45 protein-coding genes and 1 pseudogene (1 of these 46 running past the window's edge) are annotated in these 57,671 nt (G+C 62.5%); 28 read left to right on the forward strand and 18 right to left on the reverse strand.

The window, feature by feature from the left end; genetic code table 11:
* The 5 genes and pseudogenes from traA to IEW00_RS08070 form a co-directional block, all read left to right on the forward strand.
* A partial coding sequence (traA, locus tag IEW00_RS08050; protein WP_188513904.1) for a Ti-type conjugative transfer relaxase TraA occupies positions 1–2,853 on the forward strand: 2,853 nt, incomplete at its 5' end.
* A 9-nt stretch (positions 2,854–2,862) separates the two neighbouring features.
* The gene (locus IEW00_RS08055; RefSeq protein WP_188513905.1) at positions 2,863–3,009 is read left to right on the forward strand and encodes a hypothetical protein; all 147 of its coding nucleotides are present in this window, start codon (positions 2,863–2,865) and stop codon (positions 3,007–3,009) included.
* A gap of 76 nt (positions 3,010–3,085) precedes the next feature.
* On the forward strand, positions 3,086–3,274 hold the full coding sequence (locus tag IEW00_RS08060; protein WP_229736899.1) for a helix-turn-helix domain-containing protein: 189 nt from the start codon (positions 3,086–3,088) through the stop codon (positions 3,272–3,274).
* Between the two features lie 428 nt (positions 3,275–3,702).
* A pseudogene (locus IEW00_RS08065) lies at positions 3,703–3,846 on the forward strand (DMT family transporter); the annotation flags it as partial.
* 120 nt (positions 3,847–3,966) lie between these two features.
* Positions 3,967–5,169: a glycoside hydrolase family 6 protein gene (locus IEW00_RS08070; RefSeq protein ID WP_229736900.1), complete on the forward strand. Its 1,203-nt coding sequence runs from the start codon at positions 3,967–3,969 to the stop codon at positions 5,167–5,169.
* Positions 5,170–5,176: 7 nt separating this feature from the next.
* Here IEW00_RS08070 and IEW00_RS08075 read toward each other — a convergent pair whose 3' ends face one another.
* Positions 5,177–6,259 (reverse strand): LacI family DNA-binding transcriptional regulator, encoded by a 1,083-nt coding sequence (locus IEW00_RS08075; RefSeq protein WP_308419316.1) that lies wholly within the window; start codon positions 6,257–6,259, stop codon positions 5,177–5,179.
* Positions 6,260–6,399: 140 nt separating this feature from the next.
* On the opposite strand from IEW00_RS08075, the gene IEW00_RS08080 reads away from it, so the two are divergent.
* The 5 genes from IEW00_RS08080 (at position 6,400) to IEW00_RS08100 (ending at position 15,500) form a co-directional block, all read left to right on the forward strand.
* Complete coding sequence (locus IEW00_RS08080; RefSeq protein ID WP_188513907.1) at positions 6,400–8,925, forward strand: glycoside hydrolase family 3 protein; 2,526 nt, start codon at positions 6,400–6,402, stop codon at positions 8,923–8,925.
* A 22-nt stretch (positions 8,926–8,947) separates the two neighbouring features.
* Entirely contained in the window at positions 8,948–11,572 is a 2,625-nt protein-coding gene (locus tag IEW00_RS08085) for a TonB-dependent receptor (RefSeq protein WP_188513908.1), read from the forward strand.
* Between the two features lie 229 nt (positions 11,573–11,801).
* Entirely contained in the window at positions 11,802–12,977 is a 1,176-nt protein-coding gene (locus IEW00_RS08090) for an MFS transporter (protein ID WP_188513909.1), read from the forward strand.
* A gap of 116 nt (positions 12,978–13,093) precedes the next feature.
* Positions 13,094–14,377: a sugar MFS transporter gene (locus IEW00_RS08095; RefSeq protein WP_188513910.1), complete on the forward strand. Its 1,284-nt coding sequence runs from the start codon at positions 13,094–13,096 to the stop codon at positions 14,375–14,377.
* Positions 14,378–15,287: 910 nt separating this feature from the next.
* Positions 15,288–15,500: a hypothetical protein gene (locus IEW00_RS08100; protein WP_188513911.1), complete on the forward strand. Its 213-nt coding sequence runs from the start codon at positions 15,288–15,290 to the stop codon at positions 15,498–15,500.
* A 496-nt stretch (positions 15,501–15,996) separates the two neighbouring features.
* Here the strand turns inward: IEW00_RS08100 and IEW00_RS08105 are convergent, their stop codons facing one another.
* Together IEW00_RS08105 and IEW00_RS08110 are read right to left on the reverse strand one after the other, a co-directional pair.
* Positions 15,997–16,821: a transglutaminase-like domain-containing protein gene (locus IEW00_RS08105; RefSeq protein ID WP_188513912.1), complete on the reverse strand. Its 825-nt coding sequence runs from the start codon at positions 16,819–16,821 to the stop codon at positions 15,997–15,999.
* Entirely contained in the window at positions 16,815–17,768 is a 954-nt protein-coding gene (locus IEW00_RS08110) for a transglutaminase family protein (RefSeq protein WP_188513913.1), read from the reverse strand. Before IEW00_RS08110 ends, IEW00_RS08105 begins: the two co-directional genes overlap by 7 nt.
* A gap of 14 nt (positions 17,769–17,782) precedes the next feature.
* On the opposite strand from IEW00_RS08110, the gene IEW00_RS08115 reads away from it, so the two are divergent.
* Positions 17,783–18,577, forward strand: a complete 795-nt coding sequence (locus IEW00_RS08115) for an N-formylglutamate amidohydrolase (protein WP_229736902.1) — start codon at positions 17,783–17,785, stop codon at positions 18,575–18,577.
* Positions 18,578–18,983: 406 nt separating this feature from the next.
* On the opposite strand, the gene IEW00_RS08120 is transcribed toward IEW00_RS08115, so the two are convergent.
* Complete coding sequence (locus tag IEW00_RS08120) at positions 18,984–20,495, reverse strand: aminotransferase class V-fold PLP-dependent enzyme (protein WP_188513915.1); 1,512 nt, start codon at positions 20,493–20,495, stop codon at positions 18,984–18,986.
* A gap of 454 nt (positions 20,496–20,949) precedes the next feature.
* Here IEW00_RS08120 and IEW00_RS08125 point away from each other — a divergent pair, with 454 nt between their 5' ends.
* The 6 genes from IEW00_RS08125 (at position 20,950) to IEW00_RS08150 (ending at position 28,861) form a co-directional block, all read left to right on the forward strand.
* Positions 20,950–21,174, forward strand: coding sequence for a hypothetical protein (locus tag IEW00_RS08125; protein WP_188513916.1), 225 nt, complete (start codon positions 20,950–20,952; stop codon positions 21,172–21,174).
* 157 nt (positions 21,175–21,331) lie between these two features.
* On the forward strand, positions 21,332–23,425 hold the full coding sequence (locus tag IEW00_RS08130; protein WP_229736903.1) for a TonB-dependent siderophore receptor: 2,094 nt from the start codon (positions 21,332–21,334) through the stop codon (positions 23,423–23,425).
* Between the two features lie 130 nt (positions 23,426–23,555).
* Positions 23,556–24,281, forward strand: a complete 726-nt coding sequence (locus tag IEW00_RS08135; protein ID WP_188513918.1) for an ABC transporter ATP-binding protein — start codon at positions 23,556–23,558, stop codon at positions 24,279–24,281.
* Positions 24,278–25,726 (forward strand): DUF3526 domain-containing protein, encoded by a 1,449-nt coding sequence (locus tag IEW00_RS08140; RefSeq protein ID WP_188513919.1) that lies wholly within the window; start codon positions 24,278–24,280, stop codon positions 25,724–25,726. The genes IEW00_RS08135 and IEW00_RS08140 overlap by 4 nt, the downstream gene beginning before the upstream one ends.
* Entirely contained in the window at positions 25,723–26,991 is a 1,269-nt protein-coding gene (locus tag IEW00_RS08145) for a DUF3526 domain-containing protein (RefSeq protein WP_188513920.1), read from the forward strand. The genes IEW00_RS08140 and IEW00_RS08145 overlap by 4 nt, the downstream gene beginning before the upstream one ends.
* Positions 26,894–28,861, forward strand: coding sequence for a TonB-dependent siderophore receptor (locus tag IEW00_RS08150; RefSeq protein WP_188513921.1), 1,968 nt, complete (start codon positions 26,894–26,896; stop codon positions 28,859–28,861). Before IEW00_RS08145 ends, IEW00_RS08150 begins: the two co-directional genes overlap by 98 nt.
* A 59-nt stretch (positions 28,862–28,920) precedes the next feature.
* Here the strand turns inward: IEW00_RS08150 and IEW00_RS08155 are convergent, their stop codons facing one another.
* From IEW00_RS08155 to IEW00_RS08165, 3 genes are read right to left on the reverse strand one after another with little or no spacing between them, the layout of a single operon-like run.
* Positions 28,921–29,940, reverse strand: coding sequence for an ABC transporter ATP-binding protein (locus IEW00_RS08155; RefSeq protein WP_188513922.1), 1,020 nt, complete (start codon positions 29,938–29,940; stop codon positions 28,921–28,923).
* Positions 29,941–29,970: 30 nt separating this feature from the next.
* Positions 29,971–31,500 carry an ABC transporter permease gene (locus tag IEW00_RS08160; RefSeq protein ID WP_188513923.1) on the reverse strand — a complete coding sequence of 510 codons (1,530 nt, stop codon included), beginning with the start codon at positions 31,498–31,500 and terminating at the stop codon, positions 29,971–29,973.
* Between the two features lie 56 nt (positions 31,501–31,556).
* The gene (locus IEW00_RS08165) at positions 31,557–32,597 is read right to left on the reverse strand and encodes an extracellular solute-binding protein (protein WP_229736904.1); all 1,041 of its coding nucleotides are present in this window, start codon (positions 32,595–32,597) and stop codon (positions 31,557–31,559) included.
* Positions 32,598–32,765: 168 nt separating this feature from the next.
* Here IEW00_RS08165 and IEW00_RS08170 point away from each other — a divergent pair, with 168 nt between their 5' ends.
* Positions 32,766–35,009, forward strand: coding sequence for a TonB-dependent receptor family protein (locus tag IEW00_RS08170; RefSeq protein WP_188513925.1), 2,244 nt, complete (start codon positions 32,766–32,768; stop codon positions 35,007–35,009).
* 78 nt (positions 35,010–35,087) lie between these two features.
* Here IEW00_RS08170 and IEW00_RS08175 read toward each other — a convergent pair whose 3' ends face one another.
* Positions 35,088–35,753: a hypothetical protein gene (locus IEW00_RS08175; RefSeq protein WP_188513926.1), complete on the reverse strand. Its 666-nt coding sequence runs from the start codon at positions 35,751–35,753 to the stop codon at positions 35,088–35,090.
* 177 nt (positions 35,754–35,930) lie between these two features.
* Here IEW00_RS08175 and IEW00_RS08180 point away from each other — a divergent pair, with 177 nt between their 5' ends.
* Positions 35,931–36,605 carry a response regulator transcription factor gene (locus tag IEW00_RS08180; RefSeq protein ID WP_188513927.1) on the forward strand — a complete coding sequence of 225 codons (675 nt, stop codon included), beginning with the start codon at positions 35,931–35,933 and terminating at the stop codon, positions 36,603–36,605.
* Complete coding sequence (locus IEW00_RS08185; protein ID WP_188513928.1) at positions 36,602–37,951, forward strand: sensor histidine kinase; 1,350 nt, start codon at positions 36,602–36,604, stop codon at positions 37,949–37,951. Before IEW00_RS08180 ends, IEW00_RS08185 begins: the two co-directional genes overlap by 4 nt.
* Positions 37,952–37,978: 27 nt before the next feature.
* On the opposite strand, the gene IEW00_RS08190 is transcribed toward IEW00_RS08185, so the two are convergent.
* Positions 37,979–38,422, reverse strand: coding sequence for a GtrA family protein (locus IEW00_RS08190; protein ID WP_188513929.1), 444 nt, complete (start codon positions 38,420–38,422; stop codon positions 37,979–37,981).
* Complete coding sequence (locus IEW00_RS08195; protein ID WP_188513930.1) at positions 38,397–39,389, reverse strand: glycosyltransferase family 2 protein; 993 nt, start codon at positions 39,387–39,389, stop codon at positions 38,397–38,399. Before IEW00_RS08195 ends, IEW00_RS08190 begins: the two co-directional genes overlap by 26 nt.
* A gap of 141 nt (positions 39,390–39,530) precedes the next feature.
* Here IEW00_RS08195 and IEW00_RS08200 point away from each other — a divergent pair, with 141 nt between their 5' ends.
* A complete protein-coding gene (locus tag IEW00_RS08200) occupies positions 39,531–41,102 on the forward strand; it encodes an ArnT family glycosyltransferase (RefSeq protein ID WP_188513931.1) in 1,572 nt (523 codons plus the stop codon).
* An 82-nt stretch (positions 41,103–41,184) separates the two neighbouring features.
* Positions 41,185–41,859: a nitroreductase gene (locus tag IEW00_RS08205; RefSeq protein WP_188513932.1), complete on the forward strand. Its 675-nt coding sequence runs from the start codon at positions 41,185–41,187 to the stop codon at positions 41,857–41,859.
* 75 nt (positions 41,860–41,934) lie between these two features.
* Here IEW00_RS08205 and IEW00_RS08210 read toward each other — a convergent pair whose 3' ends face one another.
* On the reverse strand, positions 41,935–42,363 hold the full coding sequence (locus IEW00_RS08210) for a MerR family transcriptional regulator (protein ID WP_188513933.1): 429 nt from the start codon (positions 42,361–42,363) through the stop codon (positions 41,935–41,937).
* Between the two features lie 121 nt (positions 42,364–42,484).
* On the opposite strand from IEW00_RS08210, the gene IEW00_RS08215 reads away from it, so the two are divergent.
* Complete coding sequence (locus IEW00_RS08215; protein ID WP_188513934.1) at positions 42,485–43,213, forward strand: MauE/DoxX family redox-associated membrane protein; 729 nt, start codon at positions 42,485–42,487, stop codon at positions 43,211–43,213.
* A gap of 73 nt (positions 43,214–43,286) precedes the next feature.
* Here the strand turns inward: IEW00_RS08215 and copD are convergent, their stop codons facing one another.
* The 4 genes from copD to IEW00_RS08235 are packed head-to-tail and all read right to left on the reverse strand — an operon-like array spanning position 43,287 to position 47,505.
* Positions 43,287–44,210, reverse strand: a complete 924-nt coding sequence (gene copD / locus IEW00_RS08220) for a copper homeostasis membrane protein CopD (protein WP_188513935.1) — start codon at positions 44,208–44,210, stop codon at positions 43,287–43,289.
* 3 nt (positions 44,211–44,213) lie between these two features.
* Positions 44,214–44,603 carry a copper homeostasis periplasmic binding protein CopC gene (gene copC, locus IEW00_RS08225; protein WP_188513936.1) on the reverse strand — a complete coding sequence of 130 codons (390 nt, stop codon included), beginning with the start codon at positions 44,601–44,603 and terminating at the stop codon, positions 44,214–44,216.
* Between the two features lie 17 nt (positions 44,604–44,620).
* Complete coding sequence (locus IEW00_RS08230) at positions 44,621–45,670, reverse strand: copper resistance protein B (RefSeq protein ID WP_188513937.1); 1,050 nt, start codon at positions 45,668–45,670, stop codon at positions 44,621–44,623.
* Complete coding sequence (locus IEW00_RS08235; protein WP_188513938.1) at positions 45,667–47,505, reverse strand: copper resistance system multicopper oxidase; 1,839 nt, start codon at positions 47,503–47,505, stop codon at positions 45,667–45,669. Before IEW00_RS08235 ends, IEW00_RS08230 begins: the two co-directional genes overlap by 4 nt.
* Positions 47,506–47,579: 74 nt before the next feature.
* Here IEW00_RS08235 and IEW00_RS08240 point away from each other — a divergent pair, with 74 nt between their 5' ends.
* The 3 genes from IEW00_RS08240 to sorB all read left to right on the forward strand — a co-directional run bounded on the left by IEW00_RS08240 (position 47,580) and on the right by sorB (position 49,635).
* Positions 47,580–47,852 (forward strand): metal-sensitive transcriptional regulator, encoded by a 273-nt coding sequence (locus IEW00_RS08240; protein ID WP_188514554.1) that lies wholly within the window; start codon positions 47,580–47,582, stop codon positions 47,850–47,852.
* A 218-nt stretch (positions 47,853–48,070) separates the two neighbouring features.
* Positions 48,071–49,270 (forward strand): SorA family sulfite dehydrogenase catalytic subunit, encoded by a 1,200-nt coding sequence (gene sorA / locus IEW00_RS08245; RefSeq protein ID WP_229736905.1) that lies wholly within the window; start codon positions 48,071–48,073, stop codon positions 49,268–49,270.
* Complete coding sequence (sorB, locus tag IEW00_RS08250; RefSeq protein ID WP_188513939.1) at positions 49,270–49,635, forward strand: SorB family sulfite dehydrogenase c-type cytochrome subunit; 366 nt, start codon at positions 49,270–49,272, stop codon at positions 49,633–49,635. Before sorA ends, sorB begins: the two co-directional genes overlap by 1 nt.
* Here sorB and IEW00_RS08255 read toward each other — a convergent pair.
* A complete protein-coding gene (locus IEW00_RS08255) occupies positions 49,632–50,747 on the reverse strand; it encodes a YeiH family protein (RefSeq protein WP_229736906.1) in 1,116 nt (371 codons plus the stop codon). The genes sorB and IEW00_RS08255 overlap by 4 nt on opposite strands.
* Positions 50,748–50,877: 130 nt before the next feature.
* On the opposite strand from IEW00_RS08255, the gene IEW00_RS08260 reads away from it, so the two are divergent.
* The gene (locus tag IEW00_RS08260; protein ID WP_188513941.1) at positions 50,878–52,116 is read left to right on the forward strand and encodes an MFS transporter; all 1,239 of its coding nucleotides are present in this window, start codon (positions 50,878–50,880) and stop codon (positions 52,114–52,116) included.
* A 160-nt stretch (positions 52,117–52,276) separates the two neighbouring features.
* Here the strand turns inward: IEW00_RS08260 and IEW00_RS08265 are convergent, their stop codons facing one another.
* On the reverse strand, positions 52,277–52,783 hold the full coding sequence (locus IEW00_RS08265) for a DUF2239 family protein (protein WP_188513942.1): 507 nt from the start codon (positions 52,781–52,783) through the stop codon (positions 52,277–52,279).
* 473 nt (positions 52,784–53,256) lie between these two features.
* The gene (locus IEW00_RS08270; protein WP_188513943.1) at positions 53,257–55,596 is read right to left on the reverse strand and encodes a TonB-dependent receptor; all 2,340 of its coding nucleotides are present in this window, start codon (positions 55,594–55,596) and stop codon (positions 53,257–53,259) included.
* A 178-nt stretch (positions 55,597–55,774) separates the two neighbouring features.
* On the opposite strand from IEW00_RS08270, the gene IEW00_RS08275 reads away from it, so the two are divergent.
* Positions 55,775–57,671, forward strand: the 5' portion of a protein-coding gene (locus tag IEW00_RS08275) for an alpha-glucosidase (protein ID WP_188513944.1). Its footprint extends 125 nt past the window's final position; 1,897 of the gene's 2,022 nt are visible here — the first part of the coding sequence; it begins with the start codon at positions 55,775–55,777; its stop codon lies beyond the right edge, outside the window.

A 57,671-nucleotide genomic window follows, 5' to 3' on the forward strand; every position in this document is an offset into this window, starting at 1 on the left:
GAGAAGCTGCACGACGACCGGCTCGGGCGCACGCACGACTTCACCAACAAGGCCGGTGTCGTCCATAGCGAGGTCATGCTGCCCGAAGGGGCGAATGAAGCCTGGTCCGATCGCGAAAAGCTCTGGAACGATGTTGAGGCGGCCGAGCTGCGCAAGGACGCGCAACTTGCCCGCGAGATCGAGTTCGCACTGCCAAGGGAGATGACCCAGGCGCAGGCGGTCGAGCTGGCCCGGGACTTTGTCAAAGCGGAGTTTGTCGATCGCGGCATGGTCGCCGATCTCAATGTCCATTGGGATATCGGCGTGCATGGTGAAGCGAAGCCGCATGCGCATGTCATGCTCACCATGCGCGAGATCGTTGTCGGCGAAGACGGCAGCGCGACATTTGGCGCGAAGGTGCGGGACTGGAACCGGACCGAGCTGCTCACCCACTGGCGCGAGGCATGGGCCACACATGCCAACCAGCGCATGGCCGAACTCGATATCGATGCGCGGATCGATCACCGCTCGCTGGCAGCACAGGGGATCGACCTGGAGCCGCAGTCGAAGATCGGCGCTGCGGCCTCGCGCATGGCGGGTGAGGGGCTTTCGCCTGAGCGGCTGGCAGAGCATGCCGACATTGCGCGATCAAACGGCGAGAAGATCATCGCTGATCCGAATATTGCCCTCAATGCGATCACACATCAGCAGGCAACGTTCACCACGCGCGACCTTGCCATGTTCGCCCACCGGCACAGCGCCGACAAGGAGCAGTTCGATGCTGTGATGTCTGCGGTGAAGAGCGCGCCCGAACTCATTGCCCTGGGCAGGGACGGGAAGGGCAATGGCCGGTTCACTTCGCGGGAGATGATCGAGACCGAGCAGCGGCTCGAGCGTGCGACGATCCGGCTTGAAGCACGGCGCAGCCATGCTGTTCCTGAACGTTATCGCGAGCTGGCGCTGGCCAATGCAAAAGCGCGCGGCATGGACCTGTCGGCTGAACAGCGCGGGGCGCTGGAGCATGTCACATCCGCAAAAGGCGTCAGCAATGTCATCGGCTATGCCGGAACGGGGAAAAGCGCGATGCTGGGGGTAGCGCGCGAGGCATGGCAGCGCGCCGGCTATACGGTGCAGGGAGCAGCACTCTCGGGCATTGCAGCCGAGGGCCTCGAGCATGGCTCGCGCATCCCATCGCGCACGCTAGCGAGCCTTGAGCATCAATGGGGGCAGGGCAGGGAGCAGCTGACCAGCAAGCACGTCCTCGTCATCGACGAAGCCGGCATGCTCGGCACGCGGCAGATGGAGCGCGTCGTCACGCATGCTCAACAGCAGGGGGCCAAGGTCGTCATGGTTGGCGATCCGCAGCAGCTGCAGGCTATCGAGGCAGGCGCTGCGTTCCGGGCTGCGGCCGAGCGGCATGGCGCTGTCGAGATTGCATCGATCCGGCGGCAGCAGATCGACTGGCAGCGCGAGGCGACGCGCGAACTTGCAACGGGCAGGACCGGTGAGGCGCTTGGTCGCTATGAGGAAGCCGGACATGTCCATGTCGCCGAGACGCGCGAAGCTGCGCGTGCTGCGCTGGTTGATGCCTGGGATCGCGATCGGCAGGCCAAAGCTGATGCCAGCCGGATTATCCTCACGCACACCAACGACGAGGTTCGGGCGCTCAATGAAGCTGTGCGCGAGAAGGTGCGCGCGAGCGGCGATCTTGGCGATGACGTTTCGCTGAAGGTCGAGCGCGGCGCGCGGCAGTTTGCCGATGGTGACCGGGTGATGTTCCTGAAGAACGAACGCTCGCTGGGCGTGAAGAACGGATCGCTCGGCTCCGTCGAGAGTGTCAGTGCCCTGCGCATGGCGGTGAAGCTGGATGACGGTAAAGCCGTGGCGTTCGATCTGAAAGACTATGCGCATCTCGATCATGGATATGCAGCCACCATCCACAAGGCGCAGGGCATGACGGTCGACCAGGTCAAGCTGCTGGCGACGCCGGGCATGGACAGCCATGGGGCCTATGTTGCGCTGTCACGGCACCGCACCCAGGTCAATTTGCACTACGGCAAGGATGACTTTGCCGATCGCAGGGCGCTCACCCGCACGCTCAGCCGTGAACGGGGCAAAGATATGGCTAGTGACTATGCGCGGCAGCCGGAGAAGGTCGCCGAGCAGCAGCCACAGCGCGAGGCACGCACCGCGCTCAAGGTCAGCCGTACCGGCCATCTCGCTGATCTGCTCAAGGGCGCAACCCCCGCGCCGCAGCGCGAACCGGCCGCGCAGGCAAGGACGAAAGTCGTATTGCCCGAACAGGCAAGCGATAGGCAGGCATTCGACAAGGCCGTGCAGCGCTTTGCGCGGGTGGCGCAGGGCATTGTCGGCATGCGCGACAGGGGGCTTCAGCCGCTGGCCTCGCAGCGGACAGCGCTGGACAAGGCCGGGGCGGAGCTCAATGCGCTGAGGCCCAACAGCTTTGGCGATCTGCGCAAGGCGGTGAACTGGGATCTGAGCCTGATCCCGGAAGCCGTGAAGGGCCGCACCGATCGGGCGATCCAGGCGATGGAGCAGCAGGCGAAGCTGCGCATCGAGGCGCAGCGCGTTGCTGCCGCCAATGAGCGGCGGGCCGATGTCTTTGTCGATCAGTGGCAGCGGCAGTCCGAGCAGTATCGGGCGCTACGCAAGAACGGCAGCGCGGCGGCATCAGACAAGGTGCGGGCGGAGCTGGTTGGCATGGTCAAGGGGCTGGAGCGTGATCCGCAGCTTGAGTCGGTGCTCACCAACCGGCGTCCGCAGCTGGGGCTGGACGCCATGAGCACGAAAACGCTGTCTCAGGACCTCCAGAAATCGCTCGGTCTCTCGCGCGGGCTCGGCGTGGGCATGTAGCCATGCGGGATGGACGATACTGAACTTGATCCTTCCCCCGAAGAAATCCCACTGGAGCAGGTGCTGGAGGCGATCGCGCGGCGGCTAGCTGGCTTGAGCTCTGCGGTCGATGGCTTTGCTGAGCGGTCGTTGGTTCTGGACTATCCTCTCGCCTAGATTTGAAACGATTGGTGCCGCAATGCATGGAACGCCCCTTCCCCCCTCGTCACCGCTGTCGATTGAGCCAATCAGCATGCGGGTTCCCGATGCCTGCCGCTTCACGGGCATTAGCCGAAGCACCCTGTACCTACTAATCGCGCGGGGCGAGGTCGAAGTCATCAAAATGGGATCTGCTACGCTTGTGCTAACTGAAAGCTTGCGCCAGCTGGTCGAGCGTCATCGCTATCAGGGTCCGAGCCCCAGAACCAAAATCGACCAATGACCACCTTGGCCGCCTGGGCCGAGAATTTAGCCAATCATCGATTGTCTGCTCTGGATGTCCGCTTTGCGCCCCCATCCCGGTCATTGCGGTTTACCAGCCGATTGCTTGAAAGCGGACTTAGTCATCAACCGGCCCCGGCAACCGGGTCTGAGGCTGACCAGCCGTTCCGACCAACTCAACAAATGTCAGTTTCCGCCAATAGCGGACATCCGGCGTTTTTACATCTACGAGCAGATATCGGGGATTGCAGCAGGCAGTTTTGCTGCGCCCTCGCTAGTTGTTCCGCCGCTCCCGAAAGACCGGAAAATGTTAGGATAGAAAGTGACATAATGATCCGACCACGAAGCGCGTAGGCTGACTTGGCTCTCGCTCAGAAAGAAGGAGATTCGGTCAGAATCTTGAAGCCGAAATTTTGCAAGCCGATCATGCCGGGGGTGGCGATGGTGCTGTCGACGCTATTCGAAGGCTATCGCTGGAGCCTGCTTGCCGCCGCCGGTGCCGCGCTCGGCATGATCGGCTTGGTCATCGCGATGCGGGCGCGCAGCCCCAGGACACGGTACCTTTCGGGCTGAGGCACCGAATCGGTTGCAGTTTTTTGTGCAACCCGGTTGATTTGCCCGAACCATGGCGCGACCCTCGCGCGCGGGGGCGGAGCAACGGACAATCCGCCAGCATGGACATATTGGGGAGCGATGATGCGACGGAACGGGCTTGCCTTGGTGTTGGTGTTGCTGATGCCCGTGATGGGCGCGCGGGCCGCTGACGATGCGTCCAGACTGTTCATCGATGACAGCAGCACAACCATGAAGGCCGCCGATAGGTTGGCGGGGGGAGCGCGGGCCGATGCCATGCGCCTGGCGCGCGTTCCATCCGCCACTTGGCTGGCCTATGGCACGCCCGAGATTACCGAGGGACTGGCGCGCGATGTCACCGAACGTGCTGCTGCTGTCGGGCAGATTCCGGTGCTGGTTGCGTACAACATCCCTTATCGCGACTGTGCGCTCTATTCGGCCGGGGGCGCAGCGGATGGAGCCTCCTATCTCGCCTGGATCGGCGGGCTTGCCAAAGGGGTCGGGGACCGCACGGCGATCGTCGTGCTTGAACCCGACGGGCTTGGCGTCATCCCTTGGCATCGCACGCTGGCGGGGGTTGTCGAGGGGTGCCAGCCCAAGGGCCACGACGAAGCCGCCGCCGCGCGCCGTTACGATCAGCTGCGCGGCGCGGTGGCGATCCTTGCCGCGCTGCCGAACGTCCGAATCTATCTCGACGGCACCGGCAGCAGCTGGCTTGCCCCCGGAGAGATTGCCAGCCGCCTGATCCGTGCCGATGTGGATAAGGTCGCGGGCTTTTTCCTCAACGTCTCGAACTTCGAGAGCGATGCGCGCGCCGTGCCCTATGCCCGCTGGGTCAGCGATTGCATCGCGCTGGTCAGCCGCACTGGGCTCGATCCGCGCGCCTGCCCCAGCCAGTTTTCCGCGGACCCTTTCGAGAAGCCCGATAACCGCAGGTGGATCGATGCCGCATATGACCGGCTGTTTGCCGAGCGCGGCCTGAAGCGCGCGCCCCAGTCGCAGAAACACGCGCTGATCGATAGCAGCCGCAATGGCTTGGGGTCGTGGAAGCCGCCTGCCGGGCGCTATCGCGATGCCGAGGTCTGGTGCAATCCGCCGGCCAGGGGTCTGGGACGCAGGCCGACTCTCGCGAGCGGCGAGGCCTATGTCGATGCCTTTCTGTGGATCAAGGTACCTGGCGAATCGGATGGCGAATGCCTACGCGGCACCGCCGGGCCGGAAGATCCGGAACGCCGCATCAAGGCACCAGCGGCAGGCCAGTGGTTCGTCGAGCAAGCGCGCGAACTGATCGAGCTCGCCAAGCCGCCGCTGGACCGCGACTAGACGCGCATCAGGCGATTGCCGGGGCCGCCGTCGATGCGCGCACCAGCAGTTCGTGCGCATGGTCGCGGCGCTGGGCGCGCTCTGGCGCGCCGTTGCCGTCAAGCAGCGCGATCAGCCGATCGGCGGCGTCCCAGGCCATCTGCTGCACCGGCTGGTTGACCGTGGTCAGTTGCGGCCAGGCGGTGCGCGAGACCTCAGAATTGTCGAAGCCCGCGACTGAAAGGTCCTGCGGGACCGACAGCCCCATTTCCCTGGCCGCTGCGATCGCTGCCACGGCCATGTCGTCATTTTGTGCGAGGATTGCGGTTGGGCGCTGCTTGCGGGACAGCAGGGTGCGGGCGACCCGATAGCCGATGTCATAGGTGAAATCACCGGTGACCACGAGCGCGTCGTCGATTGCCACACCAGCCTCGGCAAAGGCGCGGCGATAGCCTTCCAGTCGGCTGCCACTGGCGGCGTGCGAGGGATCGCCCAGGATAATGCCGATCTGGCGATGCCCCAGCACCAGCATATGCTGCGCGACCGCATGCCCGGCTGCGCTTTCGTCCATCGCCGCCACTAGCCCGCGACCCAGATCGCGGTGCGGCGTGATCCGCGCATAGGGCAGGCGCTGGCGTTCCAGCATGTCCAGCAGCAACGGCTGGTCGCAGGCTGGTGGGGCGAGCAAGACCCCGTCCAGCCCGGCCCGCAGCAGCAGCTTGCCCAGCTCTTCGGTACGGCTCGCGACATAAGCGAAGGGCAGCACTACCAGCCGGTAACGCTCATCGTCGAGTCGGCTGAGCGCGCCGTTCTGCAATTCGACGACATAGCTGGGGCTGGGCCGTTCATAAGTCAGGCCGATCAGGAACGAGCGTCGGGCGATCAGGCTTTGCGCAGCCAGATTGGGGTGATAGTCGAGCGCTTTTGCAGCCTCTTTCACCTTCTGGCGTACCGCGGCGCTGACATGCGGCGCATCGTTGAGCGCGCGTGACACGGTCTTGGGGGTGACCCACGCCACCCGCGCAATATCAACGATCGTGGCGCGCTTTGAAATTGTTCCCTCCAGACGGTTGCATGGCCCCTGAACAGGTTCCAGGGGGAATTCCTCCAACGGAGACCCCCCGGCAGGGCGATGCGATATGTCCCCTTTAGCGCCTCTCTTGACTTGTGTCGATGGATGGCGGTAAACGTTGACCGAGAATCGGTAAACGTTGTCAGGCCCAAACAAGCGCCGACAGGATGGGAGGGGTGATGATCGTGCCGCATGGGGCTGTCCTTGCATTGCGTAATGCGTCGCTGATGGCGCTGGCTTGGCCGCTCGCGCTTGGCGCCGGCCCTCTTTGTGCAGCCGCCGATGCCTCCAGCGCTGCTGCCGCCAGCGCACAGGCGCATGCCGAACTCTGGCCGCAGCGCGAATCGAAACTGGCGCTCGATCCTGAAGTCGAGCGGAAGATCGACGACCTGATCGCCGCGATGTCGGTCGAGCAGAAGGTTGGCCAGATCATCCAGGCCGATATCGCCAGCGTCACTCCGGACGATGTGTATCGCTATCATCTCGGATCGGTGCTGAACGGCGGCAACTCAGCCCCCGGCAACCGCTACAATGCGCCTGCCAGGGATTGGCTGGCTGCTGCCGATGCCTTTTACAGCGCGTCGATGAAGCCCAACGCCAAGCTGCCGCGCATCCCGGTCATCTGGGGTAGCGATGCGGTGCACGGCCATAACAACATCGTCGGTGCAACGCTGTTTCCACACAATATTGGCCTCGGCGCCGCGCGGAACCCGGACCTGGTGCGCCGGATCGGCGAGGCGACAGCAATCGAGATGCGAGTCACTGGGCTCGACTGGACCTTTGCCCCGACGCTGGCTGTTGTGCGCGACGACCGCTGGGGGCGAACCTATGAGGGCTTTGGCGAAAGCCCGGAGATCGCAGCCAGCTATGCTGCGCCGTTGATCGAAGGGCTGCAGGGCAAGGTCGGCGACAAGGACTGGCTCCGCGGGCCTCACATCATCGCGACAGCCAAGCATTTCCTCGGCGATGGCGGCACTTATGGCGGCAAGGACCAGGGCGATGCTCAGATGCCCGAGGCAACGTTGCGCGATCTGTTCAGCCCGCCCTATCTGCCCGCGCTTGATGCCGGGGTGCAATCGGTCATGGTCAGCTTTTCGAGCTGGAACGGCGTGAAGATGCACGGCAACCGCTCGCTCCTGACCGATGTGGTCAAGGATCGCTGGAACTTCGACGGGTTCCTGGTCGGCGACTGGAACGGCCATGGTCAGGTTGCAGGCTGCACCACCACCGATTGCCCGGCCTCGGCGGTTGCCGGGCTGGACATTTACATGGCGCCGGATAGCTGGAAGGACCTGTACCGCACCACGCTGGCGCATGCGAAACAGGGCGCACTGCCCATGGCGCGGCTCGACGATGCGGTGCGCCGCATCCTGCGGGTCAAGCTGCGCGCCGGAGTGTTCGAGGCGGGCAAGCCTTCGCAGCGCCCTTATGGCGGTCGCTTCGAGCTGCTTGGCAGCGCCGAACACCGCGCTCTGGCGCGCGAGGCGGTGCGCGAATCGCTCGTGCTGCTGAAAAATGCGGGCAGCCTGCTCCCGCTCAATCCCGGCGCGAACATCCTGGTTGCGGGCGACGGTGCGGACAACCTGACCAAGCAGACCGGCGGCTGGACTTTGAGCTGGCAGGGGACCGGCACCAAGCGCAGCGATTTCCCCAATGCCCAGTCGATCTGGGAAGGCATCGCCGCCGAGGTGAAGGCCGCAGGCGGTATGGCAACGCTGTCGGCCGAAGGCAAATTTACCACCAAGCCCGACGTCGCCATCGTGGTCTTCGGTGAAGACCCCTATGCCGAATTTCAGGGCGACCGGCCCGATATCGGCTATGACGACGCCAGATCGCTCGAACTGCTGCGCAAGTTGAAGGCGGCAGGGATCCCGACGGTCTCGGTCTTCCTCTCGGGCCGGGCGATGTGGGTCAACCCCTTCCTCAATGCCTCGGACGCTTTTGTCGCCACCTGGCTGCCGGGGTCGGAAGGCGGCGGCGTGTCAGACATGCTGTTCGGCAAGGCCGATTTCCGCGGCAAGCTGCCCTATAGCTGGCCTAAGGCCAGTGACCAGACCGCGGTCAATATCGGCGATCCGGGCTATGATCCGCTCTTCCCCTATGGCTTTGGCTTGACCCTGGCCGACGAGGGCGAGCTCGCCCCGCTGCCGGAAGCGCGCGCCAGCGTAGCTGTCGCTGATCCCGGCGTGCTGTTTGCTGCGGGCAAGCCCGGCGCCGGGCACCGGCTGCTGATCGGTCCGCCGGGCAGCCTTTCGACCAATCCCGGCCCCGATCTAATCGAGGCGCGCGCTGCCGACCGGATTGCGCAGGAGGATTCTGTACGGCTCCGCTGGACAGGAGCGGGGCAGGCGGTGGCCGCCATTGTCCGCGAAGCCCCCGAGGATCTTTCGCGCCAGTCGAATGGCGAGCTGGCCCTCGAAATCGAACTCAAGGTCGATACCCCGCCAACGGCTGGGGTCAGCCTGTTGATGGGGTGCGGCGCGCAGTGTGCTGGCGGCTTCCCGCTCGGCCCCATGCTCACTGCCGCCGCAAAGACCGGCCAGTGGACGCGTATCGCGGTTCCGCTGAGCTGCTTTGCAGAGGCAGGCGTCGACATGACCCGCGTCGATACGCCGCTCAGCCTCGCGACCGCGGGCAGGCTCGAAATCGTCATGTCGTCGGCCAGAATCGTCTCGCCGAGCAGACCGGTAGTTCAATGCAAATAAGATTGAGAATAGGGAGGATGTCATGAACACAAACCAGTTCACACGCGCCGCGCTTTTCGTGCTGTTGTCGACCTCGGCGGCTTTGCCTGGCTATGCGCAGGATCGCCCTGCCGACGGGGCGGAGCGCGACAAGGACGACATCATCGTCACCGCCAACCGGCGCGAGGAAAATTTGCAGGACGTCTCGGGCGTCGTCCAGTCGTTGGGCTCCGAACAGCTGCGCCGGGACGGTATCGCCGAACTGCGACAGCTGCAGCTGGCCGTGCCCGGCCTGAGCATCGCCAACCAGGAAGGCAATGTCGAGATCTTCATCCGCGGCGTCGGTTCGGCAAACAATACCGAACTGGGCGATCCCGGCGCCGCCCCGCATCTCAACGGCACCTATATCCCGCGTCCGCGCGGGCTCGGTCTGATGTTCTATGACCTTGAGCGCGTCGAGGTGAACAAGGGGCCGCAGGGCACGCTTTACGGGCGCAACGCGCTGGCGGGCACGCTCAATATCATCACCGCCAAGCCCAAGCTGGGCCAGTTCGGCGGCTATGCCCAGGCGGAGGTATCGAACCGCTCGTCTTATGCAGCGGAAGGCGCGATCAACGTGCCGCTGGGCAGCACCGCGGCGCTGCGCGCTTCGGCTTACTACGTCAACCGCGATTACGGCTTCAACAACGTGTCCACCGGTGCGCCGGCAAACACGTTGAAGCCTGCGGGGCTCGAAGAGAATTACGCCGCCCGCCTCTCTTTCCTCTGGGAGCCGAGCGACCGCTTGAGCATCTCGATCATCGGCGATTACGGCAAGGAGACGGGGACCGGCTATCCCGGTGCGAACATCTTCAGCGCGGTCGCAGCGACCGGCCTCAGGCCCGACAAGCTGAACCTCAGGGATGTCGTCTATCGCGGCCTGCAGGGCGATATGGAAAACGAGCTCTGGGGCGTCCAGGGAAAGATTGCCTATGATTTCGGTACTTTCGGTGCCGAGCTGACGGGCAGCTACCGCTCGGTCGATTTCTATCAGGTCAACGCCTCGAGCGACGGCATCGACTTTCCCGGTCGCGACCTATCGGCGGTGCAGTACGACAATTTCTCGGGCAATTTCTGGCAGACCAAGTCCAAAAGCCAGGTCTATGAAGCGCGCATCTTCGCCAATGAAGACCAGCCGCTCCGCTGGAATCTGGGCGGCTTCTATTTCAACGAGGACCAGGCGGTCGGCTATCTCGCGCTCGCCGATCGCGGCTATTGCTGCTATTCGGCGACCGAATTCGTGATGCCGGAGGTGAAGGGCGAAAGCTTCGCCTTCTATGCCGACGGAACCTATGACGTCGCCGACCGGCTGCGGCTGATCGCGGGTATCCGCTATACCGAAGAGAAGAAGTCGCGTTTCGGCATCGGCGGGAACTGGGCGCTGACGTTGGGGGGCGAGGATTTCGCCTGCTGCTTTGCGACGCGCGTCGGCACCGAAGGCTTCCGGCCGGCCTTGCTCGACCGGCCCAACTTCAACGTGTCGAACATCACCACACCGCGCGGCCAGGCGCAGTTTCTGATCGAAGGCATCGCCCGGCCGGGCCTGCGCGACACGCTGATCGCGCAGATCGGATCGATCGCCAACGGCACCAACCCCAATGGGACCTGTATCGATCGGCCCGATATCGACAATGGCTTCGTCAACTGTCCCGCGGTCAACCCGGCGGATCGCAATGGCGGTTTCAGCTTTGCGAACCTTACCATTCCAGGTCAGCAGATTGGGCGTGCCAAGTTCGATTTCATCGACTGGCGCGTCGGGGTCGAATTCGACATCAACGACGACCACATGCTCTATGCCAAGGTCTCGACCGGGCACAAATCGGGCGGCTTCAACGACAGCTTCAACGGGTCGGCGATCCCGGAAGAATTCCGGCCCGAAGACCTGCTGGTCTATGAATTCGGCAGCCGCAATGCCTTCGACCTGTTCAACCGCCCGGCGGTGTTCAACCTGACCGGCTTCTATTACGATTATAACAACCAGGTCTTCCAGGACCTGACCTGCATCAACCTCGACACCACTCAGTCCCCGCCGGTGTGCAACGGCTTTTCGCTGGTCAACCGCAATATCGGCACGTCGCGGATCTATGGGGCAGAGGCCGAATTGCGCTTCAAGCTGCCGGGCAGTTTCGCGGTGGATCTGAACGCGGCGTTCCTAGATACCCGCATTACGCGCGGCACGGTGGCCGATGCACGCGCGCAGGATTTTGGCGCAGGCGGCAATTCGCCGCTGATCAGCCTGGTGGGCAACCGCCTGCCGTTGGCGTCGAAGATCAATCTCAGCGCGCGGCTGTCGCAGTCCTTCCAGGCGGGGCCGGGCCGGTTCGACTGGCAGGCGCTGCTCAACTACCGCTCCTCCTATTTCCTCAGCCAGTTCAACGAGGATGACATCGTCTTCCTCGACGGCACGCGACAGACCTCGCTGGCTGCGGGCTTCCCCGACCGGCAACAGGGCTTTTCGACGCTGAACCTGGGCATGGGTTATACGATCAGCAACTTCCGCATCGAGGCCTGGGCCAGCAACTTCCTGAACGAAGAGATATCGCAAAAGGCGCTGGTCGGATCGTCGCTCAATATCCGCTTCCTCAACGATGCGCGCAGCTATGGTCTTCGCGTTCGCGTGGACTTCTAGGCGGGGCTCCGGCTGCTGCCGGTCCTTCGTGCGGATTTCTGGTGTTCGGTGATCTCTCCGCGACGAAATGGACCATTTCCCGCGCGATCACTTCAGGCATAAGGGGGCCAACGCCCGGGCCGTTCATGCGCTTGTGGCGGATGAGCGGTCCGGGAGGGCGGGCCTGGGTACGGTGCGGATGAAGCCATGGGTGCCGGAGCTGGAGCATGAGCGTTGGGCGGCAGACCCGGTGACCCGGGACACGGCACGGCCGAGCCCTGGCTTTCTGCTGCTCTATGCGCTCGCCTATGCCGGCGGCGTCATCGCTTATACCCCGTTCCTGATGCTGATGCTGCCCGCTCGGGTGACCGAACTGGTCGGCAACCAGGATGTGCGTTGGCTGGGCTATATCGTCTTTGCCGGGGCCATCGCCGCCAGCCTTTCGGGCGTCGCCTCCGGCTGGCTGAGTGACACAAGCCGTCGCCGCAGGGAATGGGTCGCGTTGGGCTTGGCAACGACGGTGGCGCTGCAACTCGCAATCGCACAGGCAGGCACCATCCAGACGCTGCTATGGCTGGTCGTGGGCTGGCAGATGGCGCTCAACTTGATGCTCACTCCGCTGGTCGCCTGGGCCGGCGATCACGTGCCCGATGACCAGAAAGGGCTGCTCGGCGGCCTGTTGTCGCTTGCGCCGCCCTTGGGCGCGCTTTCCGCGATGCTGTTGCCTGAAAATGGCTCGGAAGACCTGGGCGCCAAGGCTGCGACCATCGCTGCCATGACGGTGACGCTCGTGCTGCCCCTGTTGCTGTTTTCCCCATCGGCACCGCCCCCGCTTGCGCCCGTCAGATCGGCTGGCACGGCTGTCGTGCATGCTTCGGTCACCGTCCGGGTCTGGCTGGCGCGGCTGTTGATGCAACTATCGGGTGCAGCGCTGGCAGCCTATCTGTACTTCTGGCTGCGCAGCCTCGACCCCGCGCTGGACGATGACGGCAAGATGCTGCTCTATGCAGGCGGGCTGACGGCCTCGGTCGGCGCTGCGCTGTTGCTGGGGCGCTGGACCGATCGCCATGGCCGCCCTTTTGCCGCTCTGGCACTGACCGCCGTCGCGGCGGCAGCGGCGCTGCTGATCATGGCACTGGCGGACACGCCGGCGATTGCCAAGTTGGCCTATATGCTGTTCGCTACCGCCAATGCGGCGTTTCTGGCGCTGCATGCCAGCCAGACGCTGCGCATACTGCCTCATGCAGCTTCGCGCGGGCTGGGGATCGGTCTGTTCAACCTCACCAACACCGCACCATCGCTGATCATGCCCTGGATCGCGATTTCGGTGGTGCCGGACTTTGGCTATGCCAGCCTGTTCGTGGTTCTGGCGCTGCTGGCGCTGGCGGCGGCGCAGCTGCTGTCCAGCCTGCCGCAAGATGCATGATGCCGCCTGGCCGGACGGTCCGATGCTCTGTGCTTTGGGCGATCCGTGCACGGATCGCGCATCGAAATTTGACAAGAAGGCGGGCAAGGGCCCGCCGCTAGAATGAGGATGATTGCATGGCGCTCGCACCGCAGAACATGAACGGCAATCCTGCAGAGTCAGGAGGGCATGTCGATGCGCCTGAACTGCGCCTGTTCGTCTTCGGGCTGTTCTTTATCTTCGGCGGCATCACCTCGCTCAATGATGTGATCATCCCAAAGCTGAAAGAGCTGTTCACGCTGAACTACACACAGGCGATGCTGGTGCAGTTCTGCTTCTTCACCGCTTATCTGCTGATCGGCATTCCGGGAGCCAAGCTGGTCAAGAAGGTCGGCTATATGCGCGGCGCGGTGTGCGGGCTGTTGCTGATGATGCTGGGCTGTCTGCTGTTCATCCCCGCTTCGCGCAATGCGACCTATGGGCTGTTTCTGTTCGCGCTGTTCGTGCTGGCGAGCGGCGTGGTGATCGTCCAGGTCGTGGCCAATCCGCTCATCTCGATGCTGGGCCGGCCGCAGACCGCGTCGAGCCGCCTGACATTTGCTCAGGCGTTCAACTCGCTGGGCACCACCATCTTCCCCATTGTCGGATCGGCGCTCATCCTCGGCAGCCTCGCCTCGGTCGGTGCGGACCAGTTTTCCGGCCCGGCGCTCGATGCCTATCGCACCGCGGAAAGCCAGGCGATCGTCAACGGCTATCTCGGAATTGCGGCCGCGCTTGCGGTGGTGGCCGGCGCGGTGTGGCTGTTCCGCAACCGGTTGAAGGGCGAAAAGCACGAAGCAAGCAGCGGCCTTGCCGGGTTCGACCTGCTCAAGCGCCGTCGCTTCGGCTTCGGCGCCCTGTGCATTTTCCTGTATGTCGGCGCAGAAGTCTCGATCGGCTCGCTGATCGTCAACTATCTGATGCAGCCCCAGGTCATGGGCTTGCCCGAACAGGCGGCAGGCAAGCTCATCGGCCTGTACTGGGGCGGCGCGATGGTCGGCCGCTTCATCGGATCCGGCCTGATGCGCTTTGTCAGCCCCAACAAGCTGCTCGCTGCTGTAGCCATCGGAGCCATCGCGCTGATTATCGTTTCCACCAGCACCAGCGGTGCGGTATCGGGATACAGCCTGCTGGCCATCGGCCTGATGAACGCCATCATGTTCCCGACCATCTTCAGCCTGGCGTCGGACCAGCTTGGCCCTCGCGCTGCCGACGGATCGGGCATCATCAACATTGCGATCTTTGGCGGGGCGGTGATCCCGCTCGCCACTGGCGCGCTGGCCGATGCGACCGGCAATCTGGGCCTCGCGATGCTGCTCCCGGCTTTGTGCTATGCGGTGATCGGCGGCTATGGCTATTACGCGCGGCCGCAGGCGGTGTGATGCGAGCGATGCCTGGCGGCCACCTGTGCGGCGCGCCAGCCAGGCCGGGGAGACGCGGTAAGGCGGACGGCAGTTCGCCGATGATCCAGACGTGCGTGGACGCGCGTCGAGGGAAGTGGCGCATCATTGGGGAAGGGTTGGGATACTGTGGGGTGTTGCACCCATCGGGCAGGTCCATCTGCGAAGGGCCTTGGTCAAAGGCACCAACGATGGGATAGTGCAGGTCGGGCAGGTTCGCCCGGGCTGCTGCAATTGATCGTTCACGAACACGCTGCGCCGGGCCAGCGCCTAATCGCTGAGATGGTCTAGCACTGGCATTTGCCATTCCACCTCGCACAAGCTCCATCGGGCAGGCTGATCTGCCCGCATTTGCATACGGTGAGCAGCATCTCGCAGCCGAACCTCCAAGAGAATTTATCGAATTCCTTGCCTCGCTTGCTGAGGAAATCGGAAAAAATATTCGACATGAATAGAGTGTTGTGGCATAAAATCGAGCAGGTTAAAGACCGCGTAGGGTAGTTTAGGGAACGGTGCGTGGGAATGGTATCATTGGCGAATTATTTAAAAAAATATTTCAAATACATAGACTTAACTTAGTGAAGCCACCCTCTCCGCCAGTGGCTGGTTTGAATTGGTCCAGCACATTCCAAAATCTACCTGCAAGTGATAGAATAGAGGTAACGGCAGAAAACTGAGGGGGACATCAGGACTTTTGCCAAATCGGTTCCTGATCACACGCCCTTGAAATACAGGCCGAGCGTGTTGTTCAGGTCTTCCTTGAAAATCAGCGCATCTCCGACTCTTTGATAGGCAATCTTCCGTGCCGCTGTTTCGCAGCCGATGACCCTGAATCCTTGTGAAATTACGGCGTTTATCCCCTTTGGATACGTGATTGATGCAACGCCCTGAAATGGCTGACGTTGCTCACCTCGGAGGAGGTGAGCAAGTCATGGGCCTTGATTTAGTTCTAGAGTTTGAAATTGAAAAGGGTCGGAGCCCCGATCTTGAAAGTGTCGCCCGCGCGCTGCTGGCTTGGAATGATGCCGTCCAAGCAGCGTGCGCCGCCATTTCGCCGAGTGTAAAAGTAGTCGTGGAGCTGGCAGGGGTCGAGCATGGCAGCTAAAGCTTCAAGCAAACACGGCGCGTTCTGGAGGGCGTCGGGGAGTCTCTCGAGGAAGGCGCTGCGGAATTTCCGATAGTCTGGAAATCAACAAAGGCGCTGGCAAAGTGCATCGCAGGCGGTGTGCTTTTATCCGCAATAGCCGCCGAAATGGCTCCCGAAACTGGTAAACCTGATGACCAGATGGAAGTGTTCGAGGATATGCCCCGGGCTGCCCGTTCCATTTCCATGCGATCCCCAACCAATTCATCGACATTTATGCCGACATTCCGTTTTCAACGAACGAGGCCAAGATAATCGTCGTTACCGGTGTCCTCGAACTCACTGGCCAAAACGAGAGCGGCATGTTCTATCGGATGAAGGCGGCCAGTCTCGCTTGATGCTGGCACCAGTGCGCCCGCCACGGCTTCTGGGTGAGCAACTGTAAATTGTGGGCAGGTGGCCGCGATAGACCAAGCAACACGCCCGGTTGGTGTGACGGGACTCAGTCCCGGTGCTGCTATTGCGGGGTTTTGACTGATTCAACCTCGTCTGTGTGCACCAGGAAGGACGTAAGCTGTGCGGGTCCGAACGCCGTGGTGAGCGCGGTATCGGTCGCGTCGCGGCCGCGCGCCATCAGGATGCGGCCGATACGCGGGCGATTGTGGCGCGCATCGTAGGTGTACCAGTCACCTGCGATATAGACGTCGATCCAGGCAGAGAAGTCCATCGGCGCATCGACGGGCGGGATACCGATATCGCCGAGATAGCCAGTGCAATAGCGCGCCGGTATGTTCATGCAGCGACACAGTGTGATCGCAAGATGGGCGAAGTCGCGGCATACACCCTGCTTTTCTTGATATGCGTTCCAGGCGGTTTTGTCCGAGCGCGCATGTTCATAGCCGAACTTGATATGATTGTGGACAAACGCCACGATCGCATCGACGCGGTCGCGCGCCGACTCGAACTGGGCGAATTCGGCCCAGGCCACCCCCATCAAGCGGTCGGTCTCGCAATAGCGGCTGCCCAGCAGATAGATCAGGATGTCGTCGGGCAGCTCCGCGACCGGTGTCGATGGCGCATCGGGAGCGCGGGCATCTTCAAGACCGCTATCTTCGATCACGAAATCGGCTGACAGCGTGACGCCGCCCGGTGGGACGGTGAGCCGGGTGCAGATGTTGCCGAAGCTGTCCTCGTAATTATAGATCGGAATGATCGGAGAGGTCTCGATCTGCTGCGGTGTCTGCAGGTCCTTCTGTCGCGATGGATGGATGCTCAGCATCGCCATCATCGGCGTCGCACTCGCGGTTTCAAAGTGTATTTCATATCCAGCCCTGATCAGCACGTTTCCGAATTCCTCATGTTGTCGGCACTCCGGGTATTGGTGGCTCCGCCCGAACCCCTGGCTGGATTGCTGCCGGTTTCGGCTTTCAGCACATCGACGGTCACATCCATGCCGAGATAGCTCGCAGGAAACCCGCTCCAACTCCCCGACAGAGGCACTGCCTGATAGGGATCGCGCGCGACTGCGACGCGGACGAGACCGCGACTGCCGACGATGCCGTTTGTGGGGTCGAATTCGATCCAGCCCGAGCCGGGAAGGAAGACCCGCACCCAGGCGTGGGTGTTGCCACCGCCGACGCGTCCTTCGCTGCGGCCGGGGCTGTAGACATATCCCGATACAAACCGGGCCGCCAGACCAAGCGCCCGGACCGCTTCGATCATCAGGACAGCGAAGTCGCGGCATGTCCCCTGACGCAAGGTGAGAGTTTCAATTGGCGACTGCGTCCCCTTTTCGTGCCGGGGCACATAAGTGAAGCTCTGCTTGATCGTCGTCGCCATGTCAGTGAGCAACTCGAGGGTGTCGGTGGGACCGTCCTTGCGGAGAAAATTATACGCCCATTTGTCGATCACCCGTCCGACATCGAGATATTGGCGTTCAATCGAGCGGAGGAGATCAGGCATGTCCTCAGAGGCATAGGTAAAAGGGAAAAGGCGGGCATAATCCTGGATGTCGATTTGCTCGCGTTCGAGCGGCGCATGATCGAGGGTCATCTCGCTCACCACCTTCAGGATCTTCGCGCGGGTGTCGAACAGCGCGATGGCGACCGAATTGCCGAGCACATCGTGCAGCCATCGCAGCTCGCACGGTCGGGGAGAAATATCGAGGTCGGCCTTCACAAGGCGCTGGTCGAAACTCTCGCGCGGCCTCATCATGATCCTGTGCTCGCCGAAGGCCACCGGTTGGCGATACCTGTATTCGGTCGTATGGCGGATCGTGAGCAAGGGCATGAAAGGCTTTCGTGGTGACGCTTCTTGAAAACCCCCTCCTTGGGGCACCCGATCCTGCGCCAGCTAGGCTCTTCAACGCGGGTGGGCAGTCTCCGTTCCTTATCGTCGGCGATCACGCCGGAAACGCCATCCCGCAGCAATTGGGGACATTGGGCCTGCTGGAGGCCGACCGCATGCGCCACATCGCGTGGGACATCGGCGTGTACGACCTCGGGAAGGCGCTCGCCCAAGCCCTCGATGCGCCTTTCCTTTTTCAGCACTATTCGCGGCTTGTCATCGACTGCAACCGCGACCCTTATCATCCTGATGCCTCGCCCGCCGTCTCGGACGGCATAGTGATTCCAGGCAATGCCGAGCTCACACCAGATCGGATTGCCGCCCGGGTCGCGGCGATCCATGCGCCTTATCATTCGCGCATCGCAGCAGAGCTGGCTCGCCGCGCAGCTGCGGCGCAGCCGACGATATTCCTCGCCCTGCACAGCTTCACACCCACGCTGGACGGCACATCGCGCCCTTGGGAAATCGGGATCCTCCACGATGGGGGCGACACGCGTTTCGCCGAGGCACTGCTCGCAGAGCTTATCGCGCGCCCGGACATCACTGTAGGCGACAACGAGCCCTATCAGATGGATGCGACCGACTATAGCGTCCCGCGACACGCCTATGCGGCCGGCATGCCTTATGCCGAAATAGAAATCCGGCAGGATCTACTTGCCGAGGCGGGCGGTGTCGCAGCGTGGAGCCTAACCCTCTGCTTGGCTTGTAAAGCGGCGCTTCAACGGATCGCAGCGACGGGCGCGGGCTCCTGACATCGGCCACGCAGAACGCTCTTGGTCCGCGTTATTGGTGTGCGTTTCCAGCTGTCTGGCTGGTGAGGGGCGGTGTCCCGATGACAGGATGCTCGTTGGCAGTGGAATTGCATCGGGGGACGATGGCCGCCAGCAACCCCGCGCCCTCCCGCAAAGCCGTGAGCCTGGAGCTGGCCGGCTCGCGCACGGTGTTCTTGCCTGGATAGAGATTTTTGCCTGGATGGGGTTTTTGCGTAAATGGGCATGGCCCTCGGCGAGCACGCGCGACGCGTCGGCCGTAAGCGTACCGAAGGCGGTATCGGGGCGATGCTGATAGCCCCGGACGCGGCGGTGTCGGCAGGAGTTTTTTTGAGAGGACGCTGTTGGATCGAGCGATCTTCGAACTGTCCGATAATCCCTCGAACCCTCAAGCCATCTGCCGGATCACCCTGAGAACCTCGTCGATCTCAGCGGGCGTGTTGCGGATGCTTGGCGTGAGGCGGACATGGGGGATGGCATAAGGAGCGACCGATGCAATGATCTTGCGCTCGCGCAACCGCGCAACAGCGGCGTTTGGCGACAAGCCTTCAATATCGAAAGCGACGATCCCGGCAGACTCCCGGCTGCTCGCCGGGGTCTGCACCGTCACGGCGTCGATGGACCGGAGCCCTTCCTTAAGCTGGCCAGCAAGCTCGTAGGTGCGTGCCGCGACCCTGGACTTGCCAATTGACTGTATCCACTCAAAAGCATCCAGCAACGCCCATTTGTGCTCGAATGCCTGGAAGCCGCCGGGGGTCATCCGCTGGGCATTGTTGGGCCCCGCATCGCCATTGTCGGTCACCCAGCTGGTGAAGGCCCCGCTTTCCAGAAAGCTCGGTATCGATGGGATCAGCGGCGCATATCCCTGCTCCCCGGCGACGATGATCCCCGTGCCGCGTGGGCCGAACAGCCATTTGTGGCACCCGGCCATTAAATAGTCACATCGAAGGTCGGACAGTTCGACATCCTCAACGCCAAACCCGTGGACGCCATCCAGGGCGAACACGATGCGCCGCTCCTGCGGGCGCGACGAATTGATCTTTTCAATGGCGTCCCCGATGGCGCCTGCAGGCAGCTTGTAGCCCGTGCTTGAATGCACCCAGGTCAGCGCGACCACGCGGGTGCGTGGATTGATGCCGGCCAATATCCGCGCGACGGCTTCGTCCGGGCTCAGCGTTTCGGTACGTTCGTATAAGACGATCCGCCGCACCCGCGCGCCTGTCCGCTTGGAGAGCTGCCTGATCGCTTCGATTGTGACGTAATAGTCCTGCTCGGTCGAAAGGATCTCGTCTTCTGGTGCCAGTTGCATGCCGTTATAGACCATGCCCACGCCCATCGTCGTACTGTCGGTCAACGCAATCCTGCCAGACCCCACGCCCAGAAAATTCCCCGCAGCGGACCGCGCGGCGTTGAGGCCGGATGAGTTGTTGGCTTCCAGATACGTCACTGGGTCGCGGTCGAGGCCCTTTCGGTGGCGCTCGATAGCTTCACGCACCGGCTTGGGGTGCGATGAGATCAGCATCGCGCTCATATGGATCGTATCTTCGGACAGATCGAATTGCGCGCGGACGTCTTCCCAATCAGCCGAACCTGTCAGCTTTGGCGGGTGGGGACCATTGCGCCGGTTCGAGGTGGGGGCGTCGGCCGTGCCGCTTTCACCGTCACCGCGATCGCACGCCGAGACCACGCCGGCCGCAAGCACGGCGGCACCGACCGATCCCATGAAACCGCGGCGATCGAGCGCGTCATTTGCCAAGAGATTCTCCGTCATCGCCGCCATCTTTCCCACAATTTCAGTTGCATCGATAAGCCTTCGTCTAGGACGTGGAGAAGGCTGGGTTATTTTCGGCCAACATTTCCGCAACGGGCGCTTGCATTGATATCTAATGCCGTGCCCCAAGGGGCTTGTGCTGTCGGACCATCCAGAAAATCGCGGTTTTGGCGTGAGCCAAAATAGGCGACGTCAGTCGGCGGTGCCTGCCCATCTGCTCAAACAGCGGGCTCGCTGCTCACTTCATCGAACATAGCGGGACGCTGAATACGACGATTGTAGCCAACTGAAGGTTCCAAGCGCTCGGCAGAAAGTTGTCGCTCAGCAACACGACAATGGCGTCAGCTCCTGGATGGCAGGCTTTGGTACGCACCCCAGCGAGGCCGCCGCCCGGAATCATCAGTCGCACAACGCAAAAAACTTCTTGATAACAAAATGATATAATGTATCACGCAGTTGGCGTTGGCCGTGGGGGGCGGCGCTGCTTTTGGGGAGCGACGCTGTCACCATGACTCGATACGCTGAAGTGTTTTTGCGAACCTTGCTGGCTGTAACGGCATTCGTGCCAGCACCTGGCCTAGCTGTGGACGACGCCGCGACGATGATCGTGAGCAGCCAGCGTCAGGCCTGTCGCGGCGACTTTACCTCGCCCAAGACTGCGCAGGCCTTCACCGAGACAGGACAGGAGCAGACCGACAACAACGGGTTGACCCCGCTCGTCGATGCGCTTGACCCGTCGGCACCGGTTGCGCGGAAAACCATGAATATCACCTACGGATTGACCCCAATAGGTCAGTGCCAGCAGTGATATTAAATCACATTCACACCCGCACAGGTGACCTGCGAAGGGGCGCCGAGCTCATAGACCGCAGCGTTGCATTGGCTGCCATCGATCTGGAGTTATGATAATGCTGCGGTACGCACCTTGCGCCGGACTAGCCACAAGCCTTACTGTGTTTTCGCTGATGAGTGCGCCGGTTCTGGCGCAGGAATCTGCGGAGGAGGCTGCAGAGTTGGATCAGCAGATAACCGTCACCGGTGTGCGCCAAGCCTATCGCGGTGACTTTGTGTTATCAGAAATACCGCAGGCAATCGCCCAGATCGATGAGGCTGCGTTGAAGGCCAACAACATTCTGCGCCTTGTCGACGCGCTCGATCTCAATGCTTCGGTTTCCCGGCAGAATTCGCTCGGCGGGCTGTTTGACAGCTTTGCTGTCCGTGGCTTTGCTGGCGACGAAAACATTCCCACGGGGTATCTTGTCAATGGCTTCAATGGCGGACGCGGCTTCGGCGGTCCGCGCGACGTTGCTGGTCTCGAGAGGATAGAAGTCCTCAAGGGGCCTGCCGCGGCTGTGCTCGGTCGAGGAGAACCTGGCGGAACCGTCAACCTCGTCACCAAGCAGGCTGAGATCGGGCGCACCTTCGGCAACGCATCCCTCCAATACGGCAGCTTTGATCGTGTTCGGACCGAAGCGGATTTCAATCTCGCGCTCTCAGGCGGGCTTACGGCGCGACTGATCGGCTATGCCGAAAGCGGCGATACGTTCCGTGATACCGTGAACCAGCGCCGTTGGGGCTTCCTGCCATCGATCGGATTGGCTATCGGTCCCAATACCCGCGTCACGTATGATTTTGAATGGACGCGGGTCGAGACACCTTTTGACCGGGGCATCGTCGTGCTCGATGGCAATTTCAGGACCGTGCCGCGCAACCGCTATCTGGGGGAGCCGGGAGATGGTGACCATGTCGCCCGCGCCACCGGCCATCAGCTTCGCGTACAGCACGACTTCAGCGAACGCTGGAGCCTGCAAGTCGGCGCCAGCCTGCGCGACACCCTGCTGACGGGCTTTTCGTCGGACGCAGAGCTTGTTCCTTCGCGCCAGAAGCTGTTCGTCGATGGTCGATCGCTGTCGCGCCAACGCCGTTCGCGGCGGTACGATTCGCGCCAATGGGTCGTGCGCGCCGAACTGTCAGGCGAGTTCGAAACCGGATCGTTGCGCCATCGTGTTCTGATCGGTGCCGACCGTGACCAGTTCGACAACGACCAGCAATTCGGTCGTGTTCGCCCGCCTGTGCTGACGGCAGGCACCACCGATCGCGCAGGCTATGTCCTCGACATCCTCGCGCCTGTCTATGGCCGTTTCCCGCTGCCGACCCCGGCTCCGCAGAACGACCGGCTGGACGTGCAGCGTTCGACAGGCGCATTCATTCAGGATCAGATCGAACTGACCGACCGGTTGCAGGTGCGGATCGGCGGTCGCTACGATGATGTCAGCCTCCGCACACTCAACCGTCTTACCAGCATCGACAGCCGACTCAGCAAGGGGCGGTTCAGTCCGCAAGCGGGCATCGTCTATCGTCTCAGCGAACCAATCACGCTCTATGCTGCCTATGGCGAGGGCTTTCGCGCAAACATCGGCACCGATGTCACGGGCTCGATCTTCGATCCCGAAACGAGTCGTTCGAAGGAAATCGGCGTCAAGTTCACGATGCTTGATGGTAGTCTCAACGGAACGCTCGCGGTGTTCCAGCTGGACAAGAACAACGTCCTTGCCAGCGATACGGGTAATCCGGGGTTTTCCGTGGCAATCGGCAAGGCGCGGAGCCGAGGTATCGAATTCGATCTGGCCGGCCAGCTGCCGGGCGAGATCGACGTGATCCTGAGCTATGCCTATATCGACGCGGAGGCGCGCTCGACGCTGCTTGAACCCAATTTCAATTTCCAGATCCGCCCCGGTGATCCATTGATCAACATTCCCGACCACAATCTGAACATCCAGGCGAGCAAGCGGTTTGCGGTCGCAGGTCGAGAGGCGCAGCTGGGCGCGGGGGTACAATATGTCGGCAGCCGCTCGGGCGAGACCGGCACCGCTTTCACCCTGCCTTCACACACGCTGGCACGGCTGTTCGGCGAATTCGAGCCGATAGAGGGCGTAACGGTTTTTGCAGCGGTCCAGAATCTGTTCGATGCACGCTGGTACGCCAACAGCTATTCGCCGCTGTGGGTGCAGCCGGGCACGCCACGCACTGCGTCAGTCGGCTTGCGGGCGAGTTTCTGATAGGATGGTGGCGTTCGAAACCCTGGGAACAGCGCTGTCGTTGGTCCCTGATGCGGCCGCAACTCGCAGCGGCCTTTGCGCGGGGTATGGGTCACTCCATCGAAGCGATGGAGCTTGAGTTTTGGAAAGGATGCAGGTGACCGATTTTACTCTGGCGGTTGAGAATTTGGTCGTCGATCGCGGAAACCGTCGAATTGTCGATGGGCTGTCATTGTCACTCGCGCCGGGTGAAATCTATGCGCTGCTGGGCGGCAATGGCGCAGGCAAATCGACCACGCTGTTTGCAATTTTGGGCTTTCTGCCCTTCTCGTCGGGCACGCTGACGGTGTGTGGGCACGATCCGCGCACCAAACCGGATGCGGTGCGAGCATCGGTTGCCTATCTTCCGGAAAACGTCGCGCTTTACGATCACCTGACCGCGCGCGAGAACGTCGAGTATTTTCTAAAGGTAGCAGACTGCCCCCGGTCGCGCGCGGACATCGAGCAGGCATTCGAGAGCGTGAGCCTGGCCGCGACCGCCTGGGACCAGCGCGCCGGGCGCTTTTCCAAGGGGATGCGGCAGAAGACCGCGATTGCGCTGGCGCTGCTGCGCCAGACGCCGCTGCTGCTGCTCGATGAGCCGACCTCGGGACTCGACCCGGCCGCTTCTGCCGATTTTCATGGCTTGCTCGAAGCACTGTCGGCGCGCGGCGTTTCGATCCTGATGGTGACGCACGACCTGCTCGGCGCGGCCGATACCGCCGACCGTATCGGGCTGATCGCGGGCGGGCGAATCGCCGATGAATGGCGCGCGCAGGAGAGCGGTCCGAGGTTCGACCTCAACATCCTGCACGACGGCTTTGCAGGCGTCAAATGAGGCTGGTCTGGACAATTGCCGGGGCTGAACTGCGGCTGATGCTGCGTTCGCGGCTGGCGCTGGTCGGCGTTGTTACCCTGCTGTTGCTGTCCGCCATCGCAGCGGTGACGTCTGCGGTCCAGATGGCCGAGACCGCACAGGCGCGCGCACAAGCGCAGATCGAAACCGACGAACAGTTCAAGGCGCAGCCGAACCGCCACCCGCACCGCATGGTGCATTACGGAACTTATGCGCTGCGCCCGGTGGGGCCGCTGGCCGCGTTCGATCCGGGCGTTGATTCCTTTACCGGTACCGTCGTGTTTCTTGAAGGGCACCGGCAGAACAGCGCGACCTTCGGTGCGGCGCGTGAATCGTCTGATCTGCTGCGCTTCGGGCAGCTTACCCCGGCGTTCGTGTTGCAGACGCTGGCGCCGTTGCTGCTGATCTTTCTGGGCTTTGCGGGCGTTGCGCGCGAGCGCGAGCGCGGCAGCCTGCGCGCTCTGGCGGCGCACGGCGCGAGCGCGCGCAGCATTCTGGGCGGCAAGGCGATGGCGCTGGGCGTTGTCGCGCTGCTGGCACTGGCACCTGCGCTGGTCGCGCTGGGCTGGGCCGCAGTGCGCCAGCCACACGAAGGCGGCATCGCGTTGGTCATTGCGCTGGCCTATGCCGGGTATCTCGCCGCATGGGTACTGGGGATCGTTGCGGTGTCAGGCATCGCGCGGACATCGCAAGGCGCGCTGATTGCGCTGATTGCTGCTTGGGCGCTGATCGTCGTGCTGGTTCCGCGCGCCGCCGCCGGCATCGCCGGAGTTGCCGATCCGCTGCCCAGCCGGGTCGATACCGAGCTTGCGATCGCAGCCGATCTGCGGCGCATCGGCGACAGCCACAACGCCAACGATCCGCATTTCGCCGCGTTCAAGACGAAGCTGCTCAAGCAGTACGGCGTCACCCGCACCGAGGACCTGCCGTTCAATTATCGTGGGGCTCTGGCGCAAGAGGGAGAGCGGATCACCTCGCAGCTGTTCAAGGACTATGCCGCGCGTGCCGATGTCATCCGCCAGCGCCAGTCGGGCTGGCTGGGCTGGGCAGGCGTGCTCAGCCCCGCGCTTTCGGTGCGCGATGCATCGATGGTCGGCGCGGCCACTGACCTGACGACTCACACCGCCTTCATGAACGCTGCCGAAGCCTATCGCTTCGATCTGGTGCAGAGGCTCAACGGGCTGCAGGCCACCGCGGTTTCCGGCACCGACGACGCCGCGCGCAGCAAGGATCCGCTCGCCGACCAGCGAACGCGCATCTCCGCCGATTTCTGGAAGACGATGCCTGAGTTTGAATTCAACGCACCCTCTGCTTCGGCCCGCATGACAGCAATGGTTCCATCGCTGCTGCTGCTCGGGCTGTGGATCGCATTGGCCTTTGGCGTGCTGGGTTGGGCCGCGCGACGTTTGGAAAGGCACGGCGCATGAATAACGTCATACGCGAAATGTGGATGCTCGGCCGCAACCGCGCCTCGCTCGCGGCGCTGGTCCTGCTGGCCGTGTTCGCCGCAGCGGGTGTGGCGATCGGCCTGGCCAATGTCGCGCGCGATTCTGCGATGATCGAGCGGATGCTCGCAGGGCAACCCGCCGAAGAGCAAGCCGTGGCAGGCTTTGTCGAGGACGCGGGCTATGGCGCCTATTACGGCTTCCAGCCGGTCTGGGACCCGCCCTCGGACCTTGCCTTTGCGGCGCTGGGCAACCGCGATATCGCGCCTGCGATCCTACGGGTGCGCTCGCTCTCGCTCGAAGCGCAGCTCTATGAAAACGAGAGCGCCAACCCTGAATTGTCGCTGGCCGGACGGTTCGATCTGGTGTTCATCACCATCTATATCGCGCCGTTGGTGCTGATCGCGCTGCTGCACGATGTGTGGTCTGGCGAGCGTGAGGCGGGGCGACTGTTCATGCTGTCTTCCTTGCCCGGAGCCCGACGGCGATTGTGGGCGGTGCGGATCGCGGTGCGGATCGCAGGCGTGCTTGCCGCGCTGCTGATCCCGTTTGCGGTGGGGGCCATTCTGGCAGGAACCGCGTTGCCCCGCATGCTTGCGTTCGGCGGGCTGATCATGCTCGCCTGCCTGTTCTGGTCGGTGGTCATCCTTCTGGTGGCGCGGCGCGGAGCAAGCTCGGTGGTCAATGCCGCGACTTTGGCCTCGATCTGGTTTGCGCTGACGCTCGTCGTTCCTGCCGCAGCCAATCTGGCGATCAACGCGTCGGTGCCGGTGCCCGATGGCGCGGAACTGGCGCGCGAGAACCGCGAGTTCGTCCATGGTGCTTGGGATCGTCCGCGCGAGCAGACGATGGACGCGTTCCTGGCGCTCTATCCCCAACATGCTGCGGGAAGCGCGCTGCCGCCGACCTTCCATTACAAATGGTATTTCGCCTTCCAGCACCTGGGCGATCTGCATGTTGCCGAACAGTCGCAAGCCTATCGTGATGGCATCGCGGGCCGGGCCGCTTATGCCCGCGCGGCGGGCTGGCTGCTTCCACCAGCGGGCATAGCCCAGGCCATGACCGCACTGGCGGGGACCGACGTCACCGCCCAGCTTGAATTTCAACAGCGCATCCGCGCCTACCATACGCGACTGCGTGAGTATTATTATGACTACCTGTTCAGTGAACGACCTTTCGACGTCTCGATTCTGGCAAACGTGCCGCGCTTCGATCCTGCTGACGACGGCGACGCTGGGGCTGACTGAGACTGCCCTCGCGCAGCGCGTATCGGATAACGCCGCCGCTGGTGCCGAGGATGCTTTCGGCACCAGCATCGGCAACGAGCGAGTCGGCCTGTATAGCGGCAACGACGTGCGCGGCTTTTCGCCGGTCACGGCCAACAACATCCGGCTCGAAGGCTTGTACTTCGACCGCCCGGCCTCGTTCACCGACCGGCTTGTGCAAAGCAATGCCGTGCGTGTCGGCCTGACGGCGCAAAACTATCTGTTCCCCGCGCCCACCGGCATCGTTGATTACAAGATCCGTCCGGCTGGTAATGATTTCGTGGTCAGCACGATGCTGGGGCTGAACAGCTGGGGCGGCGGTCGGCTCGAGATCGACACGCAGATCCCGGTGATCAGGGACAAGCTCAGCCTCGTGGCGGGAGTGGCGGGCTTCGTCGACGAGCTCGCCCCGGGCAACCAGTCGTTCTTCGGCTCCTATGCGCTCGCCGCGCGGTGGAAGCCGGTGGCGGGGGTCGAAGTCATCCCGTTCTGGAGCCGCATCGACCTGTACAACCGTGAGGCCGCACCGCTGTACACCCCCGAGGGCGCGTTCCTTCCGCCCAGGGTCGAGCGCCGCCGCTTTCCGGGGCCGGAATGGGCCGACCAGCGCAACACGGTGCAGCATTATGGCGGCCTGACCAAGGCCAGCTTCGGCCAGCAATGGCAGATTGCTGCAGGCTTGTTCCGCTCGACATCCGACAGCGCCACCAACTTTGCGCAGAACTTCACCGCGATGCGCGAGGACGGCACCGCTATCCGCCGCGTCACCAGCGACCCGCCGCTATCGCTTGCCGGAACCAGCGGTGAGCTGCGGATCAGCCGCAGCTTTGCCGATGGTCCGCGCCGCCATACGCTGCACGCGGCTGTGCGGGGTCGCGAGCGGGTCAGCCGCTATGGCGGCGGTGCGGCGATATCCTTCGACCGTGCGCCGGTCGAACAGCTGCTCGATATCCCTGCGCCGGATTTCAGCTTCGGGCTGCAGACCGATGAGCAGGTGCGACAGGCGATCGCTGGTATCGCCTATGACGGGCGCTGGCTGGGTGTCGGGGGCTTAAGCGTCGGCCTGCAACACACCTGGTACCGCAAGCGCGTCGACCGCCCCGCCACCGCGCTCGCCCGGACCGACGATGAGGCATGGCTCCCCAATGTCACTGCCTCTTTCGATGTGACGCCGCGACTGGCCCTGTATGGCGGCTATACCCGTGGGCTCGAGGAAAGTGGTATTGCGCCCGATAGCGCAGCCAACCGGACCGAGGCTCTGCCTGCAATCCTGACGTCGCAAATCGATGGCGGGCTGCGGTGGAAGGCACCGGGCGGGATCAGCGTCGTCGCCGGACTGTTCGATGTGCGCAAACCCTATTTTGCGGCGGACGAAGCTAATGTCTTTCGCGAACTCGGCGATGTGCGGCATCGGGGCGTCGAGCTATCGGCGGCTGGTCCGCTGTTGCCACGGCTGACCGTGGTGGCCGGAGCAGTCCTGATGCAGCCGCGCGTAACCGGCGAGGGGGTAACCCTGGGCCGGGTCGGGCGGCGTCCGCTGGGTCAGCCCTCGCAGCTGCTGACGCTGGCGACGCAATACGCGCTGCCCGGTGTCGAGGGGGTTCAGCTCACACTCAATGTCACCCATCGCGGGACCCGCGCCGCAGACACACGCAATCTGGTGACGCTGCCTGCGCGCACGATTGTCGATGCAGGCGTGCGCTGGCGGCTCGACCTTGGCGACAATCCCGCGCTGCTGCGCGTCCAGTTGCAGAACCTGACCAACGCCTATGATCTGGCACTGGTGGGAAGCGGCAGCTATCAGGTCAATGCCCCGCGCCAGCTGACGATGTTTCTCACCGTCGATTTCTAGCGTGTAAAACCGCATCGCATCGCGACGGGCCCGAAGGACCGAGTTTCACGCGGAATACTCTAGTCTGGCGGGCAGGGGAGAAAACGGGGGAGCGCTATGTCCGGGTGAAGCTGGAGATGGATTACCTGCCCCGCGGCCAGCTCTGCCGGGCGGGTTTGAATTGCGAATTCTTCTGCATCGCGCGCAACCGCGACGACTGTCTCGCGCCCGAACCTGCGCGCTGAAAGGACCGTGACCGGCATCCCCTCATCTGCCAGGATGACATCTTTCGGGCGGACGATCAGCAAGGCATTGCCATCGGTCTGTCCGGGCGCGGGCAGGACGCCGAAAGGCGTGTCTGCGAACTGATCCTTGATGTGCGCCGGAAGACAGATTGCCTCGCCAAGCAGTTGCGCGGCGGTCAGCGATACCGGATTGTCGTAGCACTCGGAAGGGGCGCCGGTTTGCAGGACCCGGCCGTCCGCCATCAAGATCAGGTCATCGGCAATCGTCATGGCCTCTTCCGGATCGTGCGTAACCACCAGCACCGTAGTGCCGACATCGCGCAGGTCGGCCATGAGCGCCTGCCGGATCGTGGCCCGCAAATGGCCATCCAGATTGGAGAACGGTTCGTCCAGCAGCAGCAGAACGGGTTTACGCGCCAGCGCCCGTGCGATGGCAACCCTCTGCTGCTCACCGCCCGACAAGGTGTGCGGCCATTCGGCTGCCAGATGCCCGATATGAAACCGCGCGAGCAATTCCTGCACCAACGCATTGCGCGCGTCAGGTTTGAGCGACTGAATGCCAAACCCCACGTTATCGCGCACATTCAGGTGCGGAAACAATGCATTGTCCTGAAACACCAGCCCGATGCCGCGCTGCTCCGGCGCGACCAGCACGCCGGGAGCCGAGACGACATCGTGATGGATGGTGATACTGCCGCCATCAACCGGTTCGAGCCCGGCAATCATCCGCAGGATCGTGCTTTTGCCGCAACCCGATGGACCCAGCAGGCAGGTGATCCGCCCGGGATGCAAGGCAAAGCCGGCCTTTTTGACCACCTCGCGCGCAGCGTAACGGCGCGAGACATCTCGCAACATCAGAATCGGTTCAATATTCACAGGCCGTTCTTAGGTGCCGGGTCGTGCCAGCGCAATTCGTCGTGTCAGCCAGATCACGGTTGGCAGCGACAATGCCAGGATGAGCAAGGAGGGCGGTCCAGCCTGGCTCAAGCGCTCATCGATCGCGAAATTGTTGGCGAGCACGGCCAGTGTATCGAAATTGAACGGGCGCAGGATCAATGTCGCCGGTAGCTCCTTGAGGATGTCCACAAACACGATCAGGCCTGCAGTGAGCATAGCGCCGCGCGCAACCGGCAGATCGACCGCGATTGACGCTGCGGTTTCAGTCCGTCCAAGCGTGCGCGCTGCAAAGATCATCGAGGGAGTAACCCTGGCAAGCCCGGCGTCGATAGGTTCGAGCGCAGCCGCCATCAACCGCGCGGAATAGGCCAGCAACAGCAGGACGATCGCAACCGCTGCCCCCGAGCCGGGGGTAATCGTCCAGATCACACCGGCGGGCGCAAGCAGACCGATGGCCATCACGGCACCCGGGGTTGCATAGCCAAGGCTGGCAAGCCTTGCGACGAAGGGCAGCCGCCGGGTACCCAGCGCCAGCATCGTCGCCAGCAATACCGTCAATGCAGCACCGGCTGCGCCAAGCAACGCGCTGTTCTGCATCGCGTGCGCCAACCGGCCCCAGTCGGGCGAGCTGGCGCCCAGGTTCCAGATCAGCCATCCAATCGGCAGCAGCAGCCCGGCCGTCAGCAGACAGCTGCAATAGAAAGTCGCCAGCCAGCCGGCAGCATGGCCAAGCGGTTGTATCTCGATTTCGCGCCAGCGGCTGCGCCCGGTTTCATGCGACCGGCCTTTGCGGGAGGCGCGTTCGAGCCACATCAGAACAGCCGCGGTGGCAAGCAGCGGCAGCGCAAAACGCGCCGCACTTACCGTCGATCCATAGACTGACCATGCGCGCACGATGCCTGTGGTCAGCGTCTGCACGCTCAGGAACTGGACTGCGCCATAGTCGGCAAGCACTTCCATCACTGCCAGTGCCACACCGGCGACCAAAGCCGGCCTCGCCATGGGCAACGCCACCCGCCACAGCGTCTGACGCCCCCTGCAGCCCAGCATTGCGGCAGCTTCGAGCACATTGACCGACTGGTTGATAAAGGCGCTGCGCATCGCAAGGTACACATAGGGATAGAACGCTGCCGAAAGCACAAACGCTGCTCCGCCTGTGCTGCGCATCGAAAATCCGGGGTCGAAGCCCAAAGCATCACGAAAGTAGGTGCGCAATGGCCCGGCCACATCGAACAGATCGGCATAGCTGTATGCAAGCGCAAAAGCCGGGACGGCCAGCGGCAGTGCCAGCGACCAGGCAAAGAATTGCCGGCCGGGGAAGCGGTGCATAGCCACGAGCCAGGCCGCGATCGTTCCGGTGATGGCGGTCAATACCCCCACGACCAGAGCAAGGCCTGCAGACGTCATGGCATAGCGCGCGATATCGCGCCCGGCGATGTCAGCGGTATCCTGCCCCAGCGCCGCGATCGCCACGCCCGCCAAAGGCAGCATCACGATGAAACCGGCAAACGCCGCCATTCCCGAAAGAGGAGACAGCGTCAGCCGTTTTGTCGGGTTCAGTACTCCAGCGGTACTCAGCGCCAGCTCGCTGCGCTCATCATCGACTGCGCTTCAGGTTGCCGCGCGGCGAACGCTGCCACACCCATCGGATGCGGCGTGAAGTTCGAATAGCCATCGACCGGAGGCGGTGCCTCGACGTCGCTTGACGCGGGATATTCGTTGTTGTTGGCAGCAATGTGCTTTTGCGAATCAGCAGAGGCGAAGAACTCGAGCAATTTGATCGCGTTGGCACGGTTGGGAGCGTGTCTGGCTACACCGCCGCCCGAAATGTTGATGTGCGTACCCTGACCATCGAGACTGGGAAAGCCGAGCGCGACCTTCTGAGTCACGGCCTTGTCATCTGCATCATCACCGCTGGCCATGCGGATGTAGTAATAGCTGTTGGTCAGTGCCACCTCGCAGACACCGGCGCCGACGGCGCGGATCTGATCGCGGTCGCCGCCTTCAGGCGGGCGCGCCATGTTGGCGACGATACCACGCACCCATTGGGTGGCGCGCTCGGGGCCCCATGCCTCGGCCAGAGCGCCGACCAGCGAAAGGTTGTAGACGCTGTCGGAGGAGCGCACGCAGATTTTGCCCTTGAAGCGAGGTCCTGCAAGCTTGGCATAATCGTCGATCTCGGCAGGCTTGACCTTGGCGGTGTCGTAAGCGACGACGCGCGCGCGGCGCATGAAACCGTACCATTGCCCCCCAGGATCACGAAGATTGGCCGGAATGCGATCGGTCAAGGTGGCCGATTCGACCGGTTGGAACAGGTCTGCCTGCTGCGCTCGCCACAGGGCTCCGGCATCGGCAGCGATGAACAGATCGGCCGGGCTGTTGGCACCTTCGCTGGTCATGCGGGCGACCAGCTCGTCCGGCTTGCCCTCCATCAGGTTGATCTTGATCCCGGTTTCGCGGGTAAAGCGGTCATACAAAGCCTGATCACTGTCATAATGGCGGGCAGTGTAGAGGTTGACGACCTGTTCGCCGTCCCCGGCGTTGCTGCTTTCTCCGCTACAGCCAGCAAGAGCCGCAACCGCGGCCAGAACAGTAAAACCCAGATAGACGCGCAATGCCGTTTCCTTCTGATTGTCAGCCCGCCGCGCGCGGCGCGCCGGAACTGTCCTGTGGCTATGCGATGACACCGCTGAAGGCAAGTCTGCGAATGATTCTTAATGCGTCTTGCGACTGTGTCTTATCTGCATTATGGGCCAGCCATAAAGTGAGAGGGACAGTTCATAATGCGTTTTCTTAGCGGAATCAGTTTTTCAGCTCTGGTGGCAGTCATCGCAACGCCGGCAGTCGCCAGCGAAGCAGAGGCAGGTCAAAACCCGGCGCTCGATCTGATCACCGTGACCGCATCGCGCCAAGGCACCTTGGATATCGGTGGTTCCGTACAGCGGCTCGAAATCGAGGATCTTGAAACTTTTGCTTATGGTGATGTGAACCGCATCCTGCGCCAGATACCCGGCGTGTTCCTTCAGGAAGAAGACGGCTTCGGGCTTCGGCCCAACATCGGCATCCGCGGCTCAGGAACCGATCGCAGCGCCCGCGTGACCATCATGGAAGATGGCATTCTCAAGGCTCCTGCTCCCTACTCGGCACCCGCAATCTACTATTTCCCCCGGATGGCGCGGATTTACGGCATCGAGGTGGCCAAGGGCCCCGCCGCGATCAAGTATGGCCCAGCGACCGTAGGCGGGGCGATCAATTTCTTTGCGACCCCGATCCCCGATGTCGACGCCGGTGAAGTGGCGGCCAGCTTTACTGCGCTGGCCGGCAATTATGGCGGTCAGCGGCTTCATGGCTGGGTTGGCGGCTGGTCTGGCCTGGCGTCAGGCATTGAAATGGGTGCCTTTGCTGAGGGCGTCTACGAGCATTCCAACGGCTTCAAAACGATCGATATCGGCGGTGACACCGGCTTCGAGATTGTCGATACCACGCTGCGCTTTGGGCTGCGTACCACCGACCGGCGTCACTCGCTGGAATTCAAGTTTCAGCGGAACAACGAACGCAGCGATGAAACCTATCTGGGGATCACGCTGGCCGATTTCGCGGTCGATCCGAACCGGCGCTATAATGCCAGCCAGCGTGATGTGATGAACGTTGCGCATGAGACCTTCCAGCTGACTCATTCGAGCAAGATCGGTTCCGATGTGACGCTGACCACCATCGCCTATCGCACCGATACGGCGCGATCGTGGTACAAGCTGAACGATGTCCGCAATGCAGCCAATACCGGCTGGAGCAGCCTTGCCGACGTGCTCGCCAATCCGACCGCCAATCCGTTGCAATTTGCCGATCTTGTCGGAGCCGAAGGCTTTACCGGGCGCCCCGGCGCGCTGCGGGTTCGCAACAACAACCGCGTGTATCAATCCACGGGCATCCAGTCGGTGATCAGCGGCAATTTCGACACTGGTCCGTTGCGCCACGCGCTGGAGGTTTCGGCGCGTTATCACGAAGACTCCGAGGACCGTTTTCAGCAGGATGATCGCTACCAGATCGTCAACGGCCGTATGGTGCTGACCACGCCCGGTGCTCCGGGCAGCCAGGATAACCGCATCGGCGATGCCAAGGCCTGGGCGTTCTTCGTCCGCGATACCATCGATTTCGGGGCGATCACCCTGGTGCCTGGCCTGCGGTACGAAACCATCGATCTGCGCCAGACGCGCTTTGCGTTGGGTGACAGTGTGCGCGCAATACCGACAGCGGTCGCCGAGCGCAATGTCGACGTGTTCATCCCCGGCGTTTCGGCGGTGTGGCGGCTTGGCGATGATCTGCGCTTGATCGCAGGCGCGCACCGCGGGTTCGCATCGCCCACGCCGGGCTCGGACGTCAGCATCGAGACATCGTGGAACTATGAAGCGGGACTGAAGTTCGGCCGTGGCCCAGTGCGGATGGAGGTCATCGGGTTCTTCAACGATTATTCCAACCTCGTCGGGTCGTGCACCGCTTCGACCGGGGGCAACTGCGACATCGGGGAGCAGTTCGAAGGCGGCAAGGTCGACGTCAAGGGCGTCGAAGTACTCGCCGGAACAACCTTCGGCAACTCCGCAGACGGCGGCATCTCGGTGCCTGTGGCGTTGGTGTACACGTTTACCGATGCCCGCTTCCAATCGAACTTCGTCAGCGGTTACGAACCCTGGGGTGCGGTATCGATCGATGACCGGCTGCCTTATCAGCCGAAGCATCAGCTGACATTGAATGCCGGCATCGAAACCGGGCGTGCCAGGTTCAACGCGACGATGAACTGGGTCAGCCGTGCACGTGCAACCGCAGGGCAGGGGGCGATCGCAGCAAATGACCGCATCGATGCGCGCACTGTGGTCGATGTATCGGCCGAGTTCGACCTGCTCGAGAACCTGTCGCTGTTTGGCAGTGTCCAAAACGTGTTCGACGAAACTTACAACGCAGGCTTCTCACCCTCCGGAGCACGTCCAGGCGCACCGCGGCTGTGGCTTGTGGGCCTGCGTTCACGGATCTGATGCCGCAAAGGGCGGGCTGGAGAAGAAAATGTCGGCTTCTTTTGACCGAAGGCGGCCGGGCTAAAACTACGCCGACTCTCAGAACTCCTTGATCAGCCGGGCGCCGGCGCGCGGACGCCAGGGTTCGCCGCTATGGCGAGCCGCCCCAAGCCCCGCTTGCAAACTCAGGCCTCGCGCGAGGTGAAATTGTGCCTGTGGCATCACCAGCGTGAAATCATCGCCACCGCGCCGCGTATTGATCTCCACCCCCAGATGTGACTGGGGAGTGAGGCTGTAGAATGTCGTATGGTTGACAATCAGGTTTCGGTTGCTGGGTCCGGAGAAGGTCACGTCACCGAACCCGACCATGCTCAGCGTGCTCCAGCGATCATCGAACCGGAAGCCGGCAATGTAGACCAGCGTGCTTTCCCAACGCCGGTCGCCCCTGTTGTACAAACCCAGATATTGTATCCCGTGAATCCCGCGCCCGCCTGCAAAAGTTCCGATCGTGCCTTGCAGGCCCATTTTGTAATCGGTCACGGAAAGCCCTTCGATTGGCAGTTCGAGTTCAATTGCTAACCCATCTGCCACGGCATATTCGATCTCCGGTGCCCATTCGACCGCCCGGTCCGGCCCTGAAAGGTTTTGTTGCACGAGCGTATTGATTTCCAGTTCGCCGCGTTTGGCTCCAAGCGGTCGGACCATGTCGAACACCAACGGTTCGGGCACATTTGGAATGTCCTGGGCGATGACGGGTGCGGTCATGCCTATCGCCGACCCCAGCATTGCAGCCCATCGACCATAGCGATGGAGATGGGCTATGGCAGGTTTCGTGATTGTCCCGGATAGGAAGGACAGTGTTCGCAGGGGGCTTGGTGGTGTTTTCATGCGGGCGCGGTTGCCAGAATCCCGCTTACCGTTGCCTTACAGGGAGAGCCTGATTTGCGATTGCTGATGGTGGAGGATCATGACGAACTCGCGGCGCTGGTGCATGCACGGTTGTCCGTGGCCGGCTTCACCGCCGATCGTTTTGGCACCCAAGAGCTTGGGCGACTGGCATTGGATGCGGGGTCATATGATGCGCTGATACTCGATCTTGGACTACCCGACGGTGACGGGCTCGAGCTGCTGCAATGGCTGCGATCGCGCGGAAGTACAATTCCGGTCCTCGTCCTGACGGCGCGGTCGGCCATTGCCGACAGGGTGACCGGCTTGGCAGCAGGTGCCGATGATTACCTCGTAAAACCGTTCTCAGCCGATGAACTCATTGCGCGGATCGAAGCGTTGTTGAGGCGCAGCAGCGCGAAATACGATGCCACGCTGCAATGCGGTGCCATCGCCTGGGACCGTCGCACGCGGTCCGCGCACATCGACGGCCACCCTTTGGCTATGACACCGCGAGAGACGGAACTGATGGAGCTGCTGATTACCGATGCTGGCAAAGTGGTGCGGAAATCGAAGATTGAGACGTGCTTTTTCGGCTTGGGCGAAGATTTTTCGTCGAATGCGGTAGAAGTTTCCATCCACCGGCTGCGCAGACGCCTTGAGGTTGCCAATGCTGGCGTTGAGATCGTGACAATGCGGGGGCTGGGCTATCTGTTGAGAGTTGCCACATGATGGTCCGGCGTCAGTCTCTGCTTGCGCGCATCCTGGTTTGGCATGGGCTGGCGATGGTGGTGGTTGCCGTGCTGGCGGCAGGGAGTGTCGCATGGCTGCTGGACACGACCAGCACCCGCCTGCAGCATCAGACGCTCAACGCCTACGCCGTCATGATCGACGAAGGGCTGCGACCCAATGGCGATGGTTGGCGGCTGGATATTGAAAATCGCATGGCGGTGTTGGGGGGTGGTTCAAGCTTCTCGTTCGGCGTATCCGATGGCTCCAAGGTGAGCCCGATTGCTGGCCTGCCAGCACCCTTAGCCGGTATTGGTTCGGTGGCGAGCCAACAGCCGCGTTACTTTCACCGCCTGGTGGGATCGGTCCAGTTGTCCGGCGTGGTGTGGCCTTCTCAGAAATCGCCAGCCAGATGGATTGTCGTTGTGCAAAACCTCGATGACCCGGCGGTCTTTTTTGATGACGTCAACACCGGGGTGGCCATAGTAGCGACCCTCGCGATCGCAGCTTTGCTTACCCTGTTGATGGCAATCGATGTGGTCATCGTCCGGCGCAGCCTGGCCCCCGTCGCGCGCGCATCCCAGGCCATGGCGGATCTGTTGCCACATGACCTCACGAGCAGAATTGCAACGTCCGGGCTGCCGATCGAAGTTTTGCCGCTTGTTGAAGGTGCCAACGTTGCATTTGAACGACTGGCGACAGCCTATGCAAACGAGCGCGATTTTCTCGCCGATGCGGCCCATGCCCTGCGAACACCGCTGGCCGTGTTGCAACTGCGGGTCGACGATGTGACCGACCCGGCGATGCGGTCGGCGATGGCGGCGCAGGTCGTGCATCTTCGCCGGATCGTGGATGGTTTGCTGACCCTCGCAGAGATTGACAGCACGGCTCCGCCGGCACCTGCGCTGGTGGATTTATCATCGCTCGCCAGCGATCGCGCGGCAGAGATTGCACCTTTGGCATTGTCGAAAGGTCAGACGATCATTGTTGACGCCGCACAGCCTCTCGCGGTCTACACCCTGGCGGACAATGCGACCAAAGCGCTCGATGTTTTGCTGGAAAACGCCGTCAGACACACGCCGTCAGGAACATCCATCGTCGTTGCGACAAAGCCGGGCCAGATCATCGTTTCAGATAGCGGCCCGGGGGTCGATCTAAGCGACGTCGAGCGGCTCTTTGCGCGGTTTCAACGCGGTACAGCCGGTACGGAAGGCTCCGGGCTTGGACTATCGGTTGCCGAACGCTTGATGAAACAGGCTGGCGGGACCATCGCGTTCGAAAACCTTCCCGAAGCCGGCAGCAGATTTACCTTGGTCTTTTCTGATCTGTCCACCCAGATTGAACCCTGACTATTTGGCTGGCAGCGGATTTTAGGATCACTCGTTGCGATCGCCATCGCGTGCTGGGGTGTCGGCAAACACCCAGTATTTGTTGATCAGATAGGTCATCGCAGGGACTAGCACCACGGCAGCGGCGAACCCGATCTGATAATGGACCTGCGCCACATCGACAGCCAATTTCATGATCGCGACGTTGGCGAGCAAACCGAACACAGCACTCAACGCGAACCGCAAGAACTTGGCTGGACTGTGCTGCCTGACCTTGAAGACCCACAGCGCCTGGCCGGCATAGGTCACTGCGACCGCGCACAGGAAGGCAATGGCGGTCCCGACCGTGGGAGAAAACTGCCCTCGGTTTACCAAGACAAACAGCGTCAGACCGTGCACGGCCGTCGCGGTGACACCGACAATTCCAAAGCGGACGATCTGCCCGACGGGTAGAGCTGCAACCGGGTTATTCTGCTGCACGAACAGCGTCACGGGGTACAAACTGACCGTCCGCACGGTCCTGGGAAGGCGGAAACCCGGCGGTGTCCTTGACCAGATAGATCGGCCGCTGCTTCGTCTCCATATACATCCGACCCAGATATTCTCCGATAATGCCCAGCGACATCAACTGTACGGCACCCAGCACCAGAATGACGACCATCAGCGATGCATAACCCGGCACATCGCGACCGAAGATCAGCGTCTGGGCCACGATGACCGCAGTGTAGATCAGCGCGATCAGCGCGACACTGCCCCCCACATACGTCCAGATCTTGAGCGGTGCAGTCGAAAAGCTGGTAATGCCGTCCAGCGCAAAATTCCACAGCTTCCAGTAGTTGAATTTGGTGGTTCCGGCCACCCGCGCCGGGCGCTCGTAGGGGACGGCGATCGAGCGGAATCCGACCCAGGCAAACAGTCCCTTCATGAACCGGTTGCGCTCGCGCAGGACAAGCGTCGCATCGACTGCCGCCCGGCTCATCAGCCGGAAATCGCCTGCGTTTGCATCGATCGGGTGGCCTGAAATGCTATTGAAAACGCGGTAGAACAGCCCCGCAGTCACGCGCTTTGTACCGGTATCGGACCGCCGCTCGACCCGCTGGCCAAAGGCGATGTCATAGCCCTCGCGCCACCGTGCCACCATTTCGCACAGCAGCGACGGGGGGTCCTGCAAATCCACATCCATCGGCACCACTGCGGCCCCGGTCGAGAAGTCCAGGCCGGCCGTCAGCGCCGCTTCCTTGCCGAAGTTGCGGCTCAAGCGGATCAGCCTGATATGCGGGTCGTTGCGCTGCAGTCCACACACGATATCCGCCGTGGCATCGGTGCTGCCATCATCGATAAAGATAATCTCGTAGCGCAAACCGAGACTTTCGACGATCGGAGTGACGGCATCGACAAAACAGGCAACCGATTCTTGCTCGTTCAAGACAGGTACGACAATGGAAAGGTCGACGGTCATTAATTCTGTCCAAACAGTCTTTCAACACGCTCGCAGTGCGTACCTTGTCTTCGCGCGGTGAGATTGCAATCCCGTTAACTTTACTGAGCTATTGGACGCCAACAGCGGCCATAGGCACGCAGATCGCAAGGGGCACCGAGCATGACGGAAACCTTTCAGACCCGGAACAACGACCATAGCGCGAAAACCGCGCTGATCGACCGTCCCGTTTTCTGGTACGGCTTGATGCTTCTGCTGCTGCTGATCACGCAGCTCGGCGCAATAGAGCAAGAAGTCATCGACTGGGATGAAAGCACCTTCATCCTGATGGGGGCGGACGTAGCGGCCGGCAATCTTCCGTATGTCGAAATGTACGATGTCAAACCGCCGATGATGTTTATCTTTCTGGGCAGCATTATCGCGCTGTTCGGCAAGAGCCTGCTGGCGATCAGGCTGTTTGGCGACCTGTGCATTCTGGCAGCGGCGCTCGCCTGCTTCGTACTGGCGCGCAGCCGAACAGATGTTCGATCTGCGGGCATGGCCACGTTGCTGCTCGTCGCGATGGCGAGCAATGAGTTTGCGCAACACACCAGTACGGAGTTGCCAGCGATCGCGCTGCTGATGTGGTCGCTGGTGCTGACCATATTGCGGCCAGCCAGCCTTTGGGCGGCAGCGGGAAGCGGTTTGCTGGTTTCGCTGGCGATCCTGACGCGCAGCAATCTTGCACCCATGGCGATCATGCTAGGCGTGTATTATCTGATCGAAGGCATGGCCCGGACAAGCCAGATGCCCCGCTCGGCAGTCCTCGTATTTGCCGCTGCCGGGTTATTGCCACCGGCAGTTATCGTGGCAGTTTACGGATGGGCGGGGCAGCTGGATCTGCTGATCCTGTCGGTTGTCGATGTGCCGCTGGCCTATGCGACCGGGCAGTTGTCGATGCTGGGCACGCTGCAAGCCCACATTTCGCAATACGTCGTCGCCACCACAATTGCGCCAGCAATCTTCATTTCGTTCACGCTGGCCGTGATCGGCGGATTGGCGGCATCGTTGGTCTCGATCAAGAGCCAGCCTGGTGAGACCGAGGTAAAGCGCTTCGACCTGCTGCTTTGGGTGATGCTGCTGGCCGTGATGCTATCGGTGCTGAGCGGTGGGGCGGCCTATGCGCATTACTGGATGCAACTCATTCCCTTGCTAGCAGTGTTCGCGGCGATCGGGCTCCATGCGCTCGGATCCCACAGCGCGACAGGCCTGTGGGTCTCGAGCGGTGTGACGCTCGTTGCGGTCAGTGCAGCCATATTGATGACGGGGGAGTCGGTGCTGCGGGTTGTGGCCGATCCGGCATCGGTCCGGCAGCAGCATCACATCTTGATTGCGGCCGAGCGGATCAGAGAGGAAACCCGGGGTCGCACACCGGCCATCTGGGCGGTGCACAATCACCTGATCCATTGGTATCTGGACGCGCCCCTGCCATCTCCAATCGCCACCCACCCTGACAACATCGTTCGCGTCCCGATCATCCAGACGATGGCTGCGGCAGGCTATGTCCCGGCGAACGAGACCATGCGGATATGGCAGTCAAAACCTGAGTTCGTGGTGGTCGATGCCAACCGCTCGATTGCCTATTTGACCGTGCATGGATTCGATCTGCCGGAGTATCTCAGCACGCACTACCGGCTACTGGTGCAGGAAGGGAGCGTGATGGTTTACCGGCGTCAGCCCCAGACGGGCGGCTGAATGATGTGCTGTGGTGCGGATGCGGGCTGTTAACCGCAGCCAAGTTCGTTCATCACGATGGCCAACGTTCAAAGGAGCTTGCATGCAATTTGATGAGGTCGTTTTGGGTCGGCGCAGTATTCGCGGATACAAGCCCGATGCTGTGCCACAGGCACTGATCGCAGAAATCCTGGGTCTGGCGATGCGCGCACCATCTTCGATGAACACCCAGCCGTGGAATTTCTACGTCATCACCGGCGAGCCATTGGACCGGATCCGGCGAGGCAATACCGAACGGATGCTGGCCGGGGTGCCGCAGTCGCGCGAATTCCGCACCGGGGAGGCATTTGCCGGAGCGCATCGCGACCGACAGATTGGCGTTGCCAAGCAACTGTTTTCCGCGATGGGGATCGCACGCGAAGACGCCGCGGCGCGGCAGGACTGGGTTCTGCGTGGCTTTCGCCAGTTTGATGCACCGGTGTGCATCATCATCACCTATGACCGTGCGGTGGATGGCAGCGATGATACGCCCTTCGATTGCGGAGCGGTTGCAACTGCGCTGGTCACTGCGGCCTGGTCGCGGGGTCTTGGAACCGTAATCAACAGCCAAGGGATCATGCAATCGCCGGTGGTGCGTGAACACGCCGGAATAGCGGATGATCAGGTAATCATGAAGAGCATCGCGCTGGGTTGGCCGGACGACACGTTCCCAGCAAACGCGGTGGTTTCGACGCGCAAGTCCGTCGAGGAAGCGGCTGTGTTTGTTGGGTTCGATTGAGGTTTGGATCGAATTTCGTCGGTTGACCGCGTGAGATTGCCGGTTTCCAAGGCAGCTTTCTAAGATGCCATCTCGCTAGGGTCTGCCCGGGATATGCCCCGGCGGCTCGAATGCGGTGATGATCGGGCAGGGCTCCGACGATGTGCTGGTGCATGCATCGGCGAGCCGGGCCAGCGCAGCCCGCGCACGCTGCAATGCGGCCAGCTTGTCGTCGAGCGCAGCAATCCGCGCGTTGGCCAAGGTGAGCGCCCTGGCCCGGTCCCTGGTCGCATCCAGCTCCAGCAGTTCGCGGATTTCCTCAAGCGTGAACCCCGCCGCCTGGGCCGAACGGATGAAGCGCAGGCGGCTGAGATCATTGCTGCCATAGCGCCGCATCCCGCCAGAGCGGTCGGGCTCGGACAACAGCCCGCGCCGCTGATAATAGCGCACGGTCTCGACACCCACATCGCCAGCTGCCGCTAGCTTCCCGATGGTCAATATATTCAAGCCTTGACTCCGTACCATGATACGGAACCTATATAGGCTGGGTGACGTTATCTGCAACGAAGGAACACCCATGACACAAGCCGCATTATCACGCGCCGGTCGGTACGCAGCGGGCGCGAAAACCGCCATAGTCCATCGCATGGTCATGCCAAAACACATCTGCCCTTATGGGCTCAAGGCGCTCGATCTGCTGAAGCGCAAGGGCTACACCATTGAAGACCGCTGGCTGACCACCCGCGAGGAAACCGACGCGTTCAAGGCGCAACATGGCGTCCAGACGACCCCGCAGATTTTCATCGACGGCGCGCGCATCGGGGGGCACGACGACCTTCGGCGCTACTTGGGCCTTACCGTTGCCGATCCCAAAGCAACATCCTATCAACCCGTGATCGTGCTTTTTGCCATGACAGGGCTCATGGCATTGGCGGCGAGTTACGCAATCTATGGCTCGCCTTTCACCATTCGGGCGGGCGAGTGGTTCATTGCCTTCAGCATGTGCGTTCTGGCGATGCTGAAGCTCCAGAACGTCGACAAGTTCGCGACGATGTTTCTGAATTACGATCTGCTCGCGCAGCGTTGGGTGCCGTATGGCCGCATCTACCCGTTCGCAGAAGGGCTGGCGGGGGTGCTGATGGTGGCAGGCGCGCTCAACTGGATATCCATTCCACTTGCGCTGTTCATCGGTGGCATCGGTGCTGTGTCAGTTTTCAAGGCGGTCTATATCGACAAGCGCGACATCAAATGTGCCTGTGTCGGCGGGGACAGCAACGTTCCGCTCGGCTTCGTCTCTCTCACCGAAAACGTGATGATGGTCGCGATGGCACTGTGGATGCTGCTGGGCGTGGGCGCGATGGGGGCTGCGATATAAGCCACCAGGCCGTCTAAGAACGTTCGCCAAAGCCGGAATGGCTGGCGCCTTCGTAGGGCTTTAGCCGTGGTTTTCATCCCATGGGCGAAGCGAGCCCTGCGAGGGCGACGAGCCCCACGACAAAGGTCGCCAGCAACAGTTCGACAGCCAGGCTGGCCCTGAGCGCCCTGAGTGAACCATCGCTTCCAACCGCTGCCTCTTCCCGGACGCCGCGGTCGGACCTGACGAGGCCCGCGTTCCGGGCGGCACACATCACCATGATTGCGACGAGCAGCGCCTTGCCTGCAAGCAACACACCATATGGCGTACCCAGCACCTTCAAGCTTTTTTCTAGTCCGAAGATGAAATGGGCATTGAGCACCCCGGTTACGACGACGATGCTAACCAGGGTGATCCCCAAAGGCGCAAAGCCTTCCATCGCAACTCGCAATCGTTCGGATCGCGCGCGGTCGGGGTGGCGGTGTGCCGCAAACACCAGTGTTGTGAACCAGCAGATTGCACCGATCCAGAGCCCTGCAGCCAAAAGGTGCAGACCATCATTCAAGCGATGCACCAGTCCGAGCGCGCCTTCGGTCGCGGCTGCGTGACCATTCCAGGCGAGGGTCGATAGCGCTAGCCCGTAACCAGATGCCGCCGCGATGTGCCGTGGCACCATGGGCTTGATGGACAGCAACGCTGCCAAAGCGAGCATCAGCAACCCGGTTCGGACCAAAAAGGCCCAGCCAGGCTGGGTCGAGAATACCATGGACTTGATGGTTTCCAGCTCCAGCTCGGAAAGCGGCTGGCCCATCATGGCGGCGATGCCGACTAGCATGACCGCCAGCGAGATCACCGGAGCGGCCATCGCCGCGATGGCGATTGGACGCAGACGCATCGTGCTGGTGTTCCCGACCAGCTCTCGCAGCCTATAGGCGTGAAATGCGGTTGCCCCGAACAGCCCGAGCAAAGCGGCATATTGCGCGAAACGCAGCGCCGGGTGCAACCAGTCGGTGGGCATCGATCAGCTGACGTTAAAGCTGACCTTGCCTGTCATGCGGTGGCCGTCTGCCCCGGCGGCTTGCCAGCGGACATCATAGCTACCCGCGCGCAACGGCTGGCGCAGCATCAGGGTCAGCGTCTTGTTGCCGTCGGACCAGCTGGAGGTGAAGTTGCGGATGACCATCTCGCCGTGGTTCTTCACGCCTGGCATGGCGGTCATGACGATGCTGGTCGCGACGGTCGGCGGCAGCAGGGCTTCGCTGAAGGTCAGCCTGACCTGCTTGGGCCTGGCCACGGTCGTGCCTTGCGCGGGCGTGGAGGCGACCACCTTGGTGTGCGCCATGACAATCGAAGGCAGGGCGAGGGTGACGACGCCGGCGGCGATGTAAGCGAGGATTGAGCGAATGCGCATGATGTTGTCCTTGATGTTCAGAACCACAGACGGATGCCGACGACATAATTGGTGACGCTGGTGTCCTCGCCTGCGGCCCGCGCGAAATCGGCGCTGCCGCCGGCGCGCCAAGTCTGCTCTACGCCGATATACGGCGCGATCTCGCGAATGATTTCGTAGCGCAATCGCACCCCGACCTCGAAGCTGTCGATACCTGCACCGATTCCCAGTTGCGGAATATCCTGCGCCGATAGATTCAGCTCGGCACGTGGCTGGATAAGGATGCTCTGCGTGATCCGCTGATCCAACTCCGCCTCCAGTCGCGCGGTGATGTCGCCGCGATGCGACAGGAACAGCGCGGTATCGACTTCGAACATGTACGGCACCAGACCCTGGATACCGATGACGGCATGCGTGGTGTCGGGCCCGGCCAAATCTTGACGGATTCCCGCCTGCAGATCGAAGAACGGGGCGATCGCGCGCGAGTACAATGCCTGGACCTCGAGATCCTCGATGCGCTGGCCGAAGCTGCCTTCGCCCTCGCTCTTCATCCAGAACCTCTCGGTCGTGCCGCCATAATAACCCTGCAGGTCCCACAGATAGCCATCGGCGCCATCGCGCATCTGCAGCTCGGCGCGATCAGCCTGGAACCAGAACAGGTTGTAATCGCCATGCGTTTTCTGGAGATCTGCCCGCGAGGCCCGCATCGCGTTCGCGCCCCAGATCGCGTCAGCCGCGCGCGGAGGGCCGCTGCCGGCTTCCGGTGGCGGCGGCGTCTCCATTTCGGGACCGGGCGATGATGGAGCATCGGCGGCGGTACCATGATCCATCGTGCTGTGGTCCATGCCATCCATCGCTTTGGGTTCAGCGGCTGGCTGATCGGTAGCAGGCATAGCGTGCCCGGCATGCGGGTCGGCGGCCTTCGGAGCGGGCATTTTATGCCCCGCATGCGGATCGGCAGCTTGCGGAGCGGGCATCTGATGCCCGGCATGCGGGTCCGGCTCGGCCGGGTGCGCGCTGTGATCCTGCGCCGCTAGGGGTGCAGCGAACGTGACCAGTGCCAGCGCGGCCAGGGTCACGCGCGTCAAGACGCTGCCTCCGGACCAACAACCGTGACCGTCTGCATCATCCCGCCGTGCATGTGATACAGCAGGTGGCAGTGGAAGGCCCAGTCGCCGGGCTCGTTGGCGGTCAGGTCGAACTGCGCGCTGGCGCCCGGCTGGACGATCATCGTGTTCTTGCGCGGTTGCAGTGCGGCAGGCTGTCCGTTGACCATCTCGAAGAACATGCCGTGCAGATGGATCGGGTGCGCCATCATCGTGTTGTTCACCAGCTTTACCCGCACCCGTTCGTTCCAGGCAAAGCGGATCGGCACATCGCTGACCGCCGAATACATCCGGCCGTCGAACGACCACATATAGCGTTCCATATTGCCGGTGAGGTGCAGTTCCAGCAACCGGGTGGGCTCGCGGGCATCCGTGTTGGCATCGCGCGCAACCAGCATCCGGTAGTTCAGCACGCGGTGCTCGACATCGCGCAGGCCAAGCCCGGGGTCTCCCATCCTGTCGACCGGCGCCATCGAGACCATGTCGATCCCCGGACCGATCGCGACATCGGGCGGGAGCAGCGACGTATCGCGCATCTTCATTCCGTCCATGCTCATGCTGGCGGAGGCATCGCTTCCGGTTTCGGGCTTGGTGCCGTGGTTCATCGACCCATGGCCCATGGCTCCATGATCCATGGCCCCGTGATCCATGCCGCCATGATCCATGCCGCCATCACCATGGTTCATTCCCATGTCGGCCATCGTCAGCAGCGGCGGATCGCGCAGTGCGGGAACATCGGCGCGCAGCCCCGGCGCGCTTGCCAGCGTCGCCAGTGCCATGCCTGAACGGTCCATCGATTCGGCAACGATGCTGTAGGCAGGCGCCGATCCCGGCTCGACGATCACGTCATAGGTCTCGGCCGCACCGATCTGCAACTCGTCAACCTCGACCGGCCGCACCGGCTGGCCGTCGGTGGCGATCACGCTCATCGCCAGGCCCGGAATGCGGATGTTGAAGAAGCTTTGCGCCGCGCCGTTGATGATCCGCAGCCGGACACGCTCGCCGGGCTTGAACAGATATTCCATCCCCCCATTCGGCCCGCGCCCGTTGGCGAGGAAGGTATAGGTCTTGCCGCCGATGTCGGCAATGTCGGTGGGCATCATCCGCATCTGCGCCCACATCCGGCGTTCTTCGGCGGACATCGGGTAATCGTCGGTCCAGGTGTTCTGCTGGCGGTTGAAATAGCCCTCTCCGGTGCGCAGCCGGTTCATGATAAAATGCGGGTCGAGCGTGGTGAAATCGCTGACCAGCAAGATGTAGTCACGATCGACCGGGATCGGCTCTCCGCCGCGCGGTTCGATGATCATCGGCCCGTAATGGCCCGACTGCTCCTGCAGCCCTGAATGGCTGTGATACCAATAGGTGCCCGCCTGGCGGATCGGGAACTCGTAGACGAAGGTTTCGCCGGGCTTGATGCCGGGAAAGCTGATCCCCGGAACGCCGTCATACTGGAACGGCAGCAACAGCCCATGCCAGTGCACCGAGCTGTCCACGGACAGATTGTTGGTGACGTTCAATCGGACATCCTGCCCCTCGGTCAGCCGAATCAGCGGCCCGGGCACGCTGCCATTGACCGCGATGCCCGGGCCACGCTTGCCCTGCACGATGCGATGGCCACTGCCGATCGACAGATCGATCACCGGCCCGCGCACCTCGTCAAAGCCTGCAGGTATCCGTGGGCCGCCCCGGCTTTGCCCACCACCGTGCATGTTGTGTCCCTGCGCCCAGGCGGGCACCGCCAGCATGGATGCGCCCAAACCGACCCCTCCAAGGCCAAGGCCGCTCAAAACCGATCGTCTGGAAAACCTGTCGTGCATACCTATTGCAAATCCTTTGCTCAGCAAATAGTATACCCCCCTCTGGTATTACAAGCGGAAAGGTTCGCGTGAACATGGCCAAGGATCGCACCGCTATCCTCAATCGCCTGCGCCGGATCGAGGGGCAAGTGCGCGGAGTCTCGCAGATGGTAAGCGATGACCGCTATTGCATCGATATTCTGCATCAGATTCAGGCCATCAAGGCAGCGCTTTCCAAAGCCGAAAGCGAGGTTCTGAAGGATCATGCTGCCTGCTGCGTCTCCGATGCGATTGCCTCGGGGGATGCAGCCGAGCAGCGGACGAAGTTCAACGAGCTGATCGACCTGTTCGAAAAATTGAAGCGATGAGGGCTTGGCTGAAGCCATGCTCCCCATGCCCTCTGACGGCGGCAATGATTGCACCGCCCGCCCAATAAAACGGACTGTACTTGCACCCGCTCCGCAATGCTGAGCATGCTGCGCCTGTTCGTTGCGCAGTGGAGATCGCCATCGTATGACTAGCGGTGGACATACGCGAAGGTCTGCGCAAAAAGGGGCGTTGCATTAAGATTGCAGCCGGAGGCGTCGTGACCGAATTTGACCGCAGATTGTTCCTCGCCGGGGCAGGTGCCGCGCTGCTGGGCGCGACCACCAAGGACACGCTGGACACCGTGACGTTGCCTTTCGGCAATGGTACCCGCCCGCTGGTTCAAATGCCCGGCAAGCGCAAGATGATCCTGCTGACCACGCGTCCGCCACAGCTCGAAACGCCCTTTGCGGTGTTCAGTGAATCGTTGATCACCCCCAACGATGCGTTTTTCGTGCGGTATCATCTGTCTGGCCTGCCGTCGGAAATCGATCCGCGCACCTTCCAGCTCAAGATTGGCGGACACGTCAATGCACCGCTGTCGCTATCGCTTGCCGAATTGAAGCGCGATTTTCCGGTCAGCGAGATCGTCGCGGTCAACCAGTGCTCGGGCAACAGCCGGGGCTTCATGAACCCGCGCGTCGGCGGCGGACAGCTGGGCAACGGCGCGATGGGCAATGCGCGCTGGCGCGGCGTTGCGCTTAAGCACCTGCTCGCCAAGGCGGGCCTGCGCGAAGGCGCGCGGCAGGTGACCTTCAACGGGCTCGACAACCCGCCGACCGATGGCGTGCCCGATTTCGTCAAGGCGCTTGATGTCGACCATGCGATCGATGGCGAGGTGATGGTCGCGTTCGCGATGAATGGCGAGGACCTGCCATTCCTCAACGGCTATCCCTTGCGGCTGGTAGTGCCGGGTCATTTCGGCACCTATTGGGTCAAGCATCTCGATGAGATTACCGTCGTTGATGTCGACTTTGACGGTTACTGGATGAAGACCGCGTATCGCATTCCCGACAATGATTGCGTGTGTGTCGAGCCGGGGACCAAGCCCGACAAGACCGTGCCAATCGCCGGGTTCAACGTTCGCTCGTTCGTCACCAGCCACGCCGATGGCGCGCAAGTCTCGGCCGCGCGGACGACCGAGTTGCGCGGCATCGCGTTTAGCGGCGGCGATCCGGTACGCCAGGTGCTCGTCTCGACCGATGATGGCCGCTCCTGGCAGGCGGCACGGCTGGGTGAGGATGCCGGGCGCTATTCCTTCCGTGAATGGCGGCTGGGCGTGACCCTCTCCAAGGGACGTCACGCGATCAAGGTGCGCGCGCAGACCACAGGTGGCGAAACGCAACCGCTGACGGCATCGTGGCAGCCGGCAGGGTATATGCGCAATGTGGTCGAGACGGTTCAGGTGGAGGCGGTGTGATGGGATCGGGTCAACAGACAGCCGCCGTAACGGCGTTCGTGGTCGTCGCGGCACTTGGGGTGCTGGCCGTGTTTCCGGGGGCCAATCTGGCGGATCGCCCCGCACAGCAATCGTCACTCGAGCCGGTGTCGTTCGTGATGCCCGAGGAAACGACGCCAACGGAGCTTGCCGATGCGGACGCCGAACTGGTGGTCTCGACCTGCTCGGCATGCCATTCGCTCGAATACATCACCACCCAGCCGCGCGGCATGGGGGAGAAGTTCTGGCACGACCAGGTGACCAAGATGGTCAAGGTTTATGGCGCGCCGATCGATCAAACCGATGCCGAGGCGATTGGCGACATCCTCGCCAATAAATTCGGTTAGCTGATCAGCATCACTGCCGCGAACGAGGCAAGCAGGCTGGCCAGGGTCGCGATCGCCACCGGGATCGCGGGTCTGATCCCGGTTTCGAGCAACAGATCGAGGCGGCTGCGCATCGCGGTGGCGATCACCGCGATCAGCAGCAGGCCCTTCGAGATGCTGAGCGCGAAATCGCGCGCTGGGGCAGGGATCTCGAGCATAGAGTTGAGCAGCACCACGCCAAAGAACGCGACGATGAACCACGGCAGCGCCAGGCGTTTCCAGATCGGGCCGCCCTGCGCCCCGCCGCTCGACTTGTCCGCTCCGCCGATCAGCAGCCCGACGATGATGACCACCGGGGCCAGCATCGCCACCCGCGACAGCTTGACGATCGCGGCATAGCTGCCCGCGTCTTGCGAGAACGCATAGCCCCCGCCGATGGCTTGCGCGACATCATGGATCGATGCGCCGATCAGGAAGCCCGCCTGTTCGTCGGTCAGGTTGAGATATTCAGCGAGAATCGGATAGAGCGACATCGCCAGCGCGCTCGCCAGCGAGACGACGACCAAAGTGATCGCGAACTGCGACTGGCTGACCCGCTCGCGCCCGATGATGCCGTAGAGCGCGAGTGCCGCGCTGGCGCCGCAGATCGCAGTCGCGCCGCCCGCGAGGATTCCGGTGTAAACCGATTGCCCGACCAGCCGTGCGCCGACGATCCCGGCGAGAAAGGTGACGGTCATGATCGCGGCCAGCGCGGCAAACGGCTCGGGACCCAGCGATCCGATCTGCGCGAAGGTCACCTGCAGCCCGAGCAGTACCACGCCGAAGCGCAAGCAGGTGCGCGAGGCGAAATCGAGCCCCATATGGCTGCGCGGATCGCGCGCGACGAAGCTCATCGACAGCCCGATCAACAGCCCGAGCAGGATGATCGGAAACATGTAATGTTCGGACAGCCAGGCCGCAGCAGCAGCAGCGATGGCGCAGATCACCAGGCCCTGGAACACGGTTTCACGTGGCTTGGCGGGTTCTGACGGGGTCTCGGTGTTCGGCTTGGGGCTCGCCTCGGCGAGGTACATCTCGCCGAACAGGTCGCCGGCGGCGGGCAGCGAATCCCAGTCAATCTCCTGCCGTTTCACGCTTGCCTCTCCCATCGGCCGACCTGAAAGTATGTCCTTCGGTGTCATATAAGGCTTTTCTTACGCACGCGAGCGGCTATCGTGCAAGCAAGAAGCGGCGCATAACGGCCCGGACGGGGAGGAATTTGCAATGAACGAGGCCCAAAAACAAACGGCGCAACAGGGGGTGGCGCGCGGCGCTGCAGTGGCGCTGGTCGCTCTGTTGTTCCTGGGCAATGCGCTCAATTATGTCGATCGGCAGGTGCTGGCGCTGCTGAAGCCCACGCTCGAGGCCGAATTCGGCTGGTCGGATGCAGACTATGCGCACCTAGGCTCCTCCTTCCAGATCGCAGCGGCGGGCACGTTGCTGTTTGTCGGCTGGTTCGTCGACCGGCTGGGGGTGCGGGTTGCCTATTCGATCGCGGTCGTGGTCTGGAGCGCAGCCGGAATGGCGCATGCGCTGGCGCAAACGGTGCAGCAGTTCGTCGCCGCGCGGATCGTGCTGGCAGCGGGCGAATCGGTCAGCACACCAGCAGGGCTCAAGGCCGCTGCGATGTATCTGCCGGTCAAGGAACGCAATTTCGCCATCGGGCTGATCAACACCGCGCCCAATATCGGCGCGATCATCACCCCGCTGCTCATCCCGCCGTTCGCGCTCGCCTTCGGCTGGCAGGCGGCGTTCTGGGTCACCGGCGCGCTCGGCTTCGTCTGGCTCGCGGGCTGGTGGTACGGTACCCGCAACCTCAAGCCTCTGGGCGACCTGCCCGAGCGCGCGCGCGTGCCATGGGGGATCCTGCTCTCCGATCGCAAGACATGGACCGTGATCGGCGCGAAGTTCTGCATCGATGCGGTGTGGTGGTTCGTGCTGTTCTGGATGCCCGATTTCTTCAACCGGCAGTTTGATATGGCGCAGGGCGAACTGGGCTGGCCGATCGCGATCATCTTCACGCTGGCGGCCTTGGGCGCGATCACGTCCGGAGGACTGTACCCGATCCTGCTCAGCCGCGGCATGACCGTCAACGCCGCGCGCAAGACCTCGATGCTGTTCTACGCGGTGGTCGTGCTGGCGATGCCGCTGGCTCTGCTCACCGACAACCCGTGGCTCGCCGCGGTGCTGATCGGCTTCGGCCTGTTTGCGCATCAGGGCTTTTCGACCAACGTCTTCGGCATGACCGCCGACATCATCCCCGCCACCCGCGTCGCCAGCGTCATCGCGCTAGGCGCGGTCGCGGGCAACCTGTCGGGCACCGCAATCATCGAGTTTGCGGGCTACTCGCTGGGCAGCGGCAGGGGTTACGTGCCCCTGTTCGCGATTTGCGGCAGCGCGTATCTGGTCGCGCTGGCGTTCATCCAGGTGATGATCCCGAAGCTGAAACTGGCGGCGGAGTGAGGGCTTAGCCCTCGCCCCTTCAGGGGAGAGAGCGGAGCTGCCGTCAGGCGGCGGGGGGAGAGGGGGATGCACGGCCCACTCGCCCCTCTCAACTCCGGCTAGGCAGCTATGCCAAGCCTCACGTATCTCTCCCCTAAAGGGGAGAGAGCATACACACTCGTCACGCGTCAGCGACTTCATCACCAAGCAGCGTGTTCACGTAACGCACGATGTCGGCAGGCCATGGACTGATCAGGGCCTGAAATTCATCGGGACGCGCAGAATACAGCGCACGAAGCGCCTCTTCATACTGCGGCATATCGCCACACGCTGCTTGCATGAACCGATACGCCGCGTCGCGGCTTTCCCGCTGAGTGCGGCCATTGCCGCGTTGCTGATCGATCAGCCTGCGCAGCGCGGCGGAAGCCCCGCCGGATTGACTGGCCAGCCAGTCCCAATGCCTGGGAAGCAGCGTGACCTCCCGGGATTGAACACCGAGCTTGGGCCTGCCTGCTGATCGCGGAGCGATGTTTCGGTAGTCGAGATCGGTGACCCGGCCTGTCGAATCCTCGAACACCAGGATCGTGCCGTCCTGTTCCGACAATGCCTGAGCCAGTGCTCTGCCAACGTCGTCACGAGGACCTGACGCGATCTGCCTGCCATTCTGAAAGGCGGTTACGTTGGACATTGCTTGGACACCTCGGTTGACGGTAGCGAGTTTTATACCCGGGTAAAACGAGGTGTCAATATTACCGGGGTAAATTTATGGGCGTTTCGTCTCAACGCCGGTATTTGCGGCTTCGCGGCTTCGCGTAAGCCATAGATTTTCACGCAAAGAAGCGAAGAAGCGTGGTGCCAATCGCGACTGTATCATCCGACCACTGGGCTTCGGCCTTTGCCGGAGAGCGGGGGATGCGTGTCCGCACATTCCAAATCTTCCCCGTCAGGGGAGGTTGCACAGCGTAGCCATGACGGAGGGGCAGCGGGTTTGTGCCCTGGGGTGCGGACGAGTCAGCCGGACGCTTCCCCTCCACCACTTTGTGGTCCCCCTCCCCGTTCCGGGGAGGATTTGAGGTTACAAAAAAAGGGCCCCGAGCCTTGCGCCCGGAGCCCTCATTGTCTGCCCTGCGACCCGAACGGCTTATGCTATCCCTGACCCAATCAGCGCAGGCGTGCCCGCAGGCTCACGCCAAAATAGCGGTCCGCATCGCGCGGGATCTGCAGGCGCTGGCCGGCGCTGACGTTGAGCAGGGCGTAGGCCTTGTCGGTGATGTTGCGCGCCAGGAAGCTGATGCGATAGTTGTCTTCGGGGTCGGAGAATCCGACCGAGCCGTTCCAGATGCCATAAGCTTCGATCGGGCCGGATTCGCCGAGGTCGGAGAACTGGCGGCTGACGTGGCGGAAGTCGGTGTCGAGATAGACCTTCACCGCGCCCAGATCGCGTTCATAGCTGCTGCCGATGGTCCAGGTAAACTTGGGCGCGAGCGGCAGCTGGGTGCCGTTGCGGGCATCCGGAGCGTTGGTCGCGGGGTTGGGGTTGAAGCGCTTGACCCGCGCATCGGCATAGGCACCGCTCGCGCGCAGCGTCCAGCCATCGACCGGGACTGCGAGCAGATCGATTTCAAAGCCTTCGCTCTTCACCGATCCGGCGTTGGTCAGGTTGGAAACGACTGCGCCGTTCAACAGGACGAAGTTGTTCGCCTGGAAGCCGTCATAGGTGACGGTGAACGCCGAGGCGTTGACCTGCACGCGGTTGTCGAGGAACTGCGACTTGATGCCGATTTCGAACGCGTCGGAGGTTTCCTCGTCGATCGGGATCGCGTTGGTTGGCGCGGTGTGGTTGAAGAACACGTTGAACGCCGGGCCCTTGTAGCCGCGGGTGTAGCTGCCATAAAGCATCACGTCTTCGGATGGCTTGAACTGGAGCGCGGCGCGGCCCGAAAGGTTGCCGTTGCTGCTCGATCCTGCCGAGGTGTTGGTGCCGTTGCCGCCGGTTGCAATCGTGCCGCCGGCAGGCGCGCCCGAAACGCCGGGGCCGGTTGCGGGGAGGCCGGTGGTCGCATTGACACCCGGTGCGCGGGTGTGGGTGAACTCAAGGTCGTCCCAGGTGTAGCGCAGGCCACCGATCACCGCGAGCTGCTCGGTCAGGCGGTAGGTCGCCTGGCCGAAGATCGCATAGTTGCGCGACTTGACGTCGCTGAACGAGGTTGCGGTCGGGAACAGCGTGTTGACAGTGTCATTCACGTTGCACGGCTGACCGCCGGTGATCGGATCGACCGGCAGAGTCGAGCTGTTGCAGGTGATGTTGCGGCGGGTGAAGTCCTGCTCGTTGTCCGAACCCCACAGGAAGCCGCCGACCTGATAGAAGAACGGTTGGCTCTGGTCCGATGCCAGACGCACTTCGAGCGAGAGCTGCTCGGTGCGGACCGCGCCGTTGTCATGCAGCTCGCCAGTGCCGACCAGTGCGCGCGGCAGGAAGTCGCCTTCGCGGATTTCGATGTTTTCCCAGTTGCGATAGCCAGCAACGACGCTGAGCACATGGCTGGTGAAGACGTCGAAATCGCCCGATGCGGTCAGGCTCCACTGCTTGTCGAGGGTGCGGGTAACTAGGTTGTGGTTGACGAAGCGCTGGTTGACGCCGCGCGCCACGCCGCCGGGCAGGCCGAGCTCGGCATCGAGTACCGCGCCGCGGCTGACGCCGGTGACATCGGCGCAGCAATCATCATCGGCTTCGAAATAGTCGGCGATGAAGCGGAAGCTCGAGCCGCCGGTGTCATAATCGAGGATGCCGCGTGCGCCGTAATGCTCGTAACCGTTGATCTGGTTGCGGCGGCCGCCGTTGATATTGGTGATGTTGCCATCGAAGCTGCCATAGAAGCCGGTGATGCGCCCGGTCAGGCCTTCGGCGAGCGGACCGGAGATCGCGGCGCGCAGGCGGTATTCGTCGCCTTCGAAGATGTCGGCGCGCGCTTCGGCTTCGAAGCTATCGGTACCGCCCTTCGAGATGATGTTGACCAAACCCGCCGACGCGTTCTTGCCGAACAATGTGCCCTGGGGGCCGCGCAGCACTTCAAGCCGCTCGGCATCGACCAGATCCATGAACGCCTGGCCCGAACGGCTCAGAACGACGCCATCGACCACGGTCGAGACGCTGGGTTCGGCGGCGACAGAGAAAGTGATCGTACCGACGCCGCGCATCACGATGGCGCTGTTGGCGCTGGTCGTGCCCTTGCGGAAGGTGACCGAAGGAACCAGCTGGGTGAGGCCCTCGAGGCTGGTGACGCCCGAAGACTCGAGCCGGTCGGCGGTGATCGCGGTGATCGCGATCGGCACGTCCTGCACGTTTTCAGCGACCTTCTGTGCGGTCACGACGATTTCGGTGATTCCGCCGGTGTTTTCCTGGGTCGCGTCCTGCGCGAATGCAGGCGCGGAAAAGCCCAGCGAAAGTGCGGTGGCGGACAGCGCGAGTGCGCGAACGGATGGGTGTTTTGTGAATGCCATGATAACCTCTCCCTGCGAGACTGCGGTCGTAGCGGGGGCTTGTTGCCCCTTGGTATGGTCGCCGCGATTGGCGCTTGATCTGCTATGACTGTCCCGATATGTCAAGCGGTGTCAGAAAAACGCACAGCGGCTGCGACCATTTCGCCACAGTCCCGCATGTGCAGGTGAGGATAATAGGTTGAAACTGCGGCTCGAGGCCGGAAATGACGGGTTCGATCTCCGCTTTGGGGATCGTCTGGTGCTGCGGCACAGCCTTTCCTGTCCTGCGGTGGTCATGGCGCGCGGCAACGCCGATATCGTCATGGTTCGCGGCAATTTCCGCATCTCCGATAGCCCCGGCGATGCCGTTACGCCGAGCGGGTGGCGCACTTGCTACCAGGGCGTCGAATTGCTCGATGGCGATGTTGCGGTCGCGCGGATCGAACTGGCATCCAATACGCTCAAAGTTCGTACGCTGGTGGCAGGCTATGACCGACTGCGGGTCAACTTCCACGCCGAGCCCGGCGAGCATGTCTGGGGTGGCGGCGAGCAGATGAGCTATCTGGCGCTGAACGGCCGTGCTTTTCCGATCTGGACCAGCGAACCTGGCGTCGGGCGCGACAAGTCGACCGAACTTACGCAGATCATGGACGCCGACGGCATGGCAGGCGGCGATTACTGGAACACCAATTATCCGCAGCCGACCTTCCTGACCTCGCGCCATGATTCCTGCTGGCTGGCGGTGCATCTGGATGCCAGCTGCTACAGCGTGCTCGATTTCACCGATCCGGGTGTCCATGCGGTCGATGTGTGGAGCAACGCTGCAACCTTCGAGCTTTTTGCCGACGCGGCGCCAACAGGTCTGGTGGGGCAGCTTTCCACCCACTTCGGACGCCAGCCGCAATTGCCCGATTGGGCGATCGGTGGTGCGATCGTCGGGCTGAAATCGGGCGCATCGAGCTTTGACCGACTCGAGCGGTTCATCGAGGCTGGCGCGGCGGTCTCCGCAGTGTGGTGCGAGGACTGGGCGGGCGTCCGCGAGACAACGTTCGGCCGCCGCCTGTTCTGGGACTGGCACAATGGCACGCGCAGTGCTCAGCGCTATCCCGACCTCAAGGCGCGGATCGCCGGACTGCACGGACGCGGCATCCGTTTCATGGCCTATGCCAACCCCTATATCGCGGTCGATGGCGACCTTTACGAGGAAGGTCGCGCCGGCGGTCATTTCTGCCTGCGCCAAGACAGCGATGACGTCTACCTTGTCGACTTTGGCGAATTCGATTGCGGCGTGGTCGATTTCACCCGTGAGGCGACCCGCGCCTGGTTCGCCGAGCGCGTGCTGGGCCGAGAGATGCTCGACATCGGGATCGATGGCTGGATGGCCGACTTCGGCGAGTACCTCCCCACCGACCTGCGTCTGGCCGATGGATCGGACCCGATGCAGGCGCACAATCTGTGGCCGGTGCTGTGGGCCGAGGTCAATGCGCGCGCGGTCGAAAGCCGGGGGCGGACCGGCGATGCGGTGTTCTTCATGCGCGCAGGGTTTTCGGGCGTGCAGGCGCACTGCCCGTTGCTGTGGGCGGGCGACCAGTCGGTCGATTTCACCCGGCACGATGGCATCGGTACGGTGATCACCGGTGCGTTGTCCGCAGGGCTTGTCGGCAACGCCTACAGCCATTCGGATTGCGGCGGCTACACCTCGCTGCACGGCAACATCCGCACGCCGGAGCTGATGCAGCGCTGGTGCGAGCTAGCAGCGTTCGCGCCGGTGATGCGCAGTCATGAGGGCAACCGGCCCGACGACAATCTGCAATACGACAGCAACGCCGAGCTGCTCGCCTGCTTTGCACGCTGGAGCCGGGTGCACGCGCACCTTGCGCCCTACGTCCGCCAGCTGTGCATCAAGGCGAGCGAGGCGGGGCTTCCTGCCCAGCGGCCATTGTTCCTGCATTACCCGGATGAGCCTGCGCTCTTTACGGTGCAGGACCAGTTTCTCTACGGTGCCGATTTGCTGGTGGCGCCGGTCATTGAGCAGGGGGCTGTGCAACGCCAGGTGATCCTTCCGGGGGAAGGGCTCTGGCGGCATGTCTGGACGG

Source organism: Blastomonas aquatica (assembly GCF_014639875.1).
GTDB classification, from domain to species: domain Bacteria; phylum Pseudomonadota; class Alphaproteobacteria; order Sphingomonadales; family Sphingomonadaceae; genus Blastomonas; species Blastomonas aquatica.

Bases quoted from the DNA above. Each gene is read 5' to 3' on its own strand.
- IEW00_RS08185 (WP_188513928.1), top strand. From the start codon at position 36,602: ATGATGGTCCGGCGTCAGTCTCTGCTTGCGCGCATCCTGGTTTGGCAT.
- IEW00_RS08055 (WP_188513905.1), top strand. From the start codon at position 2,863: ATGGACGATACTGAACTTGATCCTTCCCCCGAAGAAATCCCACTGGAG.
- IEW00_RS08060 (WP_229736899.1), top strand. From the start codon at position 3,086: ATGCGGGTTCCCGATGCCTGCCGCTTCACGGGCATTAGCCGAAGCACC.
- IEW00_RS08210 (WP_188513933.1), bottom strand. From the start codon at position 42,363: ATGGTACGGAGTCAAGGCTTGAATATATTGACCATCGGGAAGCTAGCG.
- IEW00_RS08200 (WP_188513931.1), top strand. From the start codon at position 39,531: ATGACGGAAACCTTTCAGACCCGGAACAACGACCATAGCGCGAAAACC.
- IEW00_RS08085 (WP_188513908.1), top strand. From the start codon at position 8,948: ATGAACACAAACCAGTTCACACGCGCCGCGCTTTTCGTGCTGTTGTCG.
- IEW00_RS08205 (WP_188513932.1), top strand. From the start codon at position 41,185: ATGCAATTTGATGAGGTCGTTTTGGGTCGGCGCAGTATTCGCGGATAC.
- IEW00_RS08100 (WP_188513911.1), top strand. From the start codon at position 15,288: ATGGCTGACGTTGCTCACCTCGGAGGAGGTGAGCAAGTCATGGGCCTT.
- IEW00_RS08130 (WP_229736903.1), top strand. From the start codon at position 21,332: ATGAGTGCGCCGGTTCTGGCGCAGGAATCTGCGGAGGAGGCTGCAGAG.
- IEW00_RS08145 (WP_188513920.1), top strand. From the start codon at position 25,723: ATGAATAACGTCATACGCGAAATGTGGATGCTCGGCCGCAACCGCGCC.
- IEW00_RS08265 (WP_188513942.1), bottom strand. From the start codon at position 52,783: ATGTCCAACGTAACCGCCTTTCAGAATGGCAGGCAGATCGCGTCAGGT.
- sorB (WP_188513939.1), top strand. From the start codon at position 49,270: ATGGGATCGGGTCAACAGACAGCCGCCGTAACGGCGTTCGTGGTCGTC.
- copD (WP_188513935.1), bottom strand. From the start codon at position 44,210: ATGCCCACCGACTGGTTGCACCCGGCGCTGCGTTTCGCGCAATATGCC.
- IEW00_RS08095 (WP_188513910.1), top strand. From the start codon at position 13,094: ATGGCGCTCGCACCGCAGAACATGAACGGCAATCCTGCAGAGTCAGGA.
- IEW00_RS08160 (WP_188513923.1), bottom strand. From the start codon at position 31,500: ATGGCGGCGTTTGCCGGTTTCATCGTGATGCTGCCTTTGGCGGGCGTG.
- IEW00_RS08235 (WP_188513938.1), bottom strand. From the start codon at position 47,505: ATGCACGACAGGTTTTCCAGACGATCGGTTTTGAGCGGCCTTGGCCTT.
- IEW00_RS08150 (WP_188513921.1), top strand. From the start codon at position 26,894: ATGACTACCTGTTCAGTGAACGACCTTTCGACGTCTCGATTCTGGCAA.
- IEW00_RS08175 (WP_188513926.1), bottom strand. From the start codon at position 35,753: ATGACCGCACCCGTCATCGCCCAGGACATTCCAAATGTGCCCGAACCG.
- IEW00_RS08170 (WP_188513925.1), top strand. From the start codon at position 32,766: ATGCGTTTTCTTAGCGGAATCAGTTTTTCAGCTCTGGTGGCAGTCATC.
- IEW00_RS08240 (WP_188514554.1), top strand. From the start codon at position 47,580: ATGGCCAAGGATCGCACCGCTATCCTCAATCGCCTGCGCCGGATCGAG.
- IEW00_RS08080 (WP_188513907.1), top strand. From the start codon at position 6,400: ATGATCGTGCCGCATGGGGCTGTCCTTGCATTGCGTAATGCGTCGCTG.
- IEW00_RS08110 (WP_188513913.1), bottom strand. From the start codon at position 17,768: ATGCCCTTGCTCACGATCCGCCATACGACCGAATACAGGTATCGCCAA.
- IEW00_RS08215 (WP_188513934.1), top strand. From the start codon at position 42,485: ATGGTCATGCCAAAACACATCTGCCCTTATGGGCTCAAGGCGCTCGAT.
- copC (WP_188513936.1), bottom strand. From the start codon at position 44,603: ATGCGCATTCGCTCAATCCTCGCTTACATCGCCGCCGGCGTCGTCACC.
- IEW00_RS08155 (WP_188513922.1), bottom strand. From the start codon at position 29,940: ATGTTGCGAGATGTCTCGCGCCGTTACGCTGCGCGCGAGGTGGTCAAA.
- IEW00_RS08260 (WP_188513941.1), top strand. From the start codon at position 50,878: ATGAACGAGGCCCAAAAACAAACGGCGCAACAGGGGGTGGCGCGCGGC.
- IEW00_RS08135 (WP_188513918.1), top strand. From the start codon at position 23,556: ATGCAGGTGACCGATTTTACTCTGGCGGTTGAGAATTTGGTCGTCGAT.
- IEW00_RS08070 (WP_229736900.1), top strand. From the start codon at position 3,967: ATGATGCGACGGAACGGGCTTGCCTTGGTGTTGGTGTTGCTGATGCCC.
- IEW00_RS08270 (WP_188513943.1), bottom strand. From the start codon at position 55,596: ATGGCATTCACAAAACACCCATCCGTTCGCGCACTCGCGCTGTCCGCC.
- IEW00_RS08140 (WP_188513919.1), top strand. From the start codon at position 24,278: ATGAGGCTGGTCTGGACAATTGCCGGGGCTGAACTGCGGCTGATGCTG.
- IEW00_RS08195 (WP_188513930.1), bottom strand. From the start codon at position 39,389: ATGACCGTCGACCTTTCCATTGTCGTACCTGTCTTGAACGAGCAAGAA.